This window comes from Blastocatellia bacterium, assembly GCA_016713405.1.
GTDB lineage: Bacteria > Acidobacteriota > Blastocatellia > Chloracidobacteriales > JADJPF01 > JADJPF01.
Window position 1 is genome coordinate 403,698 of sequence record JADJPF010000001.1, and the last position, 57,671, is coordinate 461,368.

Genomic DNA, 57,671 nt, shown 5'->3' on the forward strand with positions numbered 1-57,671 from the left:
TTAGAAAATTTATCTACAGAAGCAAAAACAATTATTCCTGAACTTGCTAATGCTAGTTTGGTTTCTGCTTGGGCAGGATTAAGGCCTGCTAGCATAGATTTACTGCCGATTTTAGGAGAGCATAGTCAATTACCAGGATTTGTTTTTGCTACCGGCCACTATCGTAATGGAATTTTGCTAGCTCCTATTACTATAGAGCTAATTTCTAAACTAATCTTTACAGGAAAAACAGATGAACTTCTTTTGCCCTTTAGCCCAAATAGATTTATTTCAACAGCTAAAGCGAGCTAGTTTCTCTATTAAACCTTGTGGAAGTGCCATAGACTTAAAATCTTTGCGGCTAACAGCTACCATAATAAAACGGCCCTCAGCTAGTAGTATTTCATCTTTAGCTCTATAAACCTCAAAGTTTAAGGTTAAGGATTTATTTCCTATACGTCCGATAAAAGCAGAAACGGTTAGCAAATCGTCAAGTAGAGCAGGGTGATGAAATTCAGAGTGTAGTTGGACACGAGGTAGCCATAAGTCATAATCTTCAAATACTTTTCCGTAGGGAAGTCCAACAGCACGAAATAGCTCTGTTTCTGCCATTTCAAAAAAGCGCAAATATGCTCCATAGCAAATTAGTCCTGCATAATCAACATCGCTCCAACGAACATATTCTTGAATAGAAAATTTTTCTGTCATAAAAATAGCCTATAAATAAAAATGCCCCTAGGGAGGGGCATTTTAAGAGCTTGAAAATGTTAGTTTTATAACAAGCTAAATGTAAACTCTAAACGGGCGCGAACATTAACAGCTTGTCCATCTTTTGATCCTGGAACAAACTTAATTAAGTAGGCTGCCTTAATTGCTTCTTCATCTAAACCATAACCAAGACCGCGAACAACTTTAACATCAGTAATAGTGCCATCTCTACGAAAAACTGCTGAAAGAACTACTACACCTTGAATCTTATCGCGTCGAGCGTCTTCTGTATATTTAGGTTTTTGTTTAGAAAGAATTTGAGGTTGTTTAATTCCACTAGCACCAGCACTATAAATGCCATCACCACCACCAATATTTGGATTGCCGCCGCCAGTATTGTAGCCACGACCAGGGCCTAAACCCGTTCCATCTCCTGAACCTACACCACCACCTTTACCAGTTCCAATGCCGCTACCTGAACCAGGGCCATCTGATGGAGGCCCGGGTACACCAGTAACAACCCCTGTAGGGATATTAATATCATTGTTTTTAGCTACTAATTCAGGTTGTACTTGAATAACTGGCACAACAGGAAGGGAGGGGTTTTTAATTTCAGGTGGTTTTGTTGTTGGAGCAACAATTTGTGGTTGCTCTAAAGAAGCTTTGGGTGGTTTTCCTTTTGATGGTGGAGTCATTTCACGACGACCACCGCCGCCACCACCACCAGCACGTTCTGCTGCTTTTGGTGCGGGCAGAAGTTCAGGTGCTTTAAGAGGTGTTAGATCAACAATTTTTTGTAATTGATCTTCTTCTTTAGCTATTTCAGGTGGTTTCCAGTAATAAATACCAATATAAATGATCATACCCAGCATCCAAAAGAATACTGAACCAGCTATACCAACACGCAAGTAACGACGATGTTTAGCCATTGAAGGATCGCCGCGGAAAGTATCCTGAATAAATTTTTTAGGATCTTTTTTGAATTCTTGTAACGATTCAGTAACTACTCGCTTGAATCTAACAAACACGGATTCATTTTCAATAAATGTAAAGATTTCTTGTTTCATATTTTTCTCCGCAAATATTTAACAATCCATCAAGTGACAACACTTGCTAAAGTTTATAGTTTGGTAAATAACTAGTTGGTTAAAATTTTATGGAATATAAAATTTAATAATTTTGCTAATTGCTTCCACATTCTAGCACACTAAAGCTTTAGTTTGAAAACTTTGATTCATAAATATTTAGCTAATTTTCCAAAGTAACAATCACTTTAGCTTAGCAAATTTTTAATAATAAAATTGCTAAAACAACCATTGCTAGAGATGTTTTTTTACCCTTATTTGTTGCTTAAGTTTGGTAAGACTTTTAGCTATTATCCCTAGTTTTTCCGACGACTTACTATTGTGTTAGCCTCATTATTACTAACACTACTAATCCTAGGGTGCCAGTTACTAGTGATATTAGCTCAAAATATTTTTCTAATACTACGCTTAATTTATTTCCAAAAATACGTAATAGTGCGGATTCTAGGAAAAATCTTATTGCTCTACCAATAGAAACGCCTATAACAAAAAACAGTATGTTATAGCTTAAAACTCCAGCCGCTACCATTCCAACACGAAAGAGGCCTGGTGTAAAAGAAGCTATAGCTATATAGACTATACCTTCTTTGCTAACAGAATTTTTAACTTCTTCCCAATTATTTGCTGGAGCAATATATTGTAAAAGATAAATGGCTTTACCTAATAGTAAATTACCGGCTAAGTAGCAAATCAATGCACCTAGAATTGAGCCAATAGTTATTGCTAAAGCTGCTCTAAGCCAGCGACGTGGTGCTGCGGCAATAATAGCAATTAAAAGTGCTTCTACTGGAATTGGTATTATTGTACAACTTATAAAAGCTAAAACTGTTAAATCTCTAATACAATTAGGCGATTTTCCCCATTCTTGAGATCTTAGATAAATTTTTCGTGTCCAAGCACGTATTTTTTCAATCAATTGGGGTTGGCCTCCAAAATCAAATTGGCGTTGTTTTATAGGTAGAACAAATCTAAGAATGAAATAAAAAGAGTATCTTGCAACCCTTTAGAGCTTAAATTCCTGTTTTAGGTTGTGCTTAAATAGAAAAATTGGCACCCACTAATTTTAGTAAATGCCAATTTAACTAATAAACTTATGATCTTAGTTCTAAGCTGCTGAATTAATACGCATACTATAGAAAGATCTCCAAACGAAAAATAAAGAAGCTAAGAAAAACCCTATAGCTAGACCTCTTAAAAGGGTTCCTTGATCTGCTTTAGTCATTTCAACAGCTAATTCAACAGCTAATAAACCAAAAAGGGTAGTAAATTTAATTACTGGGTTCATAGCTACTGAAGATGTATCCTTAAAAGGATCGCCTACTGTATCACCTACTACAGTAGCAGCATGTAAAGGTGTACCTTTTTGTTTTAATTCTACTTCTACTACTTTCTTAGCATTATCCCAAGCACCACCAGCGTTAGCCATAAATACTGCTTGGTAAAGACCAAAAATAGCAATTGAAATTAAATAGCCAATAAAGAAGAAAGGCTCAAAACATGCAAAAGCCAAAGTGCTAAAAAATACAGTTAAAAAGATATTAAACATACCTTTTTGTGCATACTGTGTACAAATTTCTACTACCTTTTTGCTATCAGTAACAGAAGCTTTGTCTACACCTTCTAGCTTAATATTTTTCTTAATGAATTCTACTGCTTGATAAGCTCCAGTAGTAACAGCTTGCATTGATGCACCAGTAAACCAATAAATAACTGCTCCGCCTGTAATTAATCCAAGTAGTACCATTGGATTAACCAAAGCTAAACGTTCAATTGCTTGGGCATCACCAAAACTATCTTTAAGGATTTGTATAATGGAGAAAATCATAGTAGTAGCACCTACTACAGCAGTACCAATTAATACAGGTTTAGCAGTAGCCTTAAAGGTATTGCCAGCACCATCATTTTCTTCAAGGAAATGTTTAGCTTTATCAAAATTTGGTTCAAATCCAAATTGTTTCTTAATTTCTTCTTTAATGTTTGGAATATTTTCAATTAAAGAGAGTTCATAGACAGATTGAGCATTATCTGTTACTGGGCCATAACTATCTACAGCAATTGTGACAGGCCCCATTCCCAAGAATCCAAATGCAACTAAACCAAAAGCAAATACAGCAGGAGCAGCCATAAGTGTATCTAATCCAGCAAGACTAACCCAGTAGGATAATCCCATTAGTAACATAATAACCATGCCCATCCAATAACCGCTAAAGTTACCTGCTACTAGACCGCTTAATACGTTAAGAGATGCTCCACCTTCTTTAGAAGAAGTTACGACTTCTCGAACGTGTGCGCTATCTGTAGAAGTAAATATTTTTGTCAATTCTGGGATAATAGCTCCAGCTAAAGTACCACAAGAAATGATAGTTGAAAGTTTCCACCAAAGAGAACCATCACCTAAGTCTTTGACTAAAAAGAAAGATGCTGCATAAGTAACGCCAACTGAAAGTAAGGAAGTCAGCCATACTAATGAAGTTAAAGGTGCTTCAAAATTCATCTTGTCTGCATTACCATATTTAGCTTTAGCAATAATTTGGTTTATAAAATAAGAAACTACTGAGGTTAAAACCATTAGGATACGCATTACAAAGATCCAAACTAATAATTGAACTTGAATTAGTTCGTAATTTGCACCAGCAGTTTTTTGGTTAACAGCAAGTAAGATAAAGGTAATTAATGCTACACCTGTAACACCATAAGTTTCAAAACCATCAGCAGATGGGCCGACTGAATCACCAGCATTGTCACCTGTACAGTCTGCAATTACACCAGGGTTACGAGCATCATCTTCTTTGATGTTAAATACAATTTTCATCAAATCAGAGCCGATATCAGCAATTTTAGTAAAAATACCGCCTGCAATACGTAAAGCAGATGCACCTAGAGATTCACCAACTGCAAAACCAATAAAACAAGCACCAGCATTTTTAGGATCAATAAAAAGTAGAATGATAAGCATTAGTAATAACTCAACACTAATGAGTAACATACCAATACTCATACCAGCTTTTAGAGGAACATCATAAGTAGGCCAAGGTTTACCTTGTAGTGAGCCAAAAGCAGCACGGGAATTAGCATATGTATTTACTCTAATACCAAACCAGGCTACTCCACAACTACCAAGAATTCCTATTAAACTCCATAACATAATGATAACTACTCTTGGTATTTCAAAATGTTGTAATACTGCAAAGTAGTAAACCATTACTGCGCCAATACAAACTTCTAGAATTAAAATAAAACGTACTTGAGTAACCAGATATGTTTTACAGGTTTCCCAAATTAGATCAGAAATATCAGCCATGGACTTGTGTACAGGAAGATTTTTTAATGGGATCAGGTGCAATAATCCAAAACCCATGCCTAGAAAAGATACCAGTAGACCACCATAAAGTAGAGTTTTACCAGGCATTCCTCCAACATCTTTATTTAGGTCTGGTAAGACAATATTTGCTTCACTTGCCCAAGTTGTATTTGGGGCAAGCAATATCACCAACATAATAGCAAGAATACCTATTAGTTGGGATGTTAATTGTTTATTTTTCAATGAGTTAATCATATGACAAAATCTTGAGTAAGTAGCATTGTACATACTGTTATAACTATTCTCCATGCAGTTTTTTATTGAATTTTAAGGTCGATTTAGATAAGTTCGGCTACCAGATTTAACATGTTGGTAGTATCCATTTACTTAAAAGACGACAGTCTACTATAGGAAAAGTAAATAACATAGTTACTAACGCAGCAAGTTTCCTTTGTTTACTAGGAAACTTACTAGATTAATAGTAATTATTACTTTGATAGTTAAACTAGTAGAGAATAATTTATCTATTCTCCCAAGTAGGCTTCACGAACTCGTTTATCTGCTGCTAATTCTTGGGAACTTCCTTCTAATACAATAGTGCCTGTTTCAAGAACATAAGCACGATGAGAATGTTTTAATGCTGTGTGTGCATTTTGTTCTACTAATAAAACTGTTGTCCCTGCTTTATTGATCTCATCTATGGCTTGAAAAATAGCTTTTACAACTAATGGGGCTAAACCCAAAGAAGGTTCATCTAGTAGTAATAACCTAGGTCGTGCCATCATAGCCCGACCAATTGCTACCATTTGTTGCTCACCACCTGAAAGCGTTCCAGATATTTGTTTTAGACGTTCTTTAAGTCTAGGAAAGAGGACAAAAACCTTTTCAAGGTCTGATTTGATTCTTGCAGCATCATTAGCTAAATAAGCACCTAACTCTAGGTTTTCTTCTACAGATAAATTAGCAAAAACTCCTCGTCCTTCAGGGGACATACAAATTCCTTGTGCTACTACCTTGTGTGTAGGTGTGCCACCTATATCTTTACCTTCAAAAACCACTCTTCCTTGTTTAGGAGTTAAAAGCCCTGTAATTGTGCGTAGTGTAGTAGTTTTACCTGCACCATTAGCACCAATCAAGGTGACAACTTCGCCTTGTTCAACTTTAATAGAAATTCCTTTTAATGCTTTAATTGCACCATAGGAAACATGCAAATCTTCTAGTTGTAACATAATTAACCTCCTCCTAGGTAAGCTTCTATAACTTTGGGATCATTTTTAACTTCTTGAGGAGTTCCTAACGCAATGCTTTTACCATATTCTATAACTTGGATTCTTTCGCAAATCCCCATTACTACTTTCATATTATGCTCTACAAGTACAACTGTAAGGTTAAACCTTTCTCGAATAGAGCCTATTAAGTGCATTAATTCAACAGATTCTTGAGGATTCATTCCTGCTGCTGGTTCGTCTAGTAGCAATAATTTAGGATTAGTAGCTAGGGCGCGGGCAATTTCTAAACGGCGTTGATTACCATAGGGAAGGCTAGTAGCTTGTTCGTCTGCAAATTGTGCTAAATTAAAAATACTTAATAGCTCTAAACTAAAATCTCTTTGTTGTTTTTCATCTGCTTGATGTCTGCTAGAGCGAAATATTGCATCAACCATATTTTGCTTAGTTCTAACATGGTAGGCAGTCATTACATTTTCTAGCACTGTCATACTGGCAAAAAGACGAATATTTTGAAAAGTTCGAGACATTCCCATTGCTGCAATTTGACAGGGTTTTGAACCATCTACCCTTTTGCTTAAAAATTTTATTATTCCAGAAGTAGGAGCATAAACACCTGTTAGCAAATTAAAAATAGTTGTTTTTCCTGCTCCATTTGGGCCGATTAGACCAAATATTTCACTTTCTCTAATTGCTAGATTAAGCTCATTAACTGCTGTAAGACCGCCAAAACGAATTGTACAATTATTGGTTTCTAAGATTTCTTTTCCACTCATAAGGTTAAGCTTTTTTCTCCTCTGAGTTAGTTTTGGTAGTTTTATTTTTCTTTAGCAACCGAGATAAAGAAAACTCATATTGTCCTAATATTCCTTGTGGACGTACTAACATAGTAATAATTAGTAAGGATGAATAGATAATCATTCTTAATTCTGGTAAATAGGTAAATGTTTTTATCATCCACTGCGGCATCCAGTCGGCTCGTAGTCCAGCCATAAGACGCAACCATTCAGGAAGACCTGTTAAAACAACTGCTCCAAGAATCGCCCCAGTAATTGAACCCATACCACCAAAAACAATCATAATAATTATTTCTACTGAACGAACAAAATTAAATGTTGTAGGAACTAGCTGACCATAAAGATGAGCATAAAGACCGCCAGCAAAACCAGCTAAAGCCGCGCTAATAGTAAAGGCAGATACTTTATAAAATGCTGTGTCAATTCCCATTGCTTCAGCAGCAATTTCATTTTCACGAATAGCAATTAAAGAACGTCCAAAACTAGATTTAACAATATTATGAACTACAATAACGGTCAAAATAGCAAAAAGAAAAATCCATGACATACTGGAAAATGTTCCAGAAAAAGCACTTGTAGATAGCCATTGCCAATTAGGGAATTTTGGAATCCCAATATAACCTCGTGGGCCGCCTACGGTTTCAATATTTTCAATTACTAAACGGATAATTTCGCCAAACCCTAAAGTTACTATTGCTAGGTAATCACCCTTAAGGCGTAGCGAAGGAATACCAACTAAAAGACCTGCCATAGCACTAGCAAAAGCACCTATGCTTAAAGCAATAACATAAATTATTAGAGTGCTAATAAAGCCTCGTTCATCGCCTGAGCCTGCTAATAAACTTTTAGTAGTAAAAGCAGAAACATAACCACCAATAGCCATAAACCCCGCATGGCCTAAAGAAAACTGACCTGTATAGCCATTGATTAGCTGTAAACTAACAGCTAGGGAAATACTAATTCCCATTAAGCAAATAATGTTTAAGCCATAATCAGTAATGATATCTGACCCCATTATTTGATAATTTTTTAGAGTTTTAAGAATAGACTCTAAAATAGTAACAATTAAAATTGATGCTCCAAGCCAACCAAAAATTCTCAACAGCGTAGCCACAAAACTTCTCCTATACTTTCTCTTGTGCCGCCGAGCCAAGCAATCCGGCTGGTTTTACAATTAAAACTAAGATTAGAATCATAAATGCAAATACATCTTTGTAACTTGATGAAATATAAGCACTTACCATTATTTCTGCAATTCCTAGTAATAAGCCTCCAAGTACAGCACCAGTAATATTACCAATTCCACCTAAAACTGCTGCCACAAAAGCTTTTAAGCCTGTTAAGAGTCCCATTAATGGATCTATTTTAGTAAAATGGACAGAATAAAGTATTCCTGCCGCAGCAGCTAAAGCTGAACCTAACGCAAATGTAAAAGAAATTACAAAATCTGTATTAATACCCATTAACTTAGCTACATCTAAATTAAAAGATACTGCTCTCATTGCTTTACCTAGCTTGGTCTTAAAAACAATAATATTAAGTACTAACATTAGTAATATTGAAACAACAATGATTAAAACAGAGTCATTGCTTATAGTAACATTACTAGTGATATTGATATTTTTTATTTCTAACACTGTAGGAAAGCTTTTTGGTGTAGCACCAAAGAAAAATTGAGCTAAATATTCTAAAAGTAAAGAAACACCAATTGCAGTAATTAAAGAAGTTAATCTAGAAAATTTTCTTACCGGACGATAAGCAAATCTTTCTATTAGTATTCCTAGTATTGCCGCAGCACACATAGCTGAGGTCATAACTAGAAACAATGCCCCTAGGCTAGGCTCTGAGATCTTAAAAGCGGCGGCTGTATAAAAACCAACAAATGCTCCAACCATAAAAACGTCACCATGAGCAAAGTTGATAAGACGTAGCACACCATAAACCATTGTATAGCCCAAGGCAATGAGAGCATAGATGCTCCCTTGAACAATCCCATTTATTAGTTGTTGTAGGAAAAGTTCCATGCTCCCCCTTAAGAATTTCCTTAAAATATATTACTTGGTTGTCACTGCTGCACTTTGTGCTGGAGCAGCATCAGGTTTAATAGTTTCTCTGTATTTATATTTACCATTTTGTATTTCTAAAACTACAGCAGATTTTACAGCATCACGAGTTGGACTAATTGTAATAACGCCAGTAACAGCTTTGAATTCTTTAGTTTGTGCTAGTGCATCACGAATTGCTTTAGGATCTGTAGAGTTTGCTCGTTTGATTGCGTCAAATAAAATTCTAGCTGCATCATAGGCTAGGGCTGCTAAAGCATCAGGAGTTTCATTAAACTTTGCCTTAAAGTTTGTAATAAAACTTTGTACATTTGGATCTGGATCTTCTATGGTGTAGTGGTTAGAAATAAAACAGCCATTTAGAGCATCTTTTCCAATATCAAAAAGAGTTTGTGAATCCCAACCATCTCCACCCATTAGCGGTACAGTAATACCTGTTTTGCGGGCTTGTTGGGCAATCTGTCCTACTTGAGTATAGTATCCAGGAACATAAATAGCTTCAGGATTTAAGCCTTTAATTTTAGTTAATTGCGCGCTAAAGTCAGAATCTGCGGCTTGGTAAGCTTCATCAACTAAAATTTCGCCACCTAATTTCTTAAAAGTTTCAGCAAAAAACTGTGAAAGACCTTTGCTATAGTCGCTACCGTTGTCATGCAAAATAGCTACTTTTTTGACTTTTAATGTATTGGCAGCAAATTTAGCCATTACTTCGCCTTGAAAATCATCCAAAAAGCAAACTCGGAAAATATAGTCTCCTACCTGGGTAACTTGTGGGTTTGTCGAAGATGGCGAAACCATTGGAATTTTCTTTTCTTGGCAAACTTGCCCACCAGCAATTGAGTTTGTAGATGCTACTTCACCCAAAACAGCTATAACCTTGTCTTTATCAATTAGTTTTTGTACTACAGTAGTTGCTTCTTGTTGTAAGCCTCGATTATCTTCAATAATCATTTCAATTTGTTTGCCAAGCAAACCACCTGACTTATTTGCTTCATCTAGGGCTAGGTCAATACCTTTTTTGGTAGATTGTCCAAATGTTGCTTTATCGCCTGTTAATGAGCCATATTGACCTATTTTGATTGTGTTAGAAGTATTTGTATTATTGCCGGTATTGTTATTTGCTTCGTCTTTTTTCTCACAAGCAATAAAAGTTGCAAAAATAATTAAGATAAATAGTGAAGATAAAAGAGTTTTTAGAAAAGTTCTTGATTTCATTAAAAATTTTTTCGGTACTTAAAAAAATTTGGTGTTCTTAAAAAGAATATTAAAAGTACCGCCTCCATAGTGAAAGTTTAATTACTTAAAAAGTAGGGATTCTACTTGTTTTACTGCTGAAAATTAACTGATATTAATACTGATGTTTTTGGGTAGTGTAACCGAAAATTGATATAAGATATTGCTACTCCTGTCAACCCAAATAGGCGTTTTTACTGGTAAATACTGCTTTATTTCTATCATTTTCAATAAGAAATTTAGCTAACAGGGGATATTTTTTCTTTACAATATATTTTCCATTTTCAATCCCTACAATTACTGCTGGTTTTATTGCGTCTCGAGTAGGACTAATAGTAATTTTACCTGTAATCCCAGAAAAATTCTTTATTTCAGCAATAGCATCACGAATTGCTTTAGGATCAGTTGAGTTTGCCTTTTTAATAGCAGCAAACATAATATGTGTTGCATCATAGGCTAATCCTGCTGTTGTGTCAGGAGTTGTTTTATATCTATCTACAAAAGTCTGAACAAAGCTTTTTACCATTGGATCAGGATCTTCAACATTATAATGGTTTGAAAATAACAACCATTAAGAGCTTCTTTCCCTATTTCTAAAAGAGAAGGGGAATCCCAACCATCAGCCCCAAGTAATGGTATGTTTAAGCCTAATTTACGTGCTTGTTGCGCAATTTGACCAACTTGAGTGTAGTAGCCTGGAACATAGATTGCGTCTGGATTTAAGCCTTTAATTTTAGTTAATTGTGAGCTAAAGTCTACATCTTGTTTTTGGTAAGCTTCCTTAGCAATAATTTCTCCACCTAATTTCTTAAGTGTTTCACTGAAAAATTGTTCTAACCCAAGGCTATAATCGCTACCATTATCATAAAGTATAGCAATACGTTTAGCTTTTAAGCTGTTAAAGGCAAATCTAGCCATTACTTCGCCTTGAAAATCATCTAAAAAGCAAATTCGGAAAATATAATCTCCAATTTGTGTAACTTGTGGGTTTGTTGAAGATGGTGTAATCATTGGAATTTTCTTTTCTTGACAAACCTGTCCGCCAGCGATTGAATTTGTAGAAGCAGATTCACCAAGTACACCTATAACTTTATCTTTATCAATAAGTTTTGTACTGCAATACTTGAATCTTGTTTGTAGTCCACGAGTATCTTCATAAATTGCTTCTACTTGACGACCTAACAACCCACCAGATTTGTTAATCTCGTCAACGGCCATTTCTACACCTTTTTTTCCAAATTGACCAAAAGTAGCAATTTCACCTGTTAGAGGATAATAAACTCCAATTTTGATTTTATTATCAGTTGTTGGTTGGTCGTTTTTTTTCTCACAGGCAAGCAAACTAGTAAGAATTAGGATAAGTAGCAGGGTTTTGAGTAAAAATAGTTGTTTCATCTCTTTGCCTAAAGCTAATATTTAGTTTTACTGCTTTATTTATATTGAAATATTCTTAAATAAATTAAATGAGATTAATTAAATGATGTCAAAGAAGGTTAATGCTTCTAAACCCATTCGTAAACAGAAAAAAGCTAATGGTTGGTCTTTTAAACGGATTTTTCTAGTTTTATTCCTACTAGGGTTTGGTTATTTAGGGCTAGAGTTTATTTTACTACCTACAGGAAAAGAGCTTAAAGCTGCTAATACAACAACTACAGCTTTAATGCAGGCTAGACAAAGAGAAGCTATCAGAGAGGGCAGAGCTTTGAAATAAAACAAAGCTGGCAACCTATAGATCAGATCTCACCAAATTTGCTTAGAGGTGTTTTAGCTGGAGAAGATGCTAGATTTTTTCAACATAATGGCTTTGATACAGTTGAAATTCAAAAAAGCTTTGGAAAAGATTGGGAAGAAGGTGCGTTTGTTCGTGGTGCTTCAACCATTACTCAACAACTAGCTAAAAATCTTTATTTATCTGAATCAAAAAATCCACTACGTAAAGTTAAAGAAGCTGCTATTACTTATTATTTAGAGAAAAATTTAGGAAAAAAGCGAATATTAGAAGTTTACTTAAATGTTATTGAGTGGGGCGATGGTGTTTTTGGTGCTGAAGCTGCGGCACAAAAATATTTTGGTAAATCAATTAGCCAAGTCTCTGTTAGTGAAGCTGCTTACTTAACAGCAATGATCCCAATCCTAGGACAGTTTATAACCCATCAAAGAACCCAAAACGAGTAGCAAAACGACAGCAATTAATTTTGCGGCGTATGAATGCAGTTAAATTTCCTAAAGGTTGGTAAGAATGTTAGATTTGTAAAGTTTTTTGGAAGTTAAATTGATTAGGATTTATTTAGTGGTATAGAAGAACTTTATTTTAAACAAAAGAATAGCACTGTGGTTGTGGGAGATAACCACAGTGCTAAAACCAATCGCGATTACAGTCCTCACCACTATAACCGCTTAGAGACCATAGCGACATCTCTATCGCTAATTATCTCTTGCCCCACCTTCCCTTATTGCAAGCTATATGCCACTATGGACAAAAATTTTAATGAACGTCTGTACTTTTTCCATCTGTAAGTAAACATTAAGCTTATAGGTAGGCCATTTAATCTACAAAAGGTTGACTTATATCTTTAACTTAGGAAAAAAGGTTGGACTATGTAAAAAATACTCGATCATTTAAATAAAACTAGGTATATTTTTCCTAGTAAGCAAATTTTTCCTAGTTTCTTGCTAGCAACACATCTATCTTAAACCCGATAATGGGTTAGCATTATAAAATTTGGAGGCTTGGATAATGGGAGATATTAAAAATAACAGTATTAACAATAACATCAATACTAACTATAGTTTATCAGATATAGACAACCTAGAAATTGCACAAAGTCTTATCCAAGCAGAACTAGTTTCCAAGGAAAAATTAGTCGCTGGATCAGAAGAAACAGCAAAAGAAATAGTGCAAGAATTTTTTTCTCGCAATGATTCTAGTACAGGTGAAAACACAATTTTTGCTAATTTGGTAAAAAATCAACTAATCTCTGATACAGGTGGACATACAGTTATCAGTGGCACTCCTAGCAGTTCTAGCCAAGGTGTTTCCGAGTCTATAGAAGTAGTAAATTCTGCTCCAACGGCTGCTAGCACTCAAGCAAATGTCAATCCAGCTAACCAAGCACGCCTTTTACAAGCAAATTTAGAGAAAGAAGCTCGTCACGCAGCAGCAAACCGTAAAGCAGAAATGGATATGGTTTTAGAACATCAAGCTGCGGAAGCTAGCTTAAAAAATCAACATCAAAAAGAAGAAGCTGCCTTTGCTGCTGCTAATCGTGCAGCAGAAGCAGAACTAAGAAAAACTAATTCGGCAGCAGCAGATTTATTAAAAGCAGAGAACTTAAAGAAAGAAGCTGCCCTAGCTGCCCAACATAAGAGTGAACAACAAAACTTTTTAGCTGGCAATATGAAAGCTGAAACAGATTTAGCTAATCGTAATCGTGCTGCTGAAGATGCAGAAATGTTAGCAGACATGGCTAAAGAAGCAGCTATGCAAGCCCGACATTCACAAGATGAGACAGCACTTAAGGCAGCTAATTTAGCCAAACAACAAGCACATGCAGAACAAAATCGCTTAGCTGAAAGCACACTCTCAACCACCAATCGCAAAGCAGAAGCCGACCTTAGTCAGGCTAATAAAGCTGCTCGTGATGTAGTGGGTGCGCAAAATCTTGCAGCAGAAGCCGAACTTGCTATTGGTAATCGCGCATTAGAAGAAGCGGAAACCGACCCTGAAAAACAAGCTTTATTAATTGCTAAACATCAGGAAGAAGAAGCAAGCTTTAGTGTTGCCAATAGACAGATGGAAGCCGACCTTTTATCACGAGATCTAAAAGCTGAAATGGATTTTCGCCAAGTAAATTTAGAAAATGAAACTAAATTTATTAATGCTAATAAACAGGCTGAAGCTGCCGAAATAGATTTAGATACGGCTGCTGAAGCGCAACTAAGGGCAACTAATGACCTAGCAGAAGCCGAACTTGCTGCTAATGATCAAGCAAAACTAGCAGCCTTAAAACAAGCTAATGCTTTAGCTGAAAGTGCTTTTGCCGCAGCTAATCGCGCTGCTGAAGCTACCTTAAAAGCTTCACATGCTAAAGAAGAAGCTGAACTTGCTAAAAAAGATAGGGGTGCTGAAACAGCACTTACACAGAAAAATCAAGCCCTAGAAGCTGCCTTAGCTGAGAAAAACCGTAAAGCTGAAGAGTCTCTTGCTACAGCAAATGATGCTAAAGAAGCAAATCTCTCTGGCAGTAATCGCACTAAAGAAAGTGAATTTAAAGAGCAAAATTTAGCTGATGAAGCAAAACTGCGCCAACAAAATCGCGCTCTTGAAGGTACAGCACGTTACTTTGATAGCATTTTAGTCCAATTTGCTGCAATGATTGATTCAATGAGAAATGCCCAACTTAACCAACAAAGATCTTCTGAAACAGAAGAAAAAGCCCGTAAACAAGCTGAAGACAACCGTCCTGCTAAACGAAGTATTTTAGATCCTGTAGAGGAGCTTACTAAAATAGCAAATACTGCTCAAGATAGCCGACTAGTAGAACTTGCTAATAAACTGCGTATAATTGTAGAAAAAGTAGGTAGCAAACCAGAAATAGAGCCTACAAAAGTATTAAGTCAAATTACACAAGTAAGAGCAGAAATAGCAATAGTTAACCAAAAAGAGCAAACAAATTTAATTGCTGCATTAAATAGTTTTGCGACAGCAAGCTAAAGATAATAAAAGGTTTATAGCAATTGCTATAAACCTTTTTCAATTAATTTCACCCTATTTATTTTATTTACTGAGGAGACACACTTAGATTTTGCATATCAAGTAAAATATCTTCCTGTTCGCCCGCTAAAGATAATCTTTTTTAGAAAACTTTTTCTCCCTGCTTAACTATTAATATTTCGGTGACAATATTTTTACGATTGGTTTGATGAGTATTTTTCTTAGCATTAGATTTAGCAATTAGCTTATCACCTTGCCAAATCATTACTTCATTGGTTTTTCATCAAATTCAACATTATACTTTCCTTTTTTTACTTCAGTACCATTAATTACTACATCACGAGGAAATTCAACTTTTTACCTTTTCCACCAGCAAAAGCTAATTGATTGGAAAATAAAAAACATAGCAACTAAAAATAAATTAGCAAATTTTTTCATAATCTCTCCTATTTTTTTTCTAACACAGCATTAATTGATTTAATTGGTTATTTGTTATGCCCAGCGTAGGCTGGGATTAAAAAGTTCTTTGTCCATAAGACAAGCGGAACATTGACGACCTGTTTTATCTAAAGTCTCTAAAACCAAGTTGTTACAAGTTTCTTGGCTACATTTTTTAGCTAAGATTTTGTTTTTTAAGCTATATTGATTAATTTCTACTACTTCAGCTAATTCAATAGGTTGGTTTTGAATAAACTCTAATACCTGATTAATTACTTCGCTTTGGTGTAAAATGCGGCGATGTCCTAAGCCTTTAGTTGTTATAAGTTTTGCTTTAGGCCAAGCTTTAACTAATGTTGCTCCTTCAAAATAGGGGACATCTTTATCTTCTTCATCATGAATAACTAAAAGAGGTGTTTGTAAAGATTTAACTAGCTCAGGAATGTCTAAACTTTCCCAACTTCGGCGAAAATTCACAGTCATTAATGCCATCATTAGGCTAGTTGTTTCTGGTGAGGCTTTTAAGAATTTAGCAAATTTATGGACATAATCACGAGGTTGCAGTGGCGGAGCAATATAAACTACCCAAGGGATTTTTTTGCTTTGAGTTAAAGCTAGTGTAGTTGCAGCAGTTCCTAAAGAATGTGCAATAACTCCAGCAATTGAGCCTAGTTTGTCTATTAAAGCACTAAGACTTTCGCTTAAGTCAACTAAGGAAGCATGTTTGCCATCAGAATCCCCATGACCAGGTGCATCATAAGCTATTACTCGATAACCTGCTGAAACTAATGGATTTATAAATGAGCCTAGTTGCGCACCTCTGCCATTCCAACCATGAACTAGCAAAATAGTTGGTCTAACTCCCCAAGCCCAAGCTACTAAGTCTTTTCCTTGCCAATTAAAAGTAAATTTTTCTGCTGCTTTCAACAACAATTTGCTTTCTCTTTCAGGTCGTTTATGCCTAGCTGTTTGGAAAAATAAATTCATAGCTTCTCTAGCTGCCCAAGTTGAAGAAATTTTGACAAAAACTGAAACTTAGAGCGAACAAACTTATGTTTTATTTTGGTTTTATTTGACGAACGTTCGTGCTATTTTTGATTAAAGAAATTGTTGAAAGAAAAGTTTTAAGCATAAAATTTACTCCTTAGTTAATGAGAGTTATTAATTAATGCTGTAAAAGCATTTTGGTAGTAGCTTTTTGCTTGTGTGTCATTAAGCAAGCGGTGGAAATGGTGGTAGCCTAAAATAATAGAATAAAAGTCATAAGCAAATTGTTGTGTATTCAAGTTTTTACGAAAATGACCTTCTTCTATAGCAATTTGTGCGGCATTAGCTAAAACAGAAAGGAAATCTTTTTGGGTGCTAACTAAAAAGTCACGTACCGGGCCCGGTTTATCATCCATTTCCGTTGCCATAGAAACGAAAGGACAACCACCAGGAAAAGTTTTTCCCCATTCAAAGATATTATTGCTAAATGCACAAATTCGTGGCTCTCCGCGAGGTTGTTTTAGTGCAGGAGCAATTACTTTTTCAATAAAAATATCTACAGCCGTTTGTATTACAGCTATTTGCAGGTTTTCAAGTGAATTAAAATGTGCAAATAATCCGCTTTTAGACAGCCCGACATTCTGAGCAAGTTTACCAAAACTTAAGCCTTCTAACCCTTCCTGGCTAACGGTGGTTAGGGCTGCTGATAAAATTGTTGATTTGGTATCTTTGCCTTTAGTCATAAATAAATATAAATAATTTATCTTAAAGTCTTACGAACATTTATAAAATAGTACGATCGTTCGCACTTGTCAACGGGAATTTTTTATTTATTTCCAGGGCTAAATTATTACTAATCAAAATTAGCTAAATGATTATTCTAGGATTATTCTAGGCAAAATAACAGGTATAGAAAAATTTAACATCAATTTATTTTTAATAAGTGTAAATAGAAGGGTGTAAAAAAGCTTAAATTAAGACTATAATGCAAGATTAACTTTTCTTTATCGAAATCATTTAAATTTCATACTTTTATAAAAATTTTGGAGGAGCTATGGATGTAAAGGGCCAAGTTGCTCTAGTTACTGGCGGTGCTTCTGGTTTAGGTGAAGCTTGTGTGCGTCGTTTAGTCAGTGCTGGAGCAAAAGCAGTAATTCTTGATCTAAATGAAGAGCGGGGTAATGCTTTAGCTACCGAACTAGGAGAAAATGCTAGTTTTGTTAAAGCTAGTGTTGCCTCAGCAGAAGATGTTCAAAAGGCAGTAGATACTTGTTTATCAGCTTTTGGAGGATTAAATATTTTAATTAATTGTGCTGGAATTGGTGCAGCACAAAGAGTAATAGGAAAACAAGGGCCAATGGAGTTATCACATTTTGCCCGTACTATAGAAGTTAATTTAATAGGTACTTTTAATTGTATTCGTTTAGCTGCGGCAGTAATGTCTAAAAATGAGCCTAACGAAGCAGGGGAAAGAGGAGTAATTATTAATACTGCCTCTGTAGCTGCATTTGATGGACAAATTGGACAAGCAGCCTATTCTGCTTCTAAAGGTGGTGTGGTTGGAATGACTTTGCCAATTGCACGAGAATTTGCACGTTTTGGTATTCGAGTTTTAACCATTGCACCAGGTCTATTTGATACACCACTTCTAGCAGGCTTGCCAGAACCAGCTAGACAATCGCTAGCCCAGCAAGTGCCTTTTCCAGCAAGACTTGGCCGTCCTGCTGAGTATGGCGCGCTAGCACATCATATTATTGAAAATGAAATGTTAAATGGCGAAGTGATCCGATTAGATGGAGCAATTCGCATGGCACCACAATAAGAAAATTTTTCTGCAATATTTTGGAGAAATTTATGAAAAAATTTAATTTATTTTATCTTGGATTACCAATAGCCTTAATACTTTGTTTTCAATTAGTAATGCCAAGTATAAGCTATGGTGGCAGTAAAAAATCTGCTCCCAATATTACTAAAAAGTCTACTAAAAACTATACTTCAATAAAAAAAGCTAGTGAATTTACTCCTCAAGAACTTACTGGATTAGTAGAAGATGTTGAAGTTATTGAAGATGAATTAGGTATCCCACATATTTTTGCTAAAACTAATGTAGACGCATTTTTTATGGAGGGATTTATTCATGCTAGAGATCGATTTTTCCAAATGGATGCCCGTCGCCGAATGTTAGACGGCACTTTAGCAGAAATCCTTGGCCCAGGCGAAAATAATAGAATACTTCGCGCTGACTCTACGGCACGGGGTAGCGGACTTTATTTAGCTGCACAAGATTCACTAGCACAATATAGCCCTGAAATTAGAGTTTTCTTAAAAGCCTATGCTGATGGTGTTAATGCTTATTTAACCAATAATCCGCTTCCTGAAGAGTACCAAGAGCTAAAAATTACTAAAACAAGACCTTGGACAGAGCTTGATACAATTTATGTAGGGAAAGGGCTTGCAGTTAGCCTAGCTTTTGACTTAAGTGATCTTGATACTACACTGGCATTAAAAAATTACCAAGACGCAGGAAAAGCACAAGGTTTTGATGGTACAAAGCTATTTTTTGAAGACATGTTTAGACTCTCTCCCTTTGATCCTACTTATGTAATACCTGATGCTTTAGGTCAAAATCTTTCAGCTAAAACCGCAGTTCCAAACCTAGATCAAGGAAATGATGAGCTAAAAGAACAATATAAACAATGGGGAGAATACCTAGATAAAAATATTCATCCTTCTATATTAAATATGGCAAAAGCTTATTTAGAGGCCGCTAAAGAGTCTCCATTGTTTGCCAATGCTGTTAGACCACGGGATCAACGTAATGGGAGCAACTGGTTTCTTTTAAGTGGTAAAGTTACTGAATCTGGTGCGCCAATGATTACAGGAGATCAACATTTTGATTTAGAAAACTCTCCTACTTGGTATCAAATACAAATAAATGTTACGCCAACAGATAAAAAAGAACAGCCGCTAAATGTTACAGGTGCTAGTGTTGCTGGCGCGCCTGGTGTAGCACTTGGCTTTAATGATAATTTAGCTTGGCAAGCTACTGTTACAGTGTTTGATTTTACAGATGTTTACCAGGATAAAATTGAGCTACAACTAGGGCCAAATCCATTAGTTATAATCAATAAAGGTAAGCGTCAACAAGTAATTTTTAGGAATGAAACATTTAAAGTTAATCAAATGGCTGAAGGTAAAACAGATAATCTAGTAGATATACCAAAAGGCACAGTACCAGACCAATTTGCTCGTGTTCCTTTCCGTAATAATGGCCCAATTATTGGAGTTGATTTTAATAATTCTGTTGCAATGGTTGTTCAGCAAGTAGGCTTTGGCCCAACTCAAGAAATTCAAGCATTCCTTGAAATAAACCGTTCACGTACCTTAAAAGAATTTGAAAAAGCTTTACAAAAACTTGGCGGGGCTTCGGTAAATATGGGCGTAGTAACTACTAAGGGCGAAATTGCTTATTATACAACTGGCGAACTTCCCTTAAGAGAAGATTTAGAAAAAGGTACTGTAAATGGCTTACCTCCTGGATTTATTCGTGATGGTCAAGGCGGTAGTGATTGGCAACCTTTGCGTAAAAAACAGAAATTCCAAACAGTATCTACTGATATCTTGCCATTTAAGGAGATGCCAAAGGTTATTAATCCTCCTACAGGCTTTGTAGTATCAGCTAATAATGATCCTATTGGTGATACAGATGATAATAATCCTGCAAATACTAAACGCAAAAATGGTAAAAGCATACTTTATTTAAGTTCTGCATATGCTAGTGGGCTACGTGCTTCACAATTAACTAGAGATATTAAAGCGGCTATTGCTAGTGGTAAAAAGATTAATGTAGATATGGCACGCGCTTTTCAAGCTGCTGGAAAAATGCGCGATGCAGAAATCCTACTCCCATTTGTTCAACAGGCTTTTGCTAATGCACAAAAAGCAGATGCACCTGCTGAACTAAAAGCACTAGCTCAAGAACCAAGAATTAGAGAAGCTTTAGATCGTTTTTCTAAGTGGGACTTTACTACTCCAACCGGATTACGCAATGGCTATGATAGTTTTGTTCCATTTAACCAAGCTGATCCAACAGATGCACAAATTAATAATAGTGTATGTTCTAGCATTTATAGCATTTGGCGTTCACAAATGGTAAGAAATGTTATAGATGCGCCACTTGCGCCAAAAGGAATACCTGGCGTAGATGGTAACTTTGGACAATTAGCTATAGGTTCTTTAGGTAATTTCCTAGCAACTTTTCCTGTTAATAAAGGTGTTGGTGCTTCAGGAATCAATTTCTTTAGCGTTCCAGAACTTGCTAACAGCCCAGCAGAAGTTCAACGTGATTTTATTATCCTAAAGAGTTTACTTAATGGATTAGATGAATTTGCCGGGCCAAACTTTACTTTAGCTTATGGCAATTCACAAAACTTAAGTGATTATCGTTGGGGTAAAATACATAGATTATTTATTCCACATTTATTAGGTGTAGATTTTTCTTTACCTTCAACAAATGGTAATTTCCAATCTACTTTCCCAGGGCTTCTTGGACTACCAAGAGATGGTGGTTATGAAGTTCCAAATGCTTGTAGCCATAAGATTAGAGCTAAAAACCAGGATGATTTTGTCTTTAATCATAGTCCAACACATCGCTTTACGGCTGTTGCCAAATCAACAGGTTTTGAAGTTGTAGATGCTTTACCAGGTGGACAAAGTGGAGATAGAAAGAGTCCTTTCCATGATAATCAATTGTCTTTATGGCTAACGGCTGATGTTCGACGACTGCTATCAGATAAAAAACAATTAATGTCACAAGGGGCAAAAATGTTTTTATTTAAGGCAGCGGATAAAAAGTAATTTATTGATATAGAATAACTTATAGAGCATAGAAGAATAATTCTTTTATGCTCTATATCTTTTGGAGTAAAATCTGTTTTGCAAAAAATTTTTGGCTGTGATAACAGCTAACTTATCCTACACAACTTAAAAAACTCATGAAAATATGTCAAAGCTGTGGGAGGCAATACCGAAACCGGATCCGACATTGTCCAATGGATGGAACCCCATTGATATTAATGCCAGAGCCTAGTATTGATTCTTCTAGTAATCAAAACAACCAAAAAGCTCTTAATAGTCTGTTAGAAGATAGCAGTGTAGAAATAGAATTAGAAAAAACAGAATATCACTCTGCTATAAGTACCAATATTAAAAGCCATATTGAGGAAGATAAGGCTGTTTTTGATAATGGCTTGGATGATGATTTAGGTAGTGATTTTGAAGATGAAACAGAAGAACCACCTTTTGAAAGTCGTACCGAAGTAGGAAATGAGGTAGTTTCTCTTAGTAGTGGCGAACTTTGCGGCCATATACTAAATAATACGTATAGGTTAGAGCGTAAAATTGGACATGGTGGAATGGGGGCTGTTTATCAGGCTACACATCTTAAAATAGGCGATAATGTAGCAATTAAGTTTATTGCTGAAGAAATGGCAAAAAACCCTGTTTTAGTTGCACGCTTTCAAAGAGAAGCCCTGGCTGCCCGGCGAATTGCTCACCCAGATGCAGTAACAGTTTATGAAATGAATGAAACCGAGCAGGGACAGCTATTTATTGTAATGCAATATGTTGAAGGTGAAAGATTTGATCAATATTTAGCTAGATCAGGACAACTTACCCCAAGACGACTTCTACAACATGTTAGGTGTATTGCTGATGTTTTAGATGCTGCACATAGCGCAGGAATTATTCACCGTGACCTAAAACCTTCTAATTTAATGCTTTATAAAAATCTGCGTGGTGAAGAAAGAATCAAAGTTTTAGATTTTGGTATTGCTAAATTTATTTCTTTAGAAGAAGACTTGGAACAAGTTGCCCATCTTACCCAAAAAGGGGATGTTTTTGGCTCGCCTTACTATATGTCTCCAGAACAAGCTTTTGGGCTAAATGTTGATGCTAGGACAGATATTTATAGCTTAGGTGTACTTACTTATCAAATGTTAACAGGTCGCTTGCCTTTTGAGGGTAAAACAGGACGAGAAGTTATAGACAAACTAGTTTCTGAACAACCTCCCGCGCCTTCTAATTATGTAGAGTCAGAAATAGATTTTGATTCAGTAATCTTAAAAGCTTTAGCTAAAGAACCTGAGTATAGATACACTAGTGTAAAAGATTTTTTAAGTGATTTAGAAGCACAGTTTACTTTGTTAAGTGATGCAGGGATGTGGCAGGAAAAAAGCATCACTAACGCGCTTTCTACAGCAGATTTTCGCCGTGTTAATGTTTCAGTTATTCCACCGTTAGCAATAACTGAATATAACGCGCAGCCAGCACCTACCGCACCTATTAGCGGCGGACTAACTGGACGGCTTACAGAAACTGTTAATGACCGTGTTGCAATAGCAATTTTACCTTTACGATGTCTTTCTGCTGATGAACAAACTCAAATGTTAAGTGTTGGGCTAGCTGATACTCTAATTACAGAACTTTCTATTGTTAGGGGATTGATGGTTAGACCAATTAGAGCCGTGCTTAAATATGAAAACACAGATGTAGATCTACTATCTGTTGGTAAAGAAATGTCAGTACAGTTTATTTTAGATGGCTCAGTGCAAAATTTTGGTAAAAGGGTAAGGGTTTCATTTCGTCTTTTGGATGTTGTAGAAAATAAAGATATTTGGAATGACCGCTTTGAGTTAATTGGAGAAGATCCTTTTATTATTCAAGATACAGTTGCTCGTAGAATTGTTGAAAGCCTAAGAGTTAACCTAACTGATTATGAAAAAGAACGGCTAGCTTATGTTCCACAACCTTTAAGTAGCGATGCGCAACAATACTACATTCGAGGCCGTCATTTTTTTGAAAGAGCCGTAGAACGCCAAGATATTGAAATGGCATTACAAATGTTTAAGCGTACTATTGAGATTGATAACCGTTTTGCTCGCGCTTATATTGGACTTGCTCAATGCCAATATATTTTTCAAACAGGCTATGACAACAATCTTGATCATATTTCTTTAGCTGAATTAAATTGCCGTCAAGCTATAGATCTTGACCCAAATCTAGCAGACTCATACGCTACACTAGCTAGTATTTATATGGATATGGGACGACGTAGCGAAGTTTTAGATTTAATTAATAAAGCTTTAGCAATTACACCAAATAACTTTGAAGCAGATATGTGTTTAGGTTGGTATTATCGGTCAATGGGACAATTAGATAAATCCTTAGCTGCTTATCGTCGAGCTATGCGCGAAGATCCTACTTATTGGCGGTGTTATTGGGGAATGTGTGTTGCGTATCTTTATCAAGGTATGTTTGATGAAGCAGAAAAAGTTGTTGATACTTATATCAAGAGCCTTGACCCAAGACATCCTGTAATTTTATTCTTAAAAGGAATTATTCAAATTTATAAAAATAGATTAAATGAAGCTGAGGCTTTAGGGTTAAGGCTTAGAAAAGTGCTTCCAGACTTGCCTTGTGGGGATTTACTTCTAGCGCACGTTAGCGCGTATAGACAAAAATCTCAACAAGTGAATAATTACTTAAAACCAATCTCCCGACGTTTTGGGCCAAAAGAAGAGTTTTTTTATTGGTATGCTCAAATTTATGCTAGATGTGGGCAAACTACTAATGCTTTAGAATATATGAAAAAATCTTTAGCAGAAGGTAATAAAAATTTTGTTTGGTTCCAACGCGATCCAGCACTAGAAAATATAAGGAATCTACAAGCTTTTAAGGAATTAATAGCCGAGTTTAATAAATAAAAATGTCATCAGCCATTGACCTAAAAAAAATCGTCGATAAATTTTTATCTCTTACTAGTAAAGATGAACTTTGGGCGCAAGCACTACAAGCTATTACCCTACATATGTTTGCTAGTTATGCAAAAAAATCCTTCCAAGAGTTTAACTTAGAACCTGTTTTAACAACACTTATAGAAAAAATCAAAGATACCAAAATAACTTTTTCTAAAGATCTATCTCCATTAACTGGAATGTCTGTAATAGATATTTGGTATGTTCTAAAAGAAAGAGAGATTTTCTATCCAGTACCAAATAAAGAAGAATTAAAAGCTTATTTAGAAAATTTATTGTTGGTAGAAAAAGAAGTTAAGTATGCCTGGCTTTTAGGTGAAATGGCTTATTCTTTGGGCTTAGATGTAAGGCTAGAACCTCTAAAACGAGATCAAAAATTCTATAAACAGCATTTAAGTAGTATTGATTATATTTATTGGTTAACACATAGAATTTTTTTAGGAACAAGATATTTACAACGTCCACTACCTTCTTTTGGCTTTGGTAGCGTAATTTCAGAACTAGAAAATTTAAGTAAACTAGTTATTGAGCAAGAAAGTCCAGACATTGCAGCAGAAGTAGCCATTTGCCTAGCTTTATCTAATAAAAAAGATACTATGGATTATGAGTATCTACTTAGCATTGTTATAGATAACCTTAGTGAAGATGGTAGTGTGTCAGACCCATTACTAGAAGATACTGAATATAATCTTGCTCATAGCACTGCTGCTGCAATGATTGCTTTAGCCGATTTGGTGGAAAATAGCTAATTGTTATGCAATCTGTAACAGGCTTTGTTTTATTTCGTGGACAGAAGATTTTTTATTGCATTTATGGCAATATAAATTCTACTGCTGAGCCTTTATTAATAGTTCACGGCGGCCCAGGCTCGCCCCATAACTACCTACTTCCATTAGCTAAACTTTCACAAGAAAGACCCATAATTTTTTATGACCAACTAGGTTGTGGTAAATCTATTTATTTAGGAAAAGATAAATCTAGGTGGAATTTAACTTATTTTCTTGAAGAGCTAACATATTTAATTACAACACTTAAACTAAATAAATTACATCTTTTCGGACATTCCTGGGGGTCAATTTTAGCTATTGAATATGCCTTAAAAAATCCATCACAGCTAAAAAGTTTGATTTTAGCTAGTCCTTGTTTAAGCATTCCTCTTTGGTCTAAAGATGCTAAAAAACTACTTAATACACTCCCTAAGCAAACTATAGAGATAATGGAGAAACATAAAAAGTCAGGAACTACAGATTCAGATGAATATCAATTTGCTAGTTTAGAATATTATCAACGTTATGTTTGTCGCCTACCTATTTGGCCCAAGGAAATGATAGATTCTGTTGAAGCATCAAATGATTTAATTTATCGCACTATTTGGGGAGAATCAGAGTTTTTAGTAACAGGAAATATTCATGATTATGACATTACTAAACAGTTGCATAAGTTAGGCTTACCAGTTTTATTTACTTGTGGACGCTATGATGAAGCCACACCAGAAACTACTAAGTTTTATCAAAGTTTAATCAAAGAAGCTAAATTAGTTATTTTTGAAAATAGCTCCCACCTTCCACATTTTGAGGAAAAAAAGAAATACTTAGAACAACTATCAAATTTTCTACAAACAATAAATTCTTGCCAAAATTGACAGGCCAGTTTTGACGACAACTGCCAGAATTGTCAGAAATAATCAAAAAGATAATTAACTATTAGTAAGCTAAGTACCATTAAATCTATGTGTTACAGTGAGTTAAAATTTATAAATCATTATATTTGTTCCTGGCATAAAGCTTGCCCTAGAGAAAGATATCCAAAAAATATCTTATAAATTGCGAGGACAAAACAATGAAAAAATTTGCTACTTTCTTTCTTTTCTTAGCTATCTTCTTTTCTGTCAATGAAAATATTTTTGCACAAAACACTTATAAATATGGAAATGTAATTTACCAAATCCCAGCAGGCTACGCCCAACAGCGAGGCGATTCCACAATTCTTTTAACTCCAGCCGGTCAAGATGCTGATGATGCCGAAATTGCTTTTGCAATCACTGAAGGAATAGACAGCGTTCCAAACAACCTAAATCAAGTAATGCAAGTTTTAGTAAATAAAGTAGAAGCCGGTCGCCAAGTCATTAAACGAGAAACCCAAGTTCAATCCGAAGATGGTTATCAAGTCTTATCTCAAATATCTGTTACTAAAGTTGGTCGCCAAATTTACTTTTCTATTTATGTTCTAGCTAACCCAGGCGGACGAGGTGAATTATTAGTTGTAAGCACTTCAAACCCAGCAGCAATAGAAAAATATCAAAGAGAAATTGCACAGTTTTTTGATGGAATCCAATTTGCTAATGTTCTTGATGGTTCTGCTATAGCACAAAATAATAGAACTTCTAATGCTCGCTCTTCTAATAACACTCAAACTAGACGAAATAACAACACTAACCAACAATTACAAAGAAATAGAAATAATACTAACCAAATATTCTTAAATAGCATTACTAATAATTATAATAACTTATCTCGTAGTTTCTAAATTCTTTTGAAAATAAACAGGGGTAGTCATTTTGTAGCCTAGCAACAATTGCTAGGCTATTTTTTTTGGAAGAGCAAAATAAAAAGTTGAACCTTGATTAAGAATACTTTCTGCCCAAACTCTTCCATTATGCCGGTTAATAATTCGTTTTACAGTAGCTAGTCCAATTCCAATTCCTTCAAACTCATCTGCACGATGTAAGCGTTGAAAAACACCAAACAACTTATTTGCATATTCCATATCAAATCCAACTCCATTATCCTTAATAAAAATTATCTCTTCTGCTTCTTTACTTAAACATCCTATTTCTATTATTGGTGTTTGTTGTTTACTTGAATACTTTATAGCATTAGATATTAAATTATTTAATACAACAGTTAACATAGCTAAATCAGCATATACTATTGGTAGTTTATCTATTATCCATTTAATATTATTTACATCATATATAGTTGTTTGTTCCATTATTAATCTATTTAATAATACTTCTAATTCTATTTGTTTATTAATCATTTCTTGTCTTCCCATTTTGGAAAACTCTAATAATTCGTCAATTAATATACCCATTGTTTGAGATGATTCAGCAATAATTTTGATATATCTTTTGCTTTTTTCATCTAAATTTACATTATTTTTCTCTAGTAATTTTATAAATCCTCCAATATGTCTTAAAGGTGCGCGTAAGTCATGAGAAACAGAATAGCTAAATGCTTCTAACTCTGTGTTTATTAACTCTAATTGCAAAGTTCGTTCTTTAACCTTTTGTTCTAACTCACTATAAACTTGAACATTTTCCATAGCAATTGAGGTGCTATCAGCCAAAGCTTGTAGTAATTCTATTTCTTCTGAGCTTGGAGTATTTGTTTTTGACCAATAATTTCCTATTGCTCCTATAGGTGCTTGACTACGAATAGGCACCATTGCCAGGCTTTTAACAAATGTTGGTTTATAAGCTTCTATTGGGATTCTACTATCCTGGTAGATATCTTCTATAATTACTGATTGAGCATTTTTCATCACCCAGCCACTAATACATTTTTCCATTGGAAAGCGATTTCCTTTCCATAATGGGCTTATAGCGTTTTCTTCAGCATAATAACAATTGTCACCATCTCGTAAAACAAAGGTTGCTCCATCTGCATTTGTTAGCTCACGTGCGGCTATTCTTACTACTTGCATTATTTCTTCTAAACTTTTCTTTTTAGAAAGCTCTTGTATTACTTTTATTAAATATTTGGTTGCATGTTCAGCTTTTTTTAAAGAATGTTCCATAGCTTTTACAAACCTTTGTATAATTCAGTTTTTACACTATAGTAGTATATTAATAATACTCTATCTAGTTCTAATTTAGCTAGTTTAATTCTTAAGATTTAATACATTAGTTTTTTGTTCATTTGACATATTACAAAAATCAATAAATTACTACTAATTTTTCAAAGTAGGCTCACGTCCAACATACTTAGCACGAGGTCTAATTAGTTGATTAGACTTGTATTGTTCAATCGCATGACCTAACCAACCAACTACACGCCCCATAGCAAATAATGTTATTGCTGTTCCAATAGGTAAATTTAATACTTGGCTAATAGTTGCAAGTCCCATATCTAAATTTGGGGACTCTCCAGTTAAATCAAATACTTCTTTGACTAAAGTTTGTACCAATATAATAGCTTTGCTTTTAGGTGCAAATTCTTCCGCTAACTTAATTAGTAATTTAGATCTTGGATCACCTTGGGGATAAAGCGAATGCCCAAAACCAGGGATTTTTTCACCTCTACGAAGCCGATCTACTAAAATGCTAGTTACATTGTCTAATGATCTGGCTTGTAGTAGTAGTAGTTCTACTTGTTCGCCTTGTCCACCGTGTTTGTACCCTTGCAAGGCTGCTAGTCCGGCTGTCACAACTAAATAAGGGTTTACTCCAGTGGAGGCAACACAACGAGCCGTAAAGGTAGAAGCATTTAATTCATGATCTGCACAAACTATTAATGCTGCATTAATCAACTGAGCAGCTTTTTTATTATTTTCTGCCCAAGATTTTTGTAATGTAGAAGCTAGATTTTTTGCTGGTTCTTTTCCTTGAGTAATAATATTTACCATTAGCCTAAGAATTTGCGCTCCTGTGCTAGCTACTCCAGCCGGACGTAAATCATAAGCTGCTATATCAAACTTTGCTGCTAAAGGTATTAAAACCTGAAAAATTTCTATTAAGGAAAGATTAGCAAATTTTTGATGTATTTCCTGTAAATGCTCTAAATAAACGTTATTGCGCTCTTTAGCAAAAGTAGCAGAAATATCATCTAGCCAAATTAAGCTTGCTACTTCTTCTAAACTATTTTGGGTTGCTAAATCTAAAACATTTATTCCACGATACTATAAATTTCCATCTGAGACTAAACAAATCTCAGATGTCATTACTGGACTTCCCCAGTCCAAAGCCATTTCAGCCGCTTTTGTAGGATCTTGACGCACTTGCTTACGTGTTTTTAATGCCAAAATATCTTCTTGGTTATAGCGGTGTTGATGCGAAGTTTCTGTAGACTCGGAACGAATTAACCCACGACTTACATAAGCATAAAGCGTAGTTACACTAACTCCTAATTCTTTAGCTGCTTCTTTAGCTGTTAAATAAACCTTGTTACTCATAAATAAAATCCTTTTTTTATATATTGATTGATAAATCAATATTGACAATATATTATAAAGCTATCAATATTGCAATCAATATGTATATTCTATCTAGAAAGGAACTTAAAAAAATGGGATTAAATAATATTGATGTAATGCAAACTATTCTAAGTAAAGTAGATGGCCGTCAAGGTAGTTTAATAATTCGAGGCTTACCAATAGAAAAACTAGCTAAAAGCGAAGGTTTAGAAAGTATGGCAGTTAGACTTTGGCAAGACTTTACACCTGAGCAAAATACTGTTGAAACTGTGATTTTAGCTCTAGGTCAAGCACGTAAAAGGGCTTTTGAAATTTTACCAACTATCATAAAAGCAACTTCTCATTTGTCTACTATTGAAGCTTTAAGACTAGCCATTGCTAGCCTCTCAGATGATGAGAAAATTCTACACCACTATTTAGTAACAGGAGCGATTCCAGTTTTTTTAGCTGCAATCACTCGCAATAAACAAGGCTTAAGCTTAATTGCTCCAAATGAAAATTTAACCCAAGCAGAAGACTTTTTAAGGATGTTAAATGGGACTGATAAAGCAAATAAGTTGTTAGCCCAAGCTTTAGACAAGTATTTAGTTACAGTTTGTGAACATGGTATGAATGCTTCAACTTTTACAGCGCGAGTTATTACTTCGACTAGGGCAGGATTAATTTCTGCTGTAATAGGTGCAATTTCAGCACTTAAAGGGCCACTGCATGGAGGTGCGCCGGGCCCCGTGCTAGATATGTTGGATAATATTGGCACAGAGGAAAATATTGACAATTGGATAAACAATGAGCTTTCAAAAGGTAAAAGGCTGATGGGATTTGGTCATCGTATTTATCAAGTTCGTGACCCTCGTGCAGATGTTCTAAAAAAAGTAGTTGCAGAGTTACGGGAAAATGGAAATAGCCGTCTAGATTTTGCTGAAAAAGTCGAAAAACAAGCTCTACAGATTTTAGCGCGTCATAAACCTGAAAAGCCTTTGCACACTAATGTAGAATTTTACACCGCTTTAGTTTTAGAGGCTGTAGGCTTGCAACGTGAGCTATTTACCTCAGTGTTTGCAATGGGGCGGGTAATTGGCTGGATTGCACATATTTTTGAACAAGAAAAAACAGGTCGTTTAATTCGTCCTGAATCTGAATATATAGGCTTAATGCAAGAGCAAGTTGCAAACAAAACTGTAGCTTAAACAAAAAAGTTGCCAAGGTTGAAGTTAGAACCTTGGCAACAATTACACATTATTTGATCTTATCAGTGTTTTCCTGGTTCGATCACTACACCTTTTCTTTGTGCCAAAATATAAGCTTCAATTGCTCGCATTTTAGGATCGTCTGGATGTAATTTAGCCCCTCTAGATGGGTTTTCAATACACCAGTTAATCATATCGCGCAGCAAAGCCACCCGTCTAAGTTGTATTTGAAATTTAGGATAAGTTTCTGGATGGGTATTAGCTGCATGTGGATGACACATTGCGCAAGATACGCCGTTAGTACTACCTAGTAACTTATCATCGTGAAAAATTTGATCACCGTAAGCGATTTCTTTTGCCAATTCTCTTTCCCATGATTTGTAATCACGTGAGGTAAAATCTACTACTTGCTCTTGACCTGTTGTAGAAGCTTTATTCTCTTGAGTTGTGGTTTTAGCTTCTGTACGAGCATTTAATGACTCTTTTAGCCAAGCTTCTGCTACTTCTTTAGGCTGTTTTGCTAACCACTGAGCCATTAATTGATTAGAAACTGTTTGAGCTTTTTCTGGATCAAGTCGCTCGTTTGGGCCTACACCTTTTACTTCTAAATTTGTTTCACCATCACAAAGTTGCACGACCAAACTTTGACCATCGGTTTTGGCGGGAGCATGTTTTGGAAGTTGCACAGGCTCTTGAGCTTCAACTTTATGACTTTGATATAAAACAACACTAGCGAAAACACAAATAATAATTAGCTTTATTAACTGTACTTTATTCATCCTATGCTCCTTCATTTAGTAAGATGGCAAAGAGGTTTTTGCGGGTAAATCTTCTTGACCATTGGAATCTAGGTATTTAGCTGTAACTGACATTGGGTTACGATTCCATAAATCATAACGTTTATTTACTCGCCCATTGCCAAGTACATCAATAATTCCATCTCCTAAACCTTCGGTTTGGTTAAAAGGATCAGGACGATTCATTTGCATTGTTAATTTTGGTAAACCTTGTGGTGCATAGGGCCAAGGCCAAGCCGTTGACAACATTCCATGAAAATGAATATTTCCAATCCGGTTTGTTAGCACCTGGTGAGTATGTCCATGAACTACTGTCACAGTTTGAAAAGGTTGTAGCAATGCTTGGATCTCATCAGCGTCATCTGTCCAGAAATTCCAAGGACGATAAAGTTTATAAAGCGGAGAGTGTGAAAATACAACAATTGGGGTTGTTTTTGGAATATTGGCTAAATCACGTGCTAGCCATTCGCGCTCTTCTACACCAACTTCAAAAGCACTTTGTCTACCATCATCTAAACCAGAAACAATTTGCATTCTTTGCATAGGAGAAAGGTTTTTAGCCGTCCAAAAATCCTTCTCGTTAACACTCATCAAGGTAATAAAATGCACGCCCTTATGATCAAATGAGTAATAATGTTTACCAAAAAGCTCTTTCCATAAATCACCCATATCTAAAAACCAGTCATGCTCACCTACCATCATTTTAAGAGGAGCTTTGACTTGTTTAAGAATTTGCGCACCAAGTTTTAATTCGCCTGGTTGACCAAGTTGGGCAAGATCTCCGCCATAAAGTACAAAATCAGGCTGTGGATCAAGCGCATTTATGTCAGCTACAGCACGCTCTAATTGACGAACAAAACGTTCATTTAGCGTTTTTTCATAAAGATGTGAGTCAGAAATGTAAGCAAAGGTAAAGGCTTGTTGTTTGCTATCTGGTGTAGCAGCATTAACAACATCTACTAGCTGAAATGAGTGTGGCACAAAAGATTGTGTAGCAGCAAATCCAGCAGCCATAGCAGACATTTTTAAGAACTTACGGCGGCCTTCCCAAGTGCTACCAGTTTGATATAGCTCTTTAAGCCAATTTTCACGCTCTTTTAAGTATTCTTGAAGACGTTTTTCCCATTTTAATGGAATCATAAAATTTTTCCTTTCTTATTGTGGAAATGGCGCACGGGTTTGCGGCTTTATGCTTTGGACTTTGCGACGGGTATCATCGCTAGTAAAGGTTTTTAATAGTTCTACCAGATCCTCCATTTCTGGATCTGAAAGCTTTAATGGACGCATTCCACCATCAAGATTTGGGTTAATTTCTCCACCTTTGTTGTAGAAAATTATTACATCCAACAAGGTTTTTTCCGAACCATTGTGCATATAAGGTGCTGTTAATTCGATGTCTCGAAGCATAGATGTCTTAAATGATCCAATATCTCTTGGTTGTTTGGTTACTAAATAACGTCCAAGCTCAGAAAAGCCGGGCGAAAGTGCCATTTCATCTATTAATTGTTCTGCACGTTTAGGATCAGCATCTAGCACTTGGCGGGCGCGGCGTGCTAGTTTAGGAAAATCTTGATCCTTAGCTGCTACACCAATGTTATGAAACTTAAAGTCACTAAAAAACGGGGAAGAAGCATTAAAAGTATGGCAACTTATACAGCGAGCCTTTCCATTAAATAATTCCCAACCCCGTTTGGCTGCTTCAGAAATAGCTTTTTGGTCTCCAGCTATAAAACGGTCAAAGGGCGAGTTTCCTGATAATTGCGTCCGTTCAAATGCTGCAATTGCTTTAGCAATAGTATCAATGGTAATTCCATCTTTGCCAAACACGCTAGCAAAGTCTTTTTGATATTCAGCAATTTCACTTACTCGTTTTACTACTGCTTTATGATCAGGCATTCCCATTTCAATTGGGTTAATTAATGGCAATTTAGCTTGTTCTTCAAGTGTTGGAGCGCGTCCATCCCAAAATTGCAGTTCATTAAACATTGAATTTAATACAGTAGGAGAATTACGCGCACCTTTTTTATTTTGAATACCTACGCCTACAGCATTGATGTCTGCTAGTGCTGTGGCAGGGTCGTGGCAAGTTGCACAACTAACGGTTTGGTCAATAGAAAGCCGTTTATCAAAATAAAGTTTTTCACCTAGAGCAATTTTGCTTGGAGTCATTGGATTATCTGCTGGAATTAATTCATTCCAAAGATCTGTTGGTAGTCCAAAAGGTATTTGTGTTTGAAAACCTTGTGGAGATGCGGCAGCGGCTACTTTACTTTCATTACTTATAGAAATAAAAGAAGCCATCATTGCTATTGCAATAAAGAAGGTTATTGCAATTAATTTTGTTACTAGAAATTTTGTTTTAGCAACATTAAAATTTGATTTTTCTATTTTCATTTTCCCTTTCCTCAACATATAAATAGACCAAAAATCTTTTGATAGTTAGTCTATTAGAAAAAGATTAAATAAATGTTAGGGTTGTAACGAAAAGGCTTTGATTTGATTGTTTTCATAAAGGGAAACACACGAACAAAACTTTTATTCCATAAAAATTATAATTATTCTAAAAAAAATTATAATAATTTCCGGTTTTGGGATTTTAGGAAAACTTTTCTTTTCCTGCTTGGTTGAAATTCTAAAGTTGTCCTATACTTTTCACTGTTTTTCTAAACCTACAAAAATTATATTCCAATAAAATTTTAGTTTACTTAAATTTATGAAAAAAACATTACTTATACTTGCTATTTTATTTGTATTTAGTCAAAACTCTTATGCACAACAAAATTTAGACCAACTAATAAATCAAGAATTACCAACATTAGTAACGACTTATAAGAATTTGCATGCTAGCCCAGAACTTTCTCATAAAGAGGAAAAAACTTCTTCTTTTATTGCTTCAGAGCTAAAAAAACTTGGTTATGAAGTAACCGAGCGTGTAGGTAAATATGATCAAGCAGGTTTAACTAGTTATGGAATTGTCGCGCTGCTAAAAAATGGTAATGGGCCAAAAGTCTTAATTCGTACCGACATGGACGGTTTGCCAATAGATGAAAAAACAAACCTGCCTTATGCAAGTAAAGTAAAAACAAAAAATGATGTGGGTGAAGAAGTTGCAGTAATGCATGGATGCGGTCATGACATTCATATGACTACATTTTTAGGCACAGCTAAAATGTTAGCAACACTAAAAAATCAGTGGAAAGGTACAGTAATTTTAATTGGTCAGCCTGCTGAAGAACGGGGAACAGGTGCAAAAGCAATGCTTAAGGATGAGCTTTATACAAAATTTCCTAAACCTGATTATGTTTTAGCTCTTCATGACAATGCTAATTTAGCAGCAGGAAAAGTTGGTTATTGTGAAGGCTACGCGCTAGCAAATGTAAATAGTGTAAATATTACTGTTCGTGGAGTTGGTGGACATGGTGCTTATCCACAAACTACAAAAGATCCTATTGTAATTGCTTCACAAATAGTTTTAGCTCTACAAACCATTGTTAGCCGGGAAAATTCGCCTCTTGACCCAGCCGTTGTAACTGTAGGCTCAATTAGTGGTGGTACAAAACATAATATCATTCCAGATGAAGTAAAGTTGCAACTAACGGTTAGGACTTATAAAGAGGAAGTTAGACAAAAAGTTTTAAGTGCAATTGAACGAATTAGCCAAGGAATTGCTATAGCAGCAGGACTTCCTAAAGACAGACTTCCAATTGTTGAAGTAGTAGAAACCGAATTTACACCAGCAACTTATAATAATCCTGTTTTAACTAAGCGAATAGTAGGAGTTTTTGAGCAAACATTAGGAAAAGAAAATGTTGTTGCAACAGATCCCGTTATGGGAGGAGAAGATTTTGGACGTTTTAGCTTAAATCAAGAAATACCCGGCTTTATTTTTTGGTTAGGGGCAGTTGATCCTGTATTGATAGAAAAAAGCCAAAAGCAATCAACTCCTTTGCCTTCACTACATTCTAGTCAATTTGCACCACTGGCTGAACCCACGATTTTTACAGGGGTTAAAGCTATGACTTCGGCAGCACTAGAATTGTTAAAATAATTTAATAATACATGGAATTAGCTTTGTAACTTATTGAAAATAAAAGAATATTTTATTTCTTTACCCCTGTAGGGGCTACTGTATATAGACCGGCTCTTTAGGGCTGGGCTAATTTAATATCTAGTTTTATAAGGCCATTGTAGTGTTAGATTAGCTGTATTACCTGATTTAATAACAGAAGAAAAATTTAACACTACTCGAAAGCCTAAAAAATCATTATTGCCATTAGGCCAACTTCCTGCCCTGGCTGCTGAACGACAAAGATTGCTTTGTGAATACCAAGAACCACCACGCATAACTTTACGGTTATCAACAGCATCTGTTTCCCAAGCACTACCATCTGTTGGCGCGCCAAGGTAGTTATCATGCCAGGCATCTTGGCACCATTCCCAAACATTTCCATGCATATCATAAAGCCCAAAATTATTTGCAACACCAAGACTTCCTACAGGAAGTGTTTCATTACGGTTAACACCTCTTGGGCCGCTGCCATAACGAAATAAACCATTATAATTTGCTAGGTCTGTAGTAATGGTTTCACCAAAATGAAAAGCTGTTGTAGTACCAGCCCTTGCAGCATATTCCCATTGTGCTTCACTTGGCAGCGAGTAAGAACGGCCAGTTTGTTGAGAAAGCCTTAAGCAAAATTCTTGACAGTCTTCCCAAGAAACATTTTCTACAGGTCGGCTTTCATCCTTAAAATTAGATGGATCTGGGTTTAGTGGACGGCTAATTGTTGGCAATAGTGAAACAGCATACCATTGTGCTTGAGTAATTGAATATTTACTAATAAAAAATGGATGCAGTTTTACTAAATGTTGAGGATCTTCATCTTTTGAGCGTTTAAGTTCAACTTCAGGTGAACCCATTAAAAAAGAGCCTTCAGGAATCCAAACCATTTCTAAAATTATATCATTAGGTAATTCCTGGATAAAACTTTGGCTTTGCACGCAACGACGGTTCATTATTTGGCCCGTTGCATCAACTGTAACTAACTCAGTATCAAAATATTCAAGGTCTACTTTAACATCTATTCCAAGTTTAACTTCTGTTGGGACTGTTTTTGCTCCAGTTATTGCTACACCAGCCTGTATTTTTGCAGTTTCAGCTTCAGCCTCAGCTTCAGCTTCAGTAATATTATTTACTTGTGGGTCTAAAGGATTAGTAGAAAAAGTAGCTGCTGTTAATTCTTGAATAAAATCTAAACAAGTAGCGGGGCGCAGACTACGATCTTTTGACATTGCTTTGGCTAGAACTTCACTAAAAACAGAAGATACATTGCTTTTTTCTTCATGTAGAAGTGGTGCGGGTGAAAAAAGATGTTGAGACGCTATTTCATGGAGTGAATCGCCTTCAAAAGGCAAACGTCCTGATATTAACTCATAAATTACTATTGCAAGGCTATAAATATCAGCACGGTTATCAATTTTTGGCCCTCCATCTTTTGGCTTTGAACCCCATTGTTCAGGGGACATATAGCCAGGTGTTCCTAAAATTTGATCGTTTCTGGTTGCTGCTGTTATGCGGTCATTAAAGACTTTGGCAATACCTAAATCTAAAAGCTTAATTACAGCTTGCCCATCATTAGTTTTACCAAACATAATATTTTCTGGCTTTAAGTCACGGTGAACTATTCCTAATGCATGTGCTGAATTTAATGCGTCTGCAATGGGGTTAATGGTTTCTAAAGCTTCTTTTACAGAAAATGGCCCTTGTTCTTCTAATACTTCTTTTAAGGTTTGCCCTAAAATATGCTCCATAACCATATAAGCAGTACCATCAGGCATAGTTCTTAAATCATGAACTGAAACAACATTAGGATGTCGAAATCTTCTAGCTGTTTGACCTTCTCTTAAAAATCTACGTAGCGATTCTGGATCGTTATTAAAATTACCTGAGAGAATTTTTATTGCTACATTGTCGCCTAAAAGAATATGACGCGCTCGGTAGACTGTTCCCATTCCACCTTCACCAAGCAAGGCATCGATTTGGTATTGACCATCTAGGACAGTTCCTATTAGTGAGCTTTTGTCTATGTCTAAAACTTCACCATCTACAGGACAGAAATTTAATGACTCTTCAAATTGTTTTTGACAAACCGGACAAATTTTCATAAGAAATTAAAAATTAGTAGTTTTATAAACTCCAATTAAGCAAAAATTTTATTAAAGATACATTATTTGCTTTTATTGGGCTAGCAAGTGATAGCAACAAGGTAACTATGCTTAAATAATAAAAGTTGCATTTATATTAGATTTTAGTTATTTAGGGTAGCTAAAATAGAGGTTAAGTCAGCAGCTAAGTCTTGGGCCGAGGGGCGTTTTTCAGGATCTTTTACTAGAGCTTTTAATACAGCTTCATCCAATTGGGCAGGAATATCAACTAAAATACTACTTAATGGTTGTGGGTCTTCTGTAAGTTGCATGTTAATTAATGCCCAAACATTGTCATCAAAAGAGTCAAATGGAGGATAACCAGATAAAATCTCATAAAGCACTACACCTAGGCTATAAACATCTGATTTACCATCATACGTTTTATTGCTTAAGCGTTCAGGAGACATATAAGTTGGTGTACCAATTAAAGTTCCAGTTCCAGTTAATTTGCTTAATTCCATGTTAAAAGTATCACCAGCAAGTTTAGCAATACCAAAATCTACAACTTTAACAACTTCGCCTTCTGTTGATTGGTGTAGAAAAATATTGTCTGGTTTAATATCCCGGTGAATGATGCCAACTTCATGAGCTTGGGCTAAAACATTGCAAACAGGAATGATAATTTCTAAAGCTCTTTTTGCTGGCAAGCGGGATTTGCTTTCTAATTCTTGAGCAAGTGTTTTTCCTTGTAGTAGTTCCATTACTAGATAAGCAATTCCACCAGGCGTAATATTTGAATCTAGCACAGCAACTGCATTAGGGTGATTAATTCGACAAGCTGAAATACCTTCTAAACGAAATCTTTCTAATGCTTCTGAATTAACATTTCCGCTAGCAGGACGAAATATCTTTACAGCAACCGGACGTTGCATTGACACATGTGTAGCTTGATAAATTACTCCATAACCACCTGAGCCGATTTTTGTTTCTAGTCGATATTTATCATCAAGTATTGTGCTAGGTAAAATATCAGACATTGCAGAAAAGATTTTTTCAGCACGTTTATAAGATTCAACCAATTGTTCTTTGGAAAGGACTAATTGAGAATTTTTTTCTGCTAACTCTTTATTAACCTGTTCTAAAAGTGAATTTTTTTGCTCTGTCTCACGATGAGAAGTTGCTAACTCTTTGTTAACTTGTTCTAAAAGTGAATTTTTTTGTTCAATTTGCTTTGCTGATAAAAGTAACTGCTCATTTTTTTGATTTAGCTCTAAAGTACGTTCTTGGACTTTGCTTTCTAAAAGCTCATTACGACGTTGTAAAACTTTTACTCTATAACGTACACCTGTATAACCTAAAGCTAGAAATGATGAAATATAAAAAGCATATGCCCAATTAGTTTTTAAGGGGTGTGTTTTTAGGGTGAAATAGAAACTTGCTCCTGTTTCATTCCAAACACCATCATTATTACAAGCTATTACCCTAAATTGATAATCTCCAGGCGGAATATGTGTATAGTAAGCAATTCGCCTAGTATTTGCTACTACCCAATCTTTATCATAACCAACCAACATAAACTTAAATTTAACTTTTTCTAAAGCTAGAAAACTTAAGCCAGTGTAATGAAATTCATATTTTTCTTTTCCTGGATCTAAAACTACTTTTTCTGTAGGGTTTAATGACACACCATCAACAATTGCTTTAGTAATATAAACATCTGGAGCCAACTGGTTTAACTTAATCTCATCAGGAGCAATAGTTGTAATTCCTTTAGCCGTAGCAAACCATAAACGCCCATCTTTAGATTTAATAGCACAGGGCTGAGAGGCACCATTACATTGGTGGGTTTTCATTCCATCAATTTTTCCATACATTGTATAAGCGATACTACTTATTTTGCCTTGGTCATAATCATTAAAATCGCGCTTTCTTACGCTTAAAATACCTTTGCTAGTGCTAGCCCATAAATAACCACGGCTATCTTCTAGGATTTGAAAAGAAATTCCATCAAATAAGCCTGTACTAGTTGCATAAGGAGTAAATTTTCCTTGCTTGTACCTAGTAAAACCATCATTAGTAGTAAACCAAATATCTCCTTGACTATCTTGATAAGCAGAAAAAACAGCATTTCCAGAAACACCATCTTTTTTAGTATGACTAAAAAATTGACCATTCTTATAAGAATTAAGACCACTATAAGTGCCAAACCAAAGATTACCCTCACGGTCTAAAAAAATAGTCCTAACACTAAGGTTTAATAAGCCTTCTTTTACTCCAAAGTTAGTAAATTTCCCATCCTTAAATAAACTAGCTCCACCTCCATTAGTACCAAACCAAAAGTTACCTTCCTTGTCTTGATTAATGCAGTAAATACTATTATGTGGCAGACCATCTTTAGTAGTGTAGTTAGTAAATTTCCCATTATAGAAACAGCTTAAACCTTCATTAGTCCCAACCCATAATTTACCCTCTTTATCCTCATGTAAAGAGCGAACAAGGTCGCTTACCAGGCCATCTTTAGTAGTGTAATTAGTGAATTTTCCATTTTGAAATAAAGATAAGCCGCCTCCATCAGTTCCAACCCAGAAATTACCTTTTGAATCCTCTAAAACAGCACGAACAAAGTCATTAGCTAGCCCATCACTAGAGGTATAGTTAATAAATTTACTAGTTCTAAAACGATTTAGCCCTGAAGTAGTGCCAACCCATAAACTACCTTCACGGTCTTCTAGCAAAGAGCGAATATTGTCATTAGATAAACCCTGTTTTATTTGGTAAACCTCTACTTTGTCATTAAATAAGCGTTGCAATCCACCGTTTTCTGTTCCTAACCAAATATTGCCGTCTGTATCAGGTAAAATTGAGCGAATATTATTAGTTGTTAACCCTTCTTGAGTCGTATAAATTTTCTTTACCCCATCTTGCCAAAAACTGCACCTGCTGGGGTAGAAAGCCATAAACCAGCTTGTTTGTTAGCATAAATTGTTCTAATAGAATTATTTGGCAACCCATCTTTGGTAGTGTAATTAGTAAACTGCCCATTTTTGAAGAGCGATAATCCTTCTTCTGTGCCAATCCATAAATTGCCAAGCGAATCTTCAGTAATAGCTCGTACTTGGTTATTAACAAGTCCATTGCTGGTTGTGTAGCTAATAAACTTATTGTTTTGAAGCAAATTTATTCCATTGTCAGTCCCAACCCATAATTTACCAGTCCTGTCCTGATAAATCGTTCTAACTGTATCATTTGAAAGACCTGTTTCTTGACCATAAGCCTTAAAGCGTCCATCTCGAAAACTAGCAAGGCCACCTTCTAACATTCCTATCCACAACGTACCAGCACGGTCTTCATATAATGTTAGGACTCCAGGACGCTTTAACTCTGGAGTATTGCGGTTGTTATAAGCAATAAATTCAATTCCATCAAAGCGTACTACTCCTTCATAAGTTCCCATCCAAATATACCCGTCACGAGATTGTATTAAACAATGAACAGTGCTTTGAGGAAGTTCATCATTCCAAATATCGTGTCCATATTGAGTAATTAATTGTTTGGGATCTAGGGCAAAGCTTAAAGAGGGAAATAAAATTAAATGACTAATAATTAAAATAAGTGCGACACACACACATCTAACTACATTAACAAAACCTATCATAATTATTGTCCTAAAAACCTAGCTTTAAAAATATTTTATTAAAATTTATTAGAAATTATTTATGTAATCTTAGGGGTACAAGACAGTTTACTATCTTTCTAATTTGTTGGCGATTTTTCTTAGATAAGTTTTAATCTTCTGTCAAATAAATTCTTGGTACTCTAGCAGATAACCCGCAGGTAATTTCATAGGAAATTGTGTTAATTGTAGATGCTACTTTTTCTGCTGAAATACTTTTGCCTCCCATTTGCCCAATTAAAGTTACTCGGTCGCCTAAAGCTACATTTGCTATATCTGTTACATCAATTAGGGTTAAGTCCATACTTACACGTCCAACAATTGTAGCTAGTTGATTATGTACTAAAACTTGCCCAATGTTTGAATAGCTACGCGCCAAACCATCTTCATAACCAATTGGTATTGTAGCTATTAAACTTTTCTTCTATTAGTAAAAAAAGTATTGCAATAGCCCAAACTAGTATTAGCAGCGACTTTTTTAGTAATATTATTGTTGAATGTAAAGAAAGAGCCGGTTTTACTTTTAGCTTTACATTAGGTGCAATTGTATCCGTTAACCCATAAAGCAGCCCACCTGCACGAACTAAGTTTCCATAAGCTTGCGGCCAACTACAAGTTGCAGCACTATTTGCTGTATGTTGATAAGTAGGGTTAAAGCCTGCTTGTCTAATTTGGCTTAAACAATCTTCAAATATTGTTAATTGTTTTTTTGTAAATTCAGACTTTTCTAGCTCATCAGCAGAAGCTAAATGTGTCATTACTCCATCTAAAATTACTTCAGGATAAATTTTTAGCTTTTCTAAAAATGTTGGTAACTCATCTGGCAAAATACCTAAACGCCCCATTCCAGTATCTATTTTAAGATGAAATTTCCAACTACAAGCAGCTTGTCTTGCTGCTTCAACCAAATTTTCTAACATATCAAAACGATAAATTGTTGGTACTAAATTATACTTAATACATTTAGAGGCCTTGCTTGATTTCCAGAATCCACCTAAACATAAAATTGGGGTTTTAACGCCTGTTTCACGTAGTTTTACAGCTTCTTCTGTTAGAGCAACGCCAAACCAATCTGGTTTAATAGCTTGATTTTCTAAGTATTTAGCAACTTCACTTGCACCATGACCATAAGCATCAGCTTTAATTACAGCCATAACTTTTACTGAACTACCTACAAACTCTTTTATTTTCTGATAATTATCTGCAATATAATCTAATCTTACTTCTGCCCAAGTAGGTCTCATTTTCCACCTTAAAATATAGATAAAAATAAATTTAGTAAAATGTAAATAGCCTAGTAAACTATTACTAGGCTATTACTAGGCTATTTATTTGGCAAATTATCGAAAATGCGGCATTACTTCTTTAGCAAACATTTCCATATTTTTATTTACTAAATCTTCTGGCATATCGCCACACTGCGCCCCACCAATTAAAATCCCTGCGTGCATTTCTTCGGTATAAACACTAAACTTTTCAATTACTGTTGATGGACTACCAACAATTATATAACCTTCGTCGATTAGTTCATCAAAAGTTAGCTGAGAAAATTGCTTAATCCCTGAGCTAAGAATTGCAGCTAGCGATTTTTCTGTTACATAACCGGGAGGAAATGAAAACTGTGGAGTTGTATGTAAACCTTGTGAAATAACCACATAACATGTTGTTTAGCTTCTTTTCTAGCAATTTCGTCTGTTTCTGCTACAAAGGTTGGAACTCCAAAAGCTAACTGATTTGGTTGTGCTTCATAACCAAATTTATCTTCTGCTAAACGTCTATAAAGATCATAAGCTTTACGTTGGTAAGACTGCGGCGAAAATACCATCATAAATGGATAGCGTTTTTCTGCGGCAAACTCGACGGTTTCTAAACTTCCTGTACCAGGTAGCCAAATAGGAGGATGAGGTTTTTGCAGCGGTCTAGGCCAAGGGTTAACATAGCGATAATTATAATGTTTACCTTCAAATCTAAATGGCCCAGGCCTAGTCCAAGCTTCTATAATCAAATCATGTGCTTCATAAAAGCGTTCTCTAGAATGAGCAGGGTTAACATTATAGGAATAATATTCCATTCCTGTTCCACGAACAAAACCAGAAATAATACGCCCGCCGCTAATAACATCTAGCATTGCTATTTCTTCTGCTACACGTAGTGGGTCGTCATGCAAAGGTAGCGCATTTCCAATAATTGCAATTTTAGCGGTTTTAATCCTATGAACAAGCATTGCAGCAATAATATTAGGTGATGGCATTGTCCCATAAGCATTTTGATGATGCTCATTTACACAAACTCCATCCCAACCAAGTTCTGCCGCTCGTACTAACTCATCTAAAAACCGATTATATAAATGATGTCCTGTTTCTGGATCATAAAGACTATTAGGCAAAGTCACCCAGGTAGAATCATATTGTTTATTAAAATCTTCTGGAAGATAAGGGTATGGCATTAAGTGAAAATAATAAAATTCCATTTTTTTAGTCATTGTTAAGCTTACTCCTTAGTAAAATCTTTAATTAATTGAACTACCTGTTCGACTTGCTCTAATGGAGGCATATGACCGCATTCATCAAGTAATGCTAATTTAGAGCCTGAAATTGCTTTGCAATAGGCTTCTGCATGTGCGATTGGAACAAGTTGGTCATCTTTTCCCCAAATTACTAAAGTTTTGGCAGTAATTCGACGTAAACGGTTAGCTAGTTTTGGATTATAACCAAGTTGCCAAGCAATTTTAGCTACCATAGTTCTTTCCTTGTAATCCTGAAGCATTAGTTTTTTCATATTGGACATATCTCTTTGACTAGCCAAAACCATTGCATTACTTAAATCATAAAAACAAACCATTGCTAGTTGTTCAGGTGAAAGAGCAAAAACATCTACAATAGGTGCGTTAGCCACTCTTAGACCTCCTGCTGAAATTAAAACTAGGTTTTTTACTCGCTCAGGAAAGAAGGATGCAAACTCGGCTGCTAACCAGCCGCCTAAAGAATGACCAACTAAGGTAACTTGCTTAAGCCCTAGTATATCCAAAAGATCTGCATAATGAATAATAAAGTCTTCTAGTGAGTCAAAAGAATCTGGAGCGGTGCTTAAGCCAAAACCAGGATGATCTGGAGCATAAAGAGTAAAATCTTGGGCAAGCTGTAAGTGAAAAGCAAGCCAAAGATCTGCAAGCCCCATACCATGAAAAAATACTAAAGGACTGCCTTGACCAGCAATTTTTAGGTGTGTTTCCACTTGAGCAACGGAAATAATTTTGTCTATAACATTATCCACAATTTTTCCTCCAGAAAAATTTTTGCTGAAAAGGCTAATTTAACATACAAAATAGCTTTAAGGGATAAAGAAACCCATTAGTAAAACCTGGTAAAAATAAAATGTTATTAACCATTAATTTTTTGTTATTATTAATTCTAGTTGCGATATGATTAAGTTTCTCTTACACTTGCTAGATAATGTTAAGAGGCAAGAATATGTCAGAAAAATACGAGACTTTAGCAAAAATGTCAGTTTATCGTAGTCATCTAGAAGACTTTCAACTATTTTCCACTGTACATAAATTTTTTGCTTCTCTTTCTCAAGTTGTTGATCAACTCCAGGATGAGCTAAATTTTGATGTTAATGGACTTGAAACAGATATCTTAGCTTGTAAAGAAAGCGAAAACTTAAATGAGCTAGAAATATATATTGCTACTCGCTTTTCTCTATGGAGGCAAGCTTTAGAGAAATTTGACTCTGACCTTTCTGCTAGCTCACTTCGCCAATACTTTGAACAGGTTTCTATCCATAATGAAGAAACTTTAGAAACTATACTCTCTTTTTATTTAAGTAAATCCATAAAAACAGATAATGATAGAGATAAAATAGACCTAATTGCTACTTGGTGGGGACAGTTCTTACTTAAAGAAGATGGGCTAGGTAGCATATCACTGTCACAACTTCCAATTCTTAGAGAACGACTAGAGAAAATTTACTTAAGTTTTGGTCTAAAACCAATGCCACTTAGCGAAGCTAAAGACGCAATTGAGATTTTAGAATTTGAAAGAAAACGACTCTTAACAGTTCGTTCCCTAAGAGAATTAATAGAAAAACAAGTGCTACTTCGTTTGCGTAAACTAAAAAGCGGACTAGGAGACTTACTTTTTCAACCAGCGATTTTGACAGAAATAGTTGCTCTTAACATAGATATTCGTAGCACATTCCGATCGCTTTTCTTAGCAGAACAGTCCAGGCTCGCTAATTTCTTTCAGCCAATACCAAAGAATTTTAGTATTGAAGTAGTAGAAAAAACATTAGATGAAATACCTATAGAACCTTTAGAAGCCTATCCAACAGATGTCCCAGTAGTAGACAAAGAAAAACTTAATAAACTAGGTGCCGAAATCGTAGCTCAACATCTATCTACATTGTCCCAGGCCAATAACAACATTACTTTGGATCGTAGGGAGTTATTAAAAATAATCCAAAGTATTCGTAGTGCAATTCAAATTTTAGATAAAAATCTAGAACCATTACTTAAAAAATTAAATGATAGTTAATTACGGAAGTTTTGCTGCTTAATCCAGCAATAATTATTTTCCGCAGGCACTTTTTTATTTGTTTTGCTATAATTAGCCCAACAATCAAAAATTAACACTTAAAAAGGAAGTTTGCTGGAGGCTTTAATGCAAGAAATACAGCCATGCCCAGAAAATCAACAACCTACCAAAGAGTCAAATAACCAACTTTTTGCTACTAGGGTTATTACCGTCAAACTAACTGCACCAGGATTAGTTCTAGCTTTAGTTTTTATCCTCTTAACAGGCATTGGAATAGGTTCTATAGTGGTTAATCGAGCCGGAGCAGTTACAGAAAACCCAACAAAAGCTATGAACTCTGAAGCAAACTCTCCTTTATCGCTTTCTGCGGCTTTTGCTACTGCTACTCAAACTATAGAAAGTAGTGTAGTTCATATTACTACTGTAGATCTTGATGCAGAAAATTTTAGCCAAAGTAGTGGTTCAGGCTTTGTTATAGATCCTACGGGCTATATTTTAACTAATTATCATGTAGTAAAAGATGCTACTAAAATAAAAGTTAGGTTTACAGATAGCTCTGTTTTAAAAGGTAGCTTAGTTGGATTTGATGAAGAAACAGATTTAGCTGTAGTAAAAGTAAGTTCTGGTAAAAAATTAAAAGCTGCTCGTATTGGTGATTCTGATAGAGTAGTTGTGGGTGATTGGGTGCTTGCTATTGGTAGCCCATTTGGGTTAGAACAAACTGTAACAGCAGGCATCATTAGTGCTAAAGAGCGAGTAACAGATCAAAACCGGAACTTTCAACAGTTTCTGCAAACAGATGCAGCAATTAATCCTGGTAATTCTGGTGGGCCACTTGTTAATTTATCAGGGGAAGTAATTGGAATTAATTCCCAAATTGCTACCCGTAGAGGTAATTTTGAAGGAGTTGGTTTTGCTGTACCAGCAGCGATTTTTACAGATGTTTATAATCAACTAATTACTACTGGACGTGTTTCACGCGGCTACTTAGGCGTTTATCCAAGCAAAGTGACTCCACAATTTGCTCAAATTTATGGATTAAAAGATCCTGTTGGTGCATTAATACACGATATAACGGAAATTGACGGCCCGGCAGCAAAAGCAGGCTTAAAAAGTGGGGATGTAATCACAGAATTTAGTGGTCATTTTGTTAAAGATGACCGCGATCTAGTTCGCTATATTGTTGCTACTCGAATAAATAATCCTGTTACGGTAAAATACTTGCGTAATGGCTTGATGCAGTCTACTTCTGTCACCTTGGTAGAAAGACAAGCAAATCAACAATTTGTTAATCCATCAAACTTAATTCAAGAAACTAAACCCAAATTAGCTAAGTCCGATAAAGATATTTTACAGAAATTAGGGCTTGCCATTGCATCATTAACAGAAATAAGAGCTAAACAACTAGGTACTCAAACAAATAGTGGAGTTGTTGTTAGAATGGTAAATGTGGATAATGTAGCTCATGATGCAGGTTTAAGAGATGGCGATATCATTAAAGAAATCAATAAAAAAACAGTTTCCAAGGAAGAAGAATTTAGCGAAGCGATAAATAAACTAAAATCAGGTGATTCACTAGTATTATTTGTAGAAAGAAATTCTCAGTTAAGTGCCTCACATCGTTACATATCGCTGACAATTCCATAACACTTATGCAAATTCATAAAATTGTTGTTCCTACGCCTTTTTATGTTGGCCCGGTCAATGTTTATTTAGTAAGAACTGACCCTTTAACGTTAATTGATGTTGGCCCAAATACAGAAGAAGCCTATCAAGGGCTATGTAGTGGTTTAGCTGATCTAGGCATTGAACTAAAACAAATTAAACGTATTATTATTTCTCATGCTCATGAAGACCATTATGGACTGGCTTCTCGCCTCCAGGAAATTGCTGGAGCAGAAGTATTGCTACATTCTTGGGAAGAAAAGAAAGTTCATAATAACTATGATTATTCAGAGCATAGAAAACTACTTAAGCGTGCTGGAGTTCCTCAACAAGTAATTGAACGTTTTGAGCAGGGTTATCAACGCTTTTCACCTCTTGCAGGTAGCCAAGTATCTATTACACCTGTTGAAGATGAAGAAGAAATAATTTTTGAAAAAGGCTCGCTTAAAGTTTTACATACCCCAGGTCATACTCCAGGCAGTATTTGTTTATTTAGAGAAAGTAACCGTGAATTAATAGCAGCAGATACAGTAATTAAGCATATTAGTCCAAATCCAATGCTACATGTTGACCCGCTAGATAATTACCGACGGTTTCCTTCCTTAAGTGAATATCTTTGCTCTGTTTCAAGAATTAAAGAACTTGCACCTACTTTTATTCATTCTGGACATGGACATCCAATATTAGATTATGGAGAACATTTTCATCGTTTAGTTCGACGTACTCAAGAAAGGCAAATGAAAGTAATATCTCTTTTACCTAATAGGGGAGCAACTGCATGGGAAATATCAGAATTATTATTTCCCAATGTGGAAGGGATGCACCGTTATTTAGCTGTTTCTGAAGCTCAAGCACATTTAGATATGGCGGTTGCTGATGGTCGTTTAATTATGGAAAAACAGGATGAAATGGAGTGTTTTCGGATAAAATAACCTGTAAATTTACAGGTTATTTTCTTTTGGTAGTTCAAAACAACTACGACAACGCGCTTCATATAAGTTTCCTGCTCCTAAAACTACTCGTTCTTTATTATGTGAAAGCCGTTGAGAATAATTAGCTAATGAACCGCACTTCATACAAATAGCATGTGTTTTAGTTATATGTTCTGCAATTGCTAGTAGTTGTGGCATTGGCTCAAATGGTTTACCTAAATAATCTTGATCAAGTCCAGCAATTATTACTCGTCTACCTTTGTTAGCTAAATCATTACAAACATCTACTAAATCATTATCAAAAAATTGTGCTTCATCTATACCTAAAACATTAGTATCTGGCAAAACTTTAGAAAAAAGTTCTCCTGCTGAGCTCACAGGAATAGCAGATATTTTTATTTCACTATGGGAAATAATATGATTAACTGAATAACGGGTGTCAACTTCTGGCTTAAATATTTGTACTGATTGGCGGGCTAGTTGGGCGCGACGTAAACGGCGAATTAATTCTTCACTTTTTCCGCTAAACATACTGCCACAAATGACTTCTATCCAACCACCTTCGCTACGAAAAAAATCCATGTTACTCCTAAAAATTTAATAAAGTTTGAAATATTTCTCTGGCAGAATATACCGTATTTTTTAGAAAATGAAAAGTTAAACTAATTTATTAATTGACACTTTGTTAATTATAGTATAATTTGCAGTTAAGGTAGTGCAGATTTTTAGCTTTTTACTCTTTGCAACTAAAAGTTTTTCTGTTAGGATCTGCCACCACATAAACTTTTCAAAAATCCTTAAATTAATCTATTAACACTTTTATATGTAGGTAAAACTATGCGTATAGATAGAACTTGGACAATTAGTTTTGAAGATAATGAAAAAAGGCTATTGCTAGAAGAAATAGAACTTGTAGAAATGCCTTCGGAACTAGGTTGGAAATCACTATTAAAACAAGTTGTTACTAATCGCCAAATTACCTTGCCCCTACGAGCTATTGAACGCCTTTCTTTAGAGCTAGATATTACTCGCAGTCAATTTAGCAAGCGACGACCTCACCATGATTATAGTAGGCAATTTCCTCAAATTGCTGCGCTTACTTTAGAAATAGATACTATTCTATATATTTCTAAACGTAAAAGTGCTTAATTTATAATTATTCTTTTATAGGATATCTTAAGTTATCTAGGGTTTCTTCTAGGGGAATTGCTGTAGTTGTCAAGCTATTAGAAAAATGTGATAGAAATTCTTGATTACCATCCATTCCTGTAATAGGTGAGGCTAGTATCCCTAAACAGCTTAAATTAAGCTCTTGGGCTGCTAACACAACTTCCTTTATTACTCGCTTATGTTTGTTTACATCAGCAACTATGCCACCTTTGCCAACTTCCTGTGGCCCAACTTCAAATTGAGGTTTGATTAAAGCTATGATGTTTGCAGAATTAGTTATTAACTCAGGAACTACAGGCAAGATTTTTGTTAAAGAAATAAAAGAAACGTCAACTGTAACTATTTCAAAGAGATAGGAAAAATCTTTTGTAGATAAATAGCGAGCATTAACATTTTCTATTACTGTTACACGTTCATTTTGACGAATACGCCAGTCAAGTTGATTATGCCCTACATCTAAAGCTACAACATGTTTAGCATTATTTTGTAATAAACAATCAGTAAAGCCACCTGTTGAAGCACCAATATCTAAGCATAATTTATTAGTAACATCAATTTGGAAAGTTTTAAGTGCTGCTGCTAATTTTAAGCCTGAGCGAGAAACGTAGGCGAGTTTTTCACCTTTGATGCGTAGTTGGGAGGTGACATCAATTTTATGACCAACTTTGTCAATTAATTGTTCATTGGCTAAGACTTGGCCTGCTAGGATTAAGGCTTGGGCTTTTTGTCTGCTTTCAACTAAACCACATTCTACTAATAATTTATCAATTCGTTCTTTAGCCACAAAAATAAGGAAGGGAAAAAGAGTACAAGTAAGAACTTGTACTCTTAGAAAAGGTTAATTACTTAGTCATTGCTGCATAAACATTTACTCTACCACCAGAAATAGTTTTTCCTTTTAATTCTGGAGAAGGAGTAGCAGTAGTAACTATTGTTTCAATAATTTGTTTAGGGGTTAAAGTAGGATTATTGGCAAGCACTAAACTAGCAACACCAGAAACATGAGGGGTTGCCATAGAAGTACCACTAAAATAAGCATAATCATTACCTGTAACAGTTGAATAAACATCAACGCCTGGTGCGCCAATATGAACGGAGCTAGCACCATAGTTAGAGAAACTAGCTAGGTAATCTTGATTATTAATTGCAGCAACAGAAAGAACATTGTCTGACTTATAAGAAGAAGGATAATGAGGATAAGTATCTGTATTTGTTGCACTATTTCCAGCAGCAGCAACAAATAATATTCCTTCTTTATTTAAGGCTTTAATTGCGTCATGCAAGGCTTGTGAGTAATCTCCACCACCCCAGCTATTAGAAAGGACGCGAATATTAACGCCACGTTTTTTCATTTCTAAAGCATAATTGATGGTTTCTAATGCGTCATTTAATGAACCGCTTCCATCACCAGATAAAAACTTAAGCCCCATTAATTTTACTTTCCAATTGACTCCTACAATACCTTCTCCATTATCGCCAGCCGCGCCAATTGTACCAGCACAATGACTCCCATGGTCATTATCATCCATTGGATCGCCACTATCATCAACTGCATTATAACCATGGATATCGTCAACTACACCATTACCATCATCATCTATGCCATTGTCAGGAATTTCATTTTCATTAACCCACATATTGGGCTTAAGGTCTGGGTGAGTATAATCAATACCTGTATCTACAACAGCAACAACTATTTGGTCATCACCAGTTGTTAAATCCCAAGCTTTTAAGACATTTATATCAACTCCACTAACACCGCCAGGTTTTCCATTAATCTTTTGCCCTACATTATTAAGCCCCCATAATGACTCAAAAAATGGGTCATTAGGAATAATATCATCGGCTTGATAACGGAAGTTTGGCTCTACATATTCAACGTTAGGATCAGCCTTATAACGGGCGATTAACTCGTCTAAAGTTAAATTTTCTGATGTGGTGACAGAAACAAAAGAAAAACTTGGAAGTTCGCTATAAGAGCGGAATGTATTAAGGTTAAATCTTGAAACTAGCGAATTAATCATTGATTGAGGCGTACCATCTTTAAACTTGATAATTAAATCATAGTTTTGAGGTAGGTTTGTTTGCCAAACAGGATTTTCCCAATCTGCTTTAGGCCAATTATTTGTGGCTTCCCATTCAGATTCAGTAATACACTCAAAAGCTTTTTCTGATTGGTTAATAACACCTGCTAAATAAGCATAAATAATTACTAGTGTACCTAGTGCTAAATGTACTAATGGGGAACGCTTCATAAGTTTATGTCCCATTGCTATTTCTACTAAGTTTACTTAGCGAGACAAGTTCTAGGGATAAATTTTATAGTTTTGACCATTGAAATTAAATAAACGAACTTGATTTTTAGCTGCACGGTACTCATAAGACTTTCCTTGACAGCTAAGTATTAATGTCCAACCTCGCAGCATCATTTGAGCGCACATTTCACCAGTTTTAGCTGCGTCTAAACAAGCATTTGAGAATTCTGTTGATTCTGTTGAGCTAACTGTAACCGCTGATTCTGCAACATTTAGACGAGTAGCTAAATCTGTTACTACTAATTTAGTTGCTTGATTTTGATCCAATGGCATTGTAAGTTCCTTAAATTATTTTATGTCGCTTGAGCAAGCTTAAATATTGATGAATTTGAGCTTGCAAAGGAAGCTTATAATGATTTTATTAAAAAAGCAATCCTTTAACCAAAGTAAGAAATAAATGCTTAAAAGATGATGTTTAATGAGTTTTGAGCAAAAAAATTTGCCTAATTTTAGAGTACCAATTTTGGCTCCAAAACTAGGCTTTAGGACTTACTTATTGAGGGGTGTAGAAATTAAAACCGTAAAAACTCTTAATATGTTATATAATAGCGTTTTTTATTAATTTACTTTTACCTTAAATTTATAATTTATTTTGAATAAGCTTTTAGCAAAGAGCGTACCAGAAAAAGAAATATTTTAATTTTTATCTAAGTATCAATAAATAGAATAAATTAAATATTTGCTAAATTTATATTGATTTTAATCTTGAAATAATTGACAAAAGCTGGCAGTAAGTGGTTGACAAAAACTGTCACTAAATAAAAATTTTATTTCAATTAATGCTAATTCCCACCTTTATTTTTAGCTTTAATTTATTGGATAGATACTCTCCACTTATTAATCAGGTCTAACTTGATTAATAAATATTATTAGATAATAATGGAACTCCAAAATACTATAATTTTCTTATTCTAAAGTAATTATAGTATTTTTTTTAAGATCCCTAACTTCGAAAGCTTAAGTTTAACTACTGAAAATATATCAATGATTAAAACAAGTATATAAACTAAAATATTTAAAATAACTAAAGGAATAATATGAAAAAGTTCCATATTCGGACATTTTTATTTATGTTCTTACTTATTGTCTGTTCAAGCATTGTTTATATGTCTTCTCAGGCAAATAGTAAAAAAATATCTCTATTTGATAGTTTGAACGGAAAGTCTTTATATGTTGAAACAAATGAAAATTTTAACCTTGAAGACAAAATTACTCCTCAATTGAGAGGGATTAAATTTATTTCAAAAAAAATTGATTTATTCCAAGCTTTATCTCCTATTTCTCTAAAATCAGCAGACTTAGACAAAGATGGTGATTTGGATTTAGTTACAATTAATCAAAAAAGTAATTCTATAACAATTTTAACTAATGCTAGTGGAGGGAAATTTTCTAGCAAAGAAATTTTCCTTCCAAACATTGATGGACTGTCTGACATAACAATAGCTGATTTTGATTTGGATCAGGATTTGGATATTGTAACAGCCAATTCTATAAATGCTAATTTGACTATATTAAGTAATGATGGGACAGGAAATTTTACTAGCAGAAATTTAAATCTTCCAGAAATTAATAATCCAACATCGATAGCAAGTGGGGATTTTAATGCTGATGGTAAGATGGATTTAGTTGTTATTGATTCAAATAGCAATATTATTGTTATTTTTAATAATGGTTCTAGTCAATTTGCTAGCCAAAATAGACAATTATACTCTATTTATAATCCTAGTAGTTTGGCTTTAGCAGATTTAGATGGCAATAATACTTTAGATATAATAATTGCTAGTAAAGTTAATCAAACATTAACTATTTTATCTAATGATGGCAAAGCTAAATTTAGTAGTAATTCTATTTCTTTAGATAAGTCTGCTTTGTCAATTACTACTGCTGATTTAGACAAAGATGGTTTAGTAGAGTTAATTACTAGTAATCAAGATAATACTATTTCCATACTAACTAACAAAACCAATAACTATATTATTAATAACCTTACTCTTCCTAAAGGAACGACTAACCCAAGCTCAATAATAACCGCTGATTTAGATAAAGATGGTGATTTTGATATCATTACAAGCAATCAAGATAATGTGTCTGTTTTTGTTAATAATGATAATGTTTTTAGTACTATTAATTTAGCTTTAACCCAAAGCTTTTTACCTAGAACTACAATAGCAGATGATTTAGATGGTAATGGTATTTTAGATTTGGTTATATCCAATCAAAACAGCAATAGTTTAGATTTGATGCTAGCCATTCAACCAAACGTGCTAAGTCCTGCTCAAACACTGCCATTTAGCCAAAACTGGTCAAATACAGGTTTGATTACAACAGATGATAATTGGAATAATGTAGCAGGAATTGTAGGTTATCGGGGCGATGATTTAACGGCTGCTACAGGCACTGACCCACAAACTATATTAGGGGAAGGAACACCTGTTATTGATGTAATTGCTAACCAAAGCAATCCTAATGCTTTAGCAACAGGTGGTGTAGCTGAATTTGATGGAATAGCTAATCCATCAGTAGCTTTACAAGGTTCAGGTACAGCCGATGCTCCTTCAATTATTATTGCTCTTAACACTACAGGATTTAATAACATCAATGTAGCTTATAATTTAAGAGATCTTGATGGTTCAGCAGATAATGCAATACAACAAGTAGCTTTACAATATCGTGTTGGTACAACTGGAAACTTTACTAATTTAGCTGGTGGTTATGTAGCTGATGCTACACAAGGCCAAATCTTGCTACGTTAGTAACACCTGTTAGCGTTACTTTACCATCAGCAGCTAATAACCAATCTGTAGTTCAAGTACGTGTTATTACTACTAATGCTGCCGGTAATGACGAATGGGTAGGAATAGATGATATTAGCATCACTGGTGAAGTTGCGGCTCAACCAGGCACATTACAATTTAGCTCAGCAACTTATTCAGTAATGGAAAGCGGAAGTAGTGCAACTATCACTGTCACCCGTACTAATGGAAGCAGTGGTACAGTAACAGTCAACTATGCAACAAGTGATGGAACTGCTACTGCTGCTAGTGATTATACTGCTTCTAATGGAACTTTAACTTTTGCTGATGGTGAAGTTTCTAAAACTTTTTCTGTTCCAATCATTGATGATGTTTTAGTTGAAGGAAATGAAACAGTAAACTTGAGCTTAAGCAATCCTACAGGAGGAGCAACTCTTGGTAGTCCTAATACTGCTGTTTTAACTATCATAGATAATGATAATGCTGGTAGTTTACAGTTTAGCTCAGCAACTTATTCAGTAATGGAGAATGCAGCTAATGCAACCATTACTGTCACTCGTACTAATGGAAGCAGTGGTACAGTAACAATCAACTATGCAACAAGTGATGGAACTGCTACTGCTGCTAGTGATTATACTGCTTCTAGCGGAACTTTAACTTTCCTAAATGGTGAAACTTCTAAAACTTTCTTTGTTCCAATTATTGATGATGTATTAGCTGAAGGAAATGAAACAGTAAACTTGAGCTTAAGCAATCCTACAGGAGGAGCAACTCTTGGTAGTCCTAGCAGTGCTGTTTTAACTATTGTTAATGTTCCTAAACCAGGCACATTACAATTTAGTTCAGCAACTTATTCAGTAATGGAAAATGCAGCTAATGCAATTATTACTGTCACCCGTACTAATGGAAATGAAGGTACAGTAACAGTCAACTATGCAACAAGTGATGGAACTGCTACTGCTGCTAGTGATTATACTGCTTCTAATGGAACTTTAACTTTCCTAAATGGTGAAACTTCTAAAACTTTCTCTGTTCCAATTATTGATGATGTTTTAGTTGAAGGAAATGAAACAGTAAACTTGAGCTTAAGCAATCCTACAGGAGGAGCAACTCTTGGTAGTCCTAATACTGCTGTTTTAACTATTGTTAATGTTCCTAAACCAGGCACATTACAATTTAGTTCAGCAACTTATTCAGTAATGGAAAATGCAGCTAATGCAATTATTACTGTCACCCGTACTAATGGAAATGAAGGTACAGTAACAATCAACTATGCAACAAGTGATGGAACTGCTACTGCTGCTAGTGATTATACTGCTTCTAATGGAACTTTAACTTTCCTAAATGGTGAAACTTCTAAAACTTTCTCTGTTACTGTTATCAATGATTTAACAGATGAAGTAAACGAAATGGTAAACTTGAGCTTAAGCAATCCTACAGGAGGAGCGACTCTTGGTAGTCCTAGCAGTGCTGTTTTAACTATTGTTGATGATGACCCACCAGCTAGCTTAAGCATTAATGATGTTACTCAAGCAGAAGGAAATAGTGGTACTAGTACAATGACTTTTACTGTTAGTTTAACTCCTGCTAGTGCATTAACAGTGATGGTAAATTATGCAACAAGTAATACAACTGCAATTGCTGGTAGTGATTATATAGCAAGTAGTGGAACCTTAACTTTTGTTCCTGGAGTAACTAGTCAAAGCTTTTCTGTGACAATTAACGGTGATAGAACTACAGAACAAAGTGAAACCTTTTTTGTCAATTTAACATCGGCTGTCAATGGAATGATTGTAGATGGACAAGCTGTTGGAACTATCACAAATGATGATTTCTTAGATCATTTTACTATTTATGCTGCTGATTCAAGCAATAACCGAATTCAACGTTCTACAGATGAAGGCGGTAGCTGGTCAACCATAGGTTTAGGTGCTGGTACAGGTTTAGGTCAGTTCAATAATCCACGAGGTATAACTGCAAATGTAGCAGATACATTAGTTTTTGTAGCAGATACAGGAAATAATAGAATTCAGCGTTCCATAGATGGTGGTTTTACATGGACGATTTTAGCCGGTGCTGGTACAACTATTGGTAAAGTCAATGCACCTCAAGCTTTAGCTTATGATGAAGCACAAGATAAACTCTATATCGCTGATACACTTAACAATCGTATTCAAGTAGTAACAAATGCTTCTACATCTAATCCTACTTTCTCAATTTTTGCTAACGCTACAATTGGTAATGCAATTGGTAAAGTTAATCAACCAAGAGGAATTGCTGTTGATGCTGATGGTAATGTTTATGTAGCTGACACAGGTAATAACCGCATTCAAGTTAATATGGCAGGTATTTGGACTATATTTGCTGGTGCTAGTGCTGGAACAGCAATTGGTAAAGTTAATGCTCCTCGTGCAGTTTATGTTAATTCTTTAGGTCAAGTTTTTGTAGCTGATACAGCTAATAATCGTGTTCAAATCTACAATGGAGTATGGTCAATCTTTATGTCATCAGGGACAGGACTTGGTTTGGTAAGATTACCTGAGGGTGTTACTGTTACTGCTAATGCTAATGCAATAATCAGTGATACAGGTAATAATCGTATTCAAAACAAAGCTGTTTCTGGGGCAACTACAATTATTGTAGGAACACCTGGTACAGGAGAAAACCAATTTAATCAACCAACAGGAATACGTTAAATTTTTAATAAAATTTAATTCCAGAAAAATAGCTTAACTACTTGTAGTTAAGCTATTTTTGTTTTAGAAAAATTTATTATTTGAAGACTTTTAGAGTTAACAAAAATCTTTGTTAATCTTTACTTAGCAGGGTTTCCATCTACATCTAAAATTCGGATTTCACCTAAGTTAAGCTCTTTAATTCCTGCTTCAATCTTGCTTCTATCACCAACTATTAACCAAATTAGTTTGTCTGGTTGAATGACTTTGCGAGCAGCCAGATTTAC

The 57,671-nt window shown here is 35.1% G+C and carries 46 protein-coding genes and 2 pseudogenes (2 of these 48 cut by a window edge); 18 read left to right on the forward strand and 30 right to left on the reverse strand.

What is annotated here, in order from left to right:
• On the forward strand, positions 1-291 hold the end of the coding sequence (gene thiO / locus IPK14_01715) for a glycine oxidase ThiO (protein ID MBK7992156.1). Its footprint begins 843 nt before the window's first position; 291 of the gene's 1,134 nt are visible here — the last part of the coding sequence; its start codon lies off the left edge, out of view; its stop codon occupies positions 289-291.
• Here thiO and IPK14_01720 read toward each other — a convergent pair.
• The 10 genes and pseudogenes from IPK14_01720 to IPK14_01765 form a co-directional block, all read right to left on the reverse strand.
• Positions 271-687 carry an acyl-CoA thioesterase gene (locus tag IPK14_01720; GenBank protein MBK7992157.1) on the reverse strand — a complete coding sequence of 139 codons (417 nt, stop codon included), beginning with the start codon at positions 685-687 and terminating at the stop codon, positions 271-273. The genes thiO and IPK14_01720 overlap by 21 nt on opposite strands.
• A 65-nt stretch (positions 688-752) precedes the next feature.
• On the reverse strand, positions 753-1,754 hold the full coding sequence (locus tag IPK14_01725; GenBank protein ID MBK7992158.1) for an energy transducer TonB: 1,002 nt from the start codon (positions 1,752-1,754) through the stop codon (positions 753-755).
• A 334-nt stretch (positions 1,755-2,088) separates the two neighbouring features.
• Positions 2,089-2,688, reverse strand: coding sequence for a DedA family protein (locus IPK14_01730; protein ID MBK7992159.1), 600 nt, complete (start codon positions 2,686-2,688; stop codon positions 2,089-2,091).
• 189 nt (positions 2,689-2,877) lie between these two features.
• Entirely contained in the window at positions 2,878-5,328 is a 2,451-nt protein-coding gene (locus IPK14_01735) for a sodium-translocating pyrophosphatase (protein MBK7992160.1), read from the reverse strand.
• A gap of 269 nt (positions 5,329-5,597) precedes the next feature.
• Positions 5,598-6,302, reverse strand: a complete 705-nt coding sequence (locus IPK14_01740) for an ABC transporter ATP-binding protein (GenBank protein MBK7992161.1) — start codon at positions 6,300-6,302, stop codon at positions 5,598-5,600.
• A 2-nt stretch (positions 6,303-6,304) separates the two neighbouring features.
• A complete protein-coding gene (locus IPK14_01745) occupies positions 6,305-7,075 on the reverse strand; it encodes an ABC transporter ATP-binding protein (protein ID MBK7992162.1) in 771 nt (256 codons plus the stop codon).
• 4 nt (positions 7,076-7,079) lie between these two features.
• A complete protein-coding gene (locus IPK14_01750; GenBank protein MBK7992163.1) occupies positions 7,080-8,111 on the reverse strand; it encodes a branched-chain amino acid ABC transporter permease in 1,032 nt (343 codons plus the stop codon).
• 109 nt (positions 8,112-8,220) lie between these two features.
• Positions 8,221-9,120, reverse strand: a complete 900-nt coding sequence (locus IPK14_01755) for a branched-chain amino acid ABC transporter permease (protein MBK7992164.1) — start codon at positions 9,118-9,120, stop codon at positions 8,221-8,223.
• 30 nt (positions 9,121-9,150) lie between these two features.
• Complete coding sequence (locus IPK14_01760) at positions 9,151-10,374, reverse strand: ABC transporter substrate-binding protein (protein ID MBK7992165.1); 1,224 nt, start codon at positions 10,372-10,374, stop codon at positions 9,151-9,153.
• Positions 10,375-10,567: 193 nt separating this feature from the next.
• Positions 10,568-11,787: pseudogene (locus IPK14_01765) on the reverse strand (ABC transporter substrate-binding protein).
• 82 nt (positions 11,788-11,869) lie between these two features.
• Between IPK14_01765 and IPK14_01770 the strand changes: the two are divergent.
• From IPK14_01770 to IPK14_01780, 3 genes are all read left to right on the forward strand, one after another.
• Positions 11,870-12,103, forward strand: a complete 234-nt coding sequence (locus IPK14_01770) for a hypothetical protein (protein ID MBK7992166.1) — start codon at positions 11,870-11,872, stop codon at positions 12,101-12,103.
• Complete coding sequence (mtgA, locus tag IPK14_01775) at positions 12,100-12,567, forward strand: monofunctional biosynthetic peptidoglycan transglycosylase (protein MBK7992167.1); 468 nt, start codon at positions 12,100-12,102, stop codon at positions 12,565-12,567. The genes IPK14_01770 and mtgA overlap by 4 nt, the downstream gene beginning before the upstream one ends.
• A 562-nt stretch (positions 12,568-13,129) precedes the next feature.
• A complete protein-coding gene (locus IPK14_01780) occupies positions 13,130-15,106 on the forward strand; it encodes a hypothetical protein (GenBank protein ID MBK7992168.1) in 1,977 nt (658 codons plus the stop codon).
• A 492-nt stretch (positions 15,107-15,598) separates the two neighbouring features.
• Here the strand turns inward: IPK14_01780 and IPK14_01785 are convergent, their stop codons facing one another.
• Both IPK14_01785 and IPK14_01790 read right to left on the reverse strand, forming a co-directional pair.
• Positions 15,599-16,531 (reverse strand): alpha/beta hydrolase, encoded by a 933-nt coding sequence (locus IPK14_01785; GenBank protein MBK7992169.1) that lies wholly within the window; start codon positions 16,529-16,531, stop codon positions 15,599-15,601.
• Positions 16,532-16,692: 161 nt separating this feature from the next.
• The gene (locus IPK14_01790; protein MBK7992170.1) at positions 16,693-17,274 is read right to left on the reverse strand and encodes a TetR/AcrR family transcriptional regulator; all 582 of its coding nucleotides are present in this window, start codon (positions 17,272-17,274) and stop codon (positions 16,693-16,695) included.
• Positions 17,275-17,585: 311 nt separating this feature from the next.
• Between IPK14_01790 and IPK14_01795 the strand changes: the two genes are divergently transcribed.
• The 6 genes from IPK14_01795 (at position 17,586) to IPK14_01820 (ending at position 26,871) form a co-directional block, all read left to right on the forward strand.
• On the forward strand, positions 17,586-18,353 hold the full coding sequence (locus tag IPK14_01795) for a 3-hydroxyacyl-CoA dehydrogenase (protein ID MBK7992171.1): 768 nt from the start codon (positions 17,586-17,588) through the stop codon (positions 18,351-18,353).
• Positions 18,354-18,385: 32 nt separating this feature from the next.
• Positions 18,386-21,388, forward strand: coding sequence for a penicillin acylase family protein (locus IPK14_01800; protein MBK7992172.1), 3,003 nt, complete (start codon positions 18,386-18,388; stop codon positions 21,386-21,388).
• A gap of 137 nt (positions 21,389-21,525) precedes the next feature.
• Complete coding sequence (locus IPK14_01805; protein MBK7992173.1) at positions 21,526-24,294, forward strand: protein kinase; 2,769 nt, start codon at positions 21,526-21,528, stop codon at positions 24,292-24,294.
• A 2-nt stretch (positions 24,295-24,296) separates the two neighbouring features.
• Positions 24,297-25,094 (forward strand): hypothetical protein, encoded by a 798-nt coding sequence (locus IPK14_01810; protein ID MBK7992174.1) that lies wholly within the window; start codon positions 24,297-24,299, stop codon positions 25,092-25,094.
• A 5-nt stretch (positions 25,095-25,099) separates the two neighbouring features.
• Positions 25,100-25,987, forward strand: a complete 888-nt coding sequence (locus IPK14_01815) for a proline iminopeptidase-family hydrolase (GenBank protein ID MBK7992175.1) — start codon at positions 25,100-25,102, stop codon at positions 25,985-25,987.
• 197 nt (positions 25,988-26,184) lie between these two features.
• A complete protein-coding gene (locus IPK14_01820; protein ID MBK7992176.1) occupies positions 26,185-26,871 on the forward strand; it encodes a hypothetical protein in 687 nt (228 codons plus the stop codon).
• Positions 26,872-26,922: 51 nt separating this feature from the next.
• Here the strand turns inward: IPK14_01820 and IPK14_01825 are convergent, their stop codons facing one another.
• The 3 genes from IPK14_01825 to IPK14_01835 form a co-directional block, all read right to left on the reverse strand.
• Positions 26,923-28,143, reverse strand: a complete 1,221-nt coding sequence (locus IPK14_01825; GenBank protein MBK7992177.1) for a GAF domain-containing protein — start codon at positions 28,141-28,143, stop codon at positions 26,923-26,925.
• Between the two features lie 153 nt (positions 28,144-28,296).
• Positions 28,297-29,235, reverse strand: a complete 939-nt coding sequence (locus IPK14_01830; GenBank protein MBK7992178.1) for a citrate synthase — start codon at positions 29,233-29,235, stop codon at positions 28,297-28,299.
• A gap of 9 nt (positions 29,236-29,244) precedes the next feature.
• Positions 29,245-29,517, reverse strand: a complete 273-nt coding sequence (locus IPK14_01835) for a helix-turn-helix domain-containing protein (GenBank protein ID MBK7992179.1) — start codon at positions 29,515-29,517, stop codon at positions 29,245-29,247.
• A 113-nt stretch (positions 29,518-29,630) separates the two neighbouring features.
• On the opposite strand from IPK14_01835, the gene IPK14_01840 reads away from it, so the two are divergent.
• Positions 29,631-30,725, forward strand: a complete 1,095-nt coding sequence (locus IPK14_01840) for a citrate synthase/methylcitrate synthase (protein MBK7992180.1) — start codon at positions 29,631-29,633, stop codon at positions 30,723-30,725.
• Positions 30,726-30,787: 62 nt separating this feature from the next.
• Here IPK14_01840 and IPK14_01845 read toward each other — a convergent pair whose 3' ends face one another.
• From IPK14_01845 to IPK14_01855, 3 genes are read right to left on the reverse strand one after another with little or no spacing between them, the layout of a single operon-like run.
• Positions 30,788-31,504 (reverse strand): cytochrome C, encoded by a 717-nt coding sequence (locus IPK14_01845; protein ID MBK7992181.1) that lies wholly within the window; start codon positions 31,502-31,504, stop codon positions 30,788-30,790.
• 15 nt (positions 31,505-31,519) lie between these two features.
• A complete protein-coding gene (locus IPK14_01850; GenBank protein MBK7992182.1) occupies positions 31,520-32,662 on the reverse strand; it encodes a metallophosphoesterase in 1,143 nt (380 codons plus the stop codon).
• A 15-nt stretch (positions 32,663-32,677) separates the two neighbouring features.
• Complete coding sequence (locus tag IPK14_01855) at positions 32,678-33,826, reverse strand: cytochrome-c peroxidase (GenBank protein ID MBK7992183.1); 1,149 nt, start codon at positions 33,824-33,826, stop codon at positions 32,678-32,680.
• A 409-nt stretch (positions 33,827-34,235) separates the two neighbouring features.
• Here IPK14_01855 and IPK14_01860 point away from each other — a divergent pair, with 409 nt between their 5' ends.
• Positions 34,236-35,570 (forward strand): amidohydrolase, encoded by a 1,335-nt coding sequence (locus IPK14_01860; protein MBK7992184.1) that lies wholly within the window; start codon positions 34,236-34,238, stop codon positions 35,568-35,570.
• 113 nt (positions 35,571-35,683) lie between these two features.
• Here the strand turns inward: IPK14_01860 and IPK14_01865 are convergent, their stop codons facing one another.
• The 7 genes and pseudogenes from IPK14_01865 to IPK14_01895 all read right to left on the reverse strand — a co-directional run bounded on the left by IPK14_01865 (position 35,684) and on the right by IPK14_01895 (position 44,612).
• Entirely contained in the window at positions 35,684-37,684 is a 2,001-nt protein-coding gene (locus tag IPK14_01865; GenBank protein ID MBK7992185.1) for an SUMF1/EgtB/PvdO family nonheme iron enzyme, read from the reverse strand.
• 143 nt (positions 37,685-37,827) lie between these two features.
• Positions 37,828-40,623, reverse strand: a complete 2,796-nt coding sequence (locus tag IPK14_01870; protein ID MBK7992186.1) for a protein kinase — start codon at positions 40,621-40,623, stop codon at positions 37,828-37,830.
• Positions 40,578-41,321: a hypothetical protein gene (locus IPK14_01875; GenBank protein ID MBK7992187.1), complete on the reverse strand. Its 744-nt coding sequence runs from the start codon at positions 41,319-41,321 to the stop codon at positions 40,578-40,580. Before IPK14_01875 ends, IPK14_01870 begins: the two co-directional genes overlap by 46 nt.
• Before the next feature lie 130 nt (positions 41,322-41,451).
• The gene (locus IPK14_01880; GenBank protein MBK7992188.1) at positions 41,452-41,718 is read right to left on the reverse strand and encodes a hypothetical protein; all 267 of its coding nucleotides are present in this window, start codon (positions 41,716-41,718) and stop codon (positions 41,452-41,454) included.
• 7 nt (positions 41,719-41,725) lie between these two features.
• Positions 41,726-42,583 (reverse strand): alanine racemase, encoded by an 858-nt coding sequence (gene alr, locus IPK14_01885; protein ID MBK7992189.1) that lies wholly within the window; start codon positions 42,581-42,583, stop codon positions 41,726-41,728.
• Between the two features lie 96 nt (positions 42,584-42,679).
• Positions 42,680-43,809, reverse strand: a pseudogene (locus IPK14_01890) (LLM class flavin-dependent oxidoreductase).
• A 20-nt stretch (positions 43,810-43,829) separates the two neighbouring features.
• Entirely contained in the window at positions 43,830-44,612 is a 783-nt protein-coding gene (locus tag IPK14_01895; GenBank protein ID MBK7992190.1) for an alpha/beta fold hydrolase, read from the reverse strand.
• Between the two features lie 197 nt (positions 44,613-44,809).
• Between IPK14_01895 and IPK14_01900 the strand changes: the two genes are divergently transcribed.
• From IPK14_01900 to IPK14_01910, 3 genes are all read left to right on the forward strand, one after another.
• Positions 44,810-45,874 carry a hypothetical protein gene (locus tag IPK14_01900; GenBank protein MBK7992191.1) on the forward strand — a complete coding sequence of 355 codons (1,065 nt, stop codon included), beginning with the start codon at positions 44,810-44,812 and terminating at the stop codon, positions 45,872-45,874.
• 126 nt (positions 45,875-46,000) lie between these two features.
• The gene (locus IPK14_01905) at positions 46,001-47,521 is read left to right on the forward strand and encodes a trypsin-like peptidase domain-containing protein (GenBank protein MBK7992192.1); all 1,521 of its coding nucleotides are present in this window, start codon (positions 46,001-46,003) and stop codon (positions 47,519-47,521) included.
• Between the two features lie 5 nt (positions 47,522-47,526).
• A complete protein-coding gene (locus IPK14_01910) occupies positions 47,527-48,471 on the forward strand; it encodes an MBL fold metallo-hydrolase (protein ID MBK7992193.1) in 945 nt (314 codons plus the stop codon).
• A 9-nt stretch (positions 48,472-48,480) separates the two neighbouring features.
• On the opposite strand, the gene IPK14_01915 is transcribed toward IPK14_01910, so the two are convergent.
• Positions 48,481-49,053 (reverse strand): thymidine kinase, encoded by a 573-nt coding sequence (locus tag IPK14_01915; protein MBK7992194.1) that lies wholly within the window; start codon positions 49,051-49,053, stop codon positions 48,481-48,483.
• Positions 49,054-49,308: 255 nt separating this feature from the next.
• Here IPK14_01915 and IPK14_01920 point away from each other — a divergent pair, with 255 nt between their 5' ends.
• Entirely contained in the window at positions 49,309-49,620 is a 312-nt protein-coding gene (locus tag IPK14_01920) for a hypothetical protein (protein MBK7992195.1), read from the forward strand.
• 7 nt (positions 49,621-49,627) lie between these two features.
• Here IPK14_01920 and IPK14_01925 read toward each other — a convergent pair whose 3' ends face one another.
• From IPK14_01925 to IPK14_01935, 3 genes are read right to left on the reverse strand one after another with little or no spacing between them, the layout of a single operon-like run.
• Positions 49,628-50,425 (reverse strand): TlyA family RNA methyltransferase, encoded by a 798-nt coding sequence (locus IPK14_01925; GenBank protein ID MBK7992196.1) that lies wholly within the window; start codon positions 50,423-50,425, stop codon positions 49,628-49,630.
• A 58-nt stretch (positions 50,426-50,483) separates the two neighbouring features.
• The gene (locus IPK14_01930) at positions 50,484-51,911 is read right to left on the reverse strand and encodes a S8 family serine peptidase (GenBank protein ID MBK7992197.1); all 1,428 of its coding nucleotides are present in this window, start codon (positions 51,909-51,911) and stop codon (positions 50,484-50,486) included.
• A 36-nt stretch (positions 51,912-51,947) separates the two neighbouring features.
• A complete protein-coding gene (locus IPK14_01935) occupies positions 51,948-52,229 on the reverse strand; it encodes a hypothetical protein (protein ID MBK7992198.1) in 282 nt (93 codons plus the stop codon).
• 833 nt (positions 52,230-53,062) lie between these two features.
• On the opposite strand from IPK14_01935, the gene IPK14_01940 reads away from it, so the two are divergent.
• Both IPK14_01940 and IPK14_01945 read left to right on the forward strand, forming a co-directional pair.
• The gene (locus IPK14_01940) at positions 53,063-54,709 is read left to right on the forward strand and encodes a VCBS repeat-containing protein (GenBank protein MBK7992199.1); all 1,647 of its coding nucleotides are present in this window, start codon (positions 53,063-53,065) and stop codon (positions 54,707-54,709) included.
• Between the two features lie 182 nt (positions 54,710-54,891).
• Positions 54,892-57,405, forward strand: coding sequence for an SMP-30/gluconolactonase/LRE family protein (locus IPK14_01945; protein ID MBK7992200.1), 2,514 nt, complete (start codon positions 54,892-54,894; stop codon positions 57,403-57,405).
• Positions 57,406-57,524: 119 nt separating this feature from the next.
• Here the strand turns inward: IPK14_01945 and IPK14_01950 are convergent, their stop codons facing one another.
• Positions 57,525-57,671: the 3' portion of an insulinase family protein gene (locus IPK14_01950; protein ID MBK7992201.1), read on the reverse strand. The gene runs 2,628 nt beyond the window's last position; 147 of the gene's 2,775 nt are visible here — the last part of the coding sequence; its start codon lies beyond the right edge, outside the window; it ends in the stop codon at positions 57,525-57,527.

Excerpts from the sequence above, each read along its gene's own strand:
- IPK14_01720 (MBK7992157.1), bottom strand. The coding sequence starts at position 687 with ATGACAGAAAAATTTTCTATTCAAGAATATGTTCGTTGGAGCGATGTT.
- IPK14_01725 (MBK7992158.1), bottom strand. The coding sequence starts at position 1,754 with ATGAAACAAGAAATCTTTACATTTATTGAAAATGAATCCGTGTTTGTT.
- IPK14_01735 (MBK7992160.1), bottom strand. The coding sequence starts at position 5,328 with ATGATTAACTCATTGAAAAATAAACAATTAACATCCCAACTAATAGGT.
- IPK14_01740 (MBK7992161.1), bottom strand. The coding sequence starts at position 6,302 with ATGTTACAACTAGAAGATTTGCATGTTTCCTATGGTGCAATTAAAGCA.
- IPK14_01745 (MBK7992162.1), bottom strand. The coding sequence starts at position 7,075 with ATGAGTGGAAAAGAAATCTTAGAAACCAATAATTGTACAATTCGTTTT.
- IPK14_01750 (MBK7992163.1), bottom strand. The coding sequence starts at position 8,111 with ATGGGGTCAGATATCATTACTGATTATGGCTTAAACATTATTTGCTTA.
- IPK14_01755 (MBK7992164.1), bottom strand. The coding sequence starts at position 9,120 with ATGGAACTTTTCCTACAACAACTAATAAATGGGATTGTTCAAGGGAGC.
- IPK14_01760 (MBK7992165.1), bottom strand. The coding sequence starts at position 10,374 with ATGAAATCAAGAACTTTTCTAAAAACTCTTTTATCTTCACTATTTATC.
- IPK14_01770 (MBK7992166.1), top strand. The coding sequence starts at position 11,870 with ATGATGTCAAAGAAGGTTAATGCTTCTAAACCCATTCGTAAACAGAAA.
- IPK14_01780 (MBK7992168.1), top strand. The coding sequence starts at position 13,130 with ATGGGAGATATTAAAAATAACAGTATTAACAATAACATCAATACTAAC.
- IPK14_01785 (MBK7992169.1), bottom strand. The coding sequence starts at position 16,531 with ATGAATTTATTTTTCCAAACAGCTAGGCATAAACGACCTGAAAGAGAA.
- IPK14_01790 (MBK7992170.1), bottom strand. The coding sequence starts at position 17,274 with ATGACTAAAGGCAAAGATACCAAATCAACAATTTTATCAGCAGCCCTA.
- IPK14_01795 (MBK7992171.1), top strand. The coding sequence starts at position 17,586 with ATGGATGTAAAGGGCCAAGTTGCTCTAGTTACTGGCGGTGCTTCTGGT.
- IPK14_01800 (MBK7992172.1), top strand. The coding sequence starts at position 18,386 with ATGAAAAAATTTAATTTATTTTATCTTGGATTACCAATAGCCTTAATA.
- IPK14_01805 (MBK7992173.1), top strand. The coding sequence starts at position 21,526 with ATGAAAATATGTCAAAGCTGTGGGAGGCAATACCGAAACCGGATCCGA.
- IPK14_01810 (MBK7992174.1), top strand. The coding sequence starts at position 24,297 with ATGTCATCAGCCATTGACCTAAAAAAAATCGTCGATAAATTTTTATCT.
- IPK14_01815 (MBK7992175.1), top strand. The coding sequence starts at position 25,100 with ATGCAATCTGTAACAGGCTTTGTTTTATTTCGTGGACAGAAGATTTTT.
- IPK14_01820 (MBK7992176.1), top strand. The coding sequence starts at position 26,185 with ATGAAAAAATTTGCTACTTTCTTTCTTTTCTTAGCTATCTTCTTTTCT.
- IPK14_01825 (MBK7992177.1), bottom strand. The coding sequence starts at position 28,143 with ATGGAACATTCTTTAAAAAAAGCTGAACATGCAACCAAATATTTAATA.
- IPK14_01835 (MBK7992179.1), bottom strand. The coding sequence starts at position 29,517 with ATGAGTAACAAGGTTTATTTAACAGCTAAAGAAGCAGCTAAAGAATTA.
- IPK14_01840 (MBK7992180.1), top strand. The coding sequence starts at position 29,631 with ATGGGATTAAATAATATTGATGTAATGCAAACTATTCTAAGTAAAGTA.
- IPK14_01845 (MBK7992181.1), bottom strand. The coding sequence starts at position 31,504 with ATGAATAAAGTACAGTTAATAAAGCTAATTATTATTTGTGTTTTCGCT.
- IPK14_01850 (MBK7992182.1), bottom strand. The coding sequence starts at position 32,662 with ATGATTCCATTAAAATGGGAAAAACGTCTTCAAGAATACTTAAAAGAG.
- IPK14_01855 (MBK7992183.1), bottom strand. The coding sequence starts at position 33,826 with ATGATGGCTTCTTTTATTTCTATAAGTAATGAAAGTAAAGTAGCCGCT.
- IPK14_01860 (MBK7992184.1), top strand. The coding sequence starts at position 34,236 with ATGAAAAAAACATTACTTATACTTGCTATTTTATTTGTATTTAGTCAA.
- IPK14_01865 (MBK7992185.1), bottom strand. The coding sequence starts at position 37,684 with ATGAAAATTTGTCCGGTTTGTCAAAAACAATTTGAAGAGTCATTAAAT.
- IPK14_01870 (MBK7992186.1), bottom strand. The coding sequence starts at position 40,623 with ATGGCTTTCTACCCCAGCAGGTGCAGTTTTTGGCAAGATGGGGTAAAG.
- IPK14_01875 (MBK7992187.1), bottom strand. The coding sequence starts at position 41,321 with ATGATAGGTTTTGTTAATGTAGTTAGATGTGTGTGTGTCGCACTTATT.
- alr (MBK7992189.1), bottom strand. The coding sequence starts at position 42,583 with ATGAGACCTACTTGGGCAGAAGTAAGATTAGATTATATTGCAGATAAT.
- IPK14_01900 (MBK7992191.1), top strand. The coding sequence starts at position 44,810 with ATGTCAGAAAAATACGAGACTTTAGCAAAAATGTCAGTTTATCGTAGT.
- IPK14_01905 (MBK7992192.1), top strand. The coding sequence starts at position 46,001 with ATGCAAGAAATACAGCCATGCCCAGAAAATCAACAACCTACCAAAGAG.
- IPK14_01910 (MBK7992193.1), top strand. The coding sequence starts at position 47,527 with ATGCAAATTCATAAAATTGTTGTTCCTACGCCTTTTTATGTTGGCCCG.
- IPK14_01915 (MBK7992194.1), bottom strand. The coding sequence starts at position 49,053 with ATGGATTTTTTTCGTAGCGAAGGTGGTTGGATAGAAGTCATTTGTGGC.
- IPK14_01920 (MBK7992195.1), top strand. The coding sequence starts at position 49,309 with ATGCGTATAGATAGAACTTGGACAATTAGTTTTGAAGATAATGAAAAA.
- IPK14_01930 (MBK7992197.1), bottom strand. The coding sequence starts at position 51,911 with ATGGGACATAAACTTATGAAGCGTTCCCCATTAGTACATTTAGCACTA.
- IPK14_01935 (MBK7992198.1), bottom strand. The coding sequence starts at position 52,229 with ATGCCATTGGATCAAAATCAAGCAACTAAATTAGTAGTAACAGATTTA.
- IPK14_01940 (MBK7992199.1), top strand. The coding sequence starts at position 53,063 with ATGTCTTCTCAGGCAAATAGTAAAAAAATATCTCTATTTGATAGTTTG.
- IPK14_01945 (MBK7992200.1), top strand. The coding sequence starts at position 54,892 with ATGGAAAGCGGAAGTAGTGCAACTATCACTGTCACCCGTACTAATGGA.